Source organism: Virgibacillus oceani (assembly GCF_014638995.1).
Classification (GTDB): Bacteria; Bacillota; Bacilli; order Bacillales; family Amphibacillaceae; genus Virgibacillus_E; species Virgibacillus_E oceani.
This window is the reverse complement of the sequence record NZ_BMFR01000011.1, coordinates 57,672-115,342: the sequence shown is the minus strand read 5'-3', so window position 1 is coordinate 115,342 and position 57,671 is coordinate 57,672. Positions and strand designations below refer to the sequence as shown.

The window sequence follows — 57,671 nt, the reverse complement described above, 5'->3', positions numbered from 1 at the left end:
GCAACTTTGGATGAGCCTGAACATGGATTGACGGATGATGTGCTGGCTGAGACTGATGTATTGGTTTGGTGGGGGCATAAGGCGCATGAGGAAGTGAAGGATGATATTGCTGAAAAGGTGAAGCAGCGTGTTTTGGATGGAATGGGATTGGTTGTATTGCATTCCGCCCACTTTTCTAAGGTATTTAAAAAGCTGATGGGTACATCGTGTGATCTTAAATGGCGGGAAGCGGATGATCGGGAGCGGATCTGGGTGGTTGATCCGAGTCATCCGATAACTGAGGGGCTTGGTGAGTTTATAGAATTGGAAAAGGAAGAAATGTATGGGGAGCACTTTGATATACCTGCTCCTGATGAATTAATTTTTGTAAGCTGGTTTGAGGGTGGCGAGGTTTTTCGCAGCGGGGCTACTTTTAAGCGTGGGAAAGGGAAGATTTTTTATTTCCGTCCTGGTCATGAAACGTATCCCACGTATCATAACAAAGAAATCCAGCGTGTGATTACGAATGGCGTGAATTGGGCTGCGAATAGGAATACACCATCTCCAACGTATGGCAATCGCAAGCCATTAGAGAATATTTCCGACAAGTAGGAGGGGAAAAGCATGACGAAATTACGTGTTGCCGTTATTGGCTGCGGGAGTATTGCGAAAAATAGGCACTTAGTAGAATACAATAGCAATCCTCATGTTGAAATTGTTGCAGTGTGTGACATTGTTGAAACGAGGGTGCAGGATTTTGCCAATTTGTATCAGGCAAATGCCTATACTAGCTATGAGGAATTGCTTGAGGCGGAGAAGCCTGATGCGGTAAGTGTTTGTCTGCCGAATTATCTGCATGCAGCTGTTTCGATTGCTGCATTAAATCGGGGCTGTCATGTTTTGTGTGAAAAGCCAATGGCAACCTCCCGTGAAGAGGCAGAACAAATGATTGAAGCGGCACACAGAAACAATAAAAAACTCATGATTGGGCATAACCAGCGTTTTGTGGCATCCCATAAAAAGGCAAAGCAGTTAATCGAACAGGGTGATGCTGGTAAAATTTATAGCTTTCGGACGACTTTTGGGCATGGCGGTCCTGAGGGCTGGAGTGCTGATGGCAGGAATAGCTGGTTTTTCAAGAAGGATCAAGCCTTTATCGGTGCGATGGGAGACCTTGGTGTACATAAGGCCGACCTGCTTCGTTATCTATTAAATGAGGAATTCACTGATGTGGCTGGCTTTGTGGAAACGAATGCGAAGGAAGGCACAGATATTGACGATAATGCTGTCTGTATTTTAAAAACAGAAAGCGGTGTGATTGGAACACTGGCGGCAAGCTGGGCATACACAGGCAAGGAGGATAACTCTACTATTATATATGGTGAGAATGCGACACTGCGTTTGGAGGATCACCCGGATTTTTCGTTAATTGTTACTTATAAAAATGGGGAAGTTGTGAACTATGAATTAGGCGCCATTCAATCCAATGATGAAGGCGGTCAGACAACGTCACATGTGATTGATCATTTTGTTGATTGTATTTTACATGACACAGAACCGTTGATAAATGGGGAAGAAGGAAAGAAATCGCTGGAGGTTATTCTGGCAGTATTAGAATCCAGTAAGGCAGAGAAGGTAGGATAATGACGAAAATACGAATGGGATTAATTGGTGCAGGCGGAATTGCGCAGGACAGACATATTCCGGCATACCTGAATTTACCGGAAAAGTGTGAGTTAACAGCGGTGCATGATGTCAATGAAGCGCGTGCACGGGATGTAGCGGAGAAGTTCAATATTCAACATGTGTTTCAAAACTACCATGACATGTTTGAGGTAGTTGATGCGGTAACAATCTGCACTCCGAACAAGTTTCATGCGGAAATATCTGTTGCAGCACTGGAAGCAGGTGTTCATGTTTTGTGTGAAAAACCTATGGCCATTACAACTGCGGAATGCGAACGGATGATTGACGCATCCAATAAATCGAACAGGCTTTTGTCCATTGCCTACCATTACCGTTACACGGAAGCATCCCAGGTAGCTAAGCAGGCAGTTTTGAAAAATGAAATTGGCGAGCCATTGGTGACTAGGGTTCAGGCATTGCGCAGACGAAAGGTACCGGGCTGGGGAGTTTTTACGAATAAAGAACTGCAGGGCGGTGGAAGCTTAATCGATTACGGCTGTCACTTGCTTGATCAGGCACTCTGGTTATTGGGAAATCCAGTGCCTGTGGAAGTGATGGGAATGACTTATAACCGGCTAAGTAAAATTCCGAATCAAATCAATGATTGGGGAACCTTTGACCATGAAACGTTCGACGTTGATGATCATGTATCAGGATATATTACGTTTCAAAACGGAATGTCCCTGCTGCTCGAATGTTCATGGGCAGCGAATATAAAAGAAGACACAAAGCATGTAAGCATTTCCGGGGTGGACGGCGGTTTAAACGTTTATCCATTTGAGCTTTATCAGCCGAAACATGGCACGTTTATGGAAAGCTTTGCAAAGGCAGAACATGATGAACGAAAGGCAGGATTTGTCCAGGCGGAGAATTTTGTTGACAGCTGTTTGGGGAAAGCAGACCTAGTCGTAAAGCCGGAGCAGGCGCTTACCGTTTCAAAAATTATCGAGGCTATATATAAAAGCAGTGAAACGGGAACGAGCGTAAGAATTATGTGAAAGGAAAAAATTTAAGCGGGAGTGAGTGTAGATGAAACTAGGAGTATTTACTGTTTTGTTTTCGGAAAAATCATTGGATGACATGCTGGATTATGTGCAGGATGCAGGATTGCAGGCCGTTGAAATAGGCACTGGGGGAAATCCCGGGAACGCGCACTGTGACCTGGATGCATTATTGGAAAGTGAAGATAAGCGAAAAGAATATCTTGACAAAATTCATTCGCGCGGGCTGACAATCAGTGCGTTCAGCTGCCATGACAATCCGGTATCGCCAAACAAAGATGTAGCAAAAAACGCACACGAAACGTTTGTCAAAACCGTTAAATTGGCGGAATTGATGGATGTTCCTGTGGTCAATACATTTTCTGGAGTACCAGGTTCCAATGAGGAGTCACGGTATGCAAATTGGCCGGTCACACCTTGGCCAACGGAGTACTCGGATATTTTTAAATGGCAATGGGAAAACAAGCTCATCCCATACTGGAAAGAGCAAGGACAATTTGCCAAAGACCACGGTGTAAAAGTCGGTTTGGAGCTGCACGCAGGCTTTCTTGTCCATACACCATATACCATGCTTAAATTACGAGAAGCAACCAATGATGCAATCGGAGCCAATCTCGACCCAAGCCATCTATGGTGGCAAGGGATCGACCCAGTTGCAGCGATTAAAATTCTTGGCAAGGAAAATGCCATCCACCATTTCCATGCCAAGGATACGTACATCGACCAGGACAATGTCAACATGTATGGACTGACCGACATGCAGCCATATTCCAACGTGCAAACCCGCGCATGGACATTCCGCTCAGTAGGCTACGGTCACAGCAGCCAGGAATGGTCCAACATTGTCAGCGCACTCAGAACATATGGCTATGATTATGTGATCAGCATCGAGCATGAGGATCCGATCATGTCGATTGATGAAGGGTTTAAGGCAGCGGTTAGGAATTTGAAGGGAGTTAATATAGAAGAGTCTCCAGCGGATATGTGGTGGGCTTAAGGTGCTTTGTGTGCTTGGGGGCAGGTTGAAATGGCATTTAGGCGCGCGATTATGTGCAACGAACGCGCGAAAAACTTGGTGGTGCTTGGCGTTACTTGGATTAAACCTGATTAACCGAGATAAGCGCGCAATACCTGGGACTGATCGCACAATGACCCCTGATAAGTGCGCAATGCATTAAAGTGGCCGGTACGTGATAAGTAACATGGAATTTTATGAGGTTCGTATTTATTGGAAATCACGATGAGTTAGACTTAAACGATTAATTCAGTCAAAATTTAGCTAAATAAAAGGTTCTCTGCACTTGCAGAAAACCTTTTATTTTATCAATAACCAGTTCTAATTTAAATGCGCAGATTATGGATTCAATGGGAATTTTGTATTATAATTTTATTTATATAATGGATGTTCATTTTTTAACATCTTGGTTGTTGATAATTTTAAAAGGGGTGTATCGTATATTGGGAATTCGTTGGAGGCAAAGGTTTGATAACTTTGAACGTTCTTATAATCTGTTAAAAAAGTATTCGAGTCAACCTATTAATACAGAATTAGAAACGAGGAGCTTAGCATATTGACACAATTGGCAAGGGAATAGACTGTGAGGGTAATCCTTAATAAGTCTAATACAATTAATTAAAAGGAGCATGCAATGATTATCAAAAAACGTAATAAACCACTACCTCTTCAAAAGCTTGATGCAATTATTCCACGATTATCACCACAATTTAAAAAACTCTCTGACATGCAGCACGAAGCTGCCAATCGATATAAAGGATATATCGGAGAGCAAAAAGTTGATTATCATCTCGATCTGCTCCCCGGAAACCACACGATACTCCACGATGTTTGCTTAGCAGTTAACGGGAAGACCTTCCAATTAGATTCCGTGATCATTACACCCCATGCCATTTTTCCAATTGAAATTAAGAATTTTGATGGAACTATTACCTTTGATACAACCTTCAAACAATGTATCCGCAATAACGGCGATATTGATACAGGGTTCCGCTATCCCATCACACAAGCTGAAACCAGCAAGCTCAAACTCACCAACTGGCTGCATGAACACAATTATCATAACATTCCTGTACATTATTTAATTGCGATAAGTGAACCTTCCACCATTATTAAAGTCAATGGAGACAAGCAGGCTATTTCCGAGGTGGTGATGCATGGCGAATATATACCTATGAAGATAATAGAGATAGATGAAAAATATGCACATGGCGGTCATAAAAGGATGGAGAACCGGAGAATAGGGGAAATGATTCTACGTGCGTGTCGTGAATTTGATATTGATATATTACGGAAGTACGGTGTTTTGGAGAAGGATATAGTTACAGGGGTGCAATGTCCTGGATGTGGACGGTTAGGGATGAAGCGCATTTATAATAATTGGGAGTGCAGAACATGCGGTATCCGCTCGAAATATGCTCATAAGCGCGCGTTGAATGACTATTTATTGCTGATCAGACCATGGATAACTAATTCAGAGTGTATGCGGTTTTTACAATTATCCTCTAGAAATACTGCCACAAGGGTATTAAAAAGTTCAGATCTAAATTACGATAGCAGGAGTAAGAGGTGGTATAGGAATTAATTGATGAGTATATTGCAGCCTGCACCTCGTCTGAGCGAGATGCTGTTCACTCGAGCGAGGATGCACCGCACTCGAGCGAGAACGCGCTGAACTCGAGCGAGAACGCGCCGCACTCGAGCGAGAACGCGCCGCACTCGAGCGAGAACGCGCCGCACTCGAGCGAGAACGCGCTGCACTCGAGCGAGAACTTGCTGAACTCGAGCGAGAACGCGCTGAACTCGAGCGAGAACGTGCTGAACTCGAGCGAGAATGCCCCATACTCGAGCGAGGATGCACTGCACTCGAGCGAGAACGCCCCATACTCGAGCGAGGATGCACTGCACTCGAGCGAGAACGCGCCGTACTCGAGCGAGAACGCGCCGCACCCGAGCGAGAACGCCCCGCACCCGAGCGAGCCCGCGCCGAACTCGAGCGAGCCCGCGCCGCACTCGAGCGAGCCCCCGCTGAACTCGAGCGAGAACGCCCCACACTCGAGCGAGAACGCGCCGCACTCGAGCGAGAACGCCCCGCACTCGAGCGAGCCCGCGCTGAACTCGAGCGAGAACGCGCTGCACTCGAGCGAGCCCGCGCCGCACTCGAGCGAGCCCGCCCCGCACTCGAGCGAGCCCGCGCCGCACTCGAGCGATAACGCGCTGCACTCGAGCGAGAACGCGCCGCACTCGAGCGAGCCCGCGCCGCACTCGAGCGAGCCCGCCCCGCACTCGAGCGAGCCCCCGCTGTACTCGAGCGATAACGCGCCGCACTCGAGCGAGCCCGCGCCGCACTCGAGCGAGGATGCACTGCACTCGAGCGATAACGCGCCGCACTCGAGCGAGCCCGCCCGCACCCGAGCAAGCCATAACTCCACACGAGCCCCCCATCACCACCAACAAAAAAAGACTCCAGCCACATGCTGGAGTCCCTAACCGGCCCTTTATAAAATTTAACCAAAAGCCGGCTTTTCATAAACCTAATACATTTTAATAAAATCGCTTATACCCGTCAAAATGCTTGCTCCAATACGAGCTGCTCAGGCTGCTGATTTGCACGCCGCTTGATCCTGCATGAATAAATTGATTTCCGCCTAAATAGATTCCTAGATGGGAGATGCCGGATTTATACGTATTTTCAAAGAATACGAGATCGCCGGGTACTGGCTTGTTTACGTAGAATGAGCGGTTGTAGTATCCTCCGCTGGACAGGCGGCTAATGCTCATGCCGGCCTTTTTATACGTATAGTAAATAAATCCGCTGCAGTCGAATCCTGCTGGTGTGGAACCGCCCCATTGATAGTTTACGCCAGACATGCTTTTGGCAACGCTGATTAGCTTGTTAACATTGTAGTCAACATCGGCTGGTGCATCATTAGACCCGGCACTTGATCCTGAGTCTGCAGCAGCACCATCACTGCCGATATTTAATTTTTGGCCGATTAGGATTAAATCGGAGCTCAAGCCATTCCATTTCTTCAATTCAGACACTGTCACGCCATTTCGTGAAGCAATTCCTGATAGGGTGTCACCTGATTTGACAGTGTACACCTTTGCTGATCCTACCTGTTCCTTAGGTGGTTTGCTTGTATTTCCGCCATTATTCGAGCTTGAATCGGAACTGGAACCTGATCCTGCACTCACCTTAAATACGTTCCCTGGATAAATCAGTGTCGAGTCCAAGTTATTCCACTTCATCAAATCTGCTAATGAAATATTATGTTTAAATGCGATTCCGCTTAATGTATCGCCTGGTTTTACTGTATATGTAGTAGTTTTATTGTTAGTAGATGCATTATCAGCAGGTTTTGTTGACGATTGTTTTTTATCTGTTTCCAATACCTGATTCGGGAAAATAATGTCGTTTGATAGATTGTTAATGGACTTTAATGATGCAACACTCGTGTTATATTTCTGTGCGATGGACCATAATGAATCTCCACTTTTAACCTTATACGACGCTGCCTCTGCTTCATCAGCAGCTACAAATGCCGATGCAATTATTGCACTTGCGGTTACTGAAAAGAACAACTTTTTATTCGCCAATTTTCTTATTCCTCCCTCTATTCTATATAGTGAACTTCAGATTTCTACCATTATAGCACGAAATTGGAAAAAATTAATAGTTAAATAGAAAAATATATACAAATACATAAAAACTGTCGAAATCTGTATAAAATTGCCTCATTACTATTCAGATCGAGCTTGAATTTGCCGATAATGTAACTATCAAACTATGCATTAAACTGCAATGGGGGTTACGAAATGGATAAGGCGTCAATAATCGGAATTTTGCTTGGGATTATCGGAATTGGAGCAGGGATGATTTTAAAAGGAGTAAGTCCTGCTGCGATCATTAACCCGGCCGCATTATTGATTATTCTGCTTGGGACTGCGGCATCTGTGTGTATCGCATTTCCGATGAGTACGTTAAAAAATGTACCAACATTAATAAAAATTGTTTTTTCCAAGGAAAAGAATAGTAGTATGCGTGAAGTGATTGGTGTTTTCTCAAGGCTTGCCGAACGCAGCAGAAGAGAGGGAATTCTGTCACTTGAAAGTGAACTGGGAAAATTAAACGACAGTTTCCTTGCCTCGGGTTTGCAATTGGTCATCGATGGACAGACACCCGAATTTATTAAAGAAGTCATGCTGGAGAAAATTGATGCGATGGAGGAGCGCCATCAAAAAGGTGCATCCATTTTTTCGCAGGCGGGTACCTATGCACCGACATTAGGAGTGCTTGGTGCGGTAATTGGACTGATTGCAGCACTCAGCAATATGGATGATACCGAAGCCCTTGGTCATGCGATTTCCGCGGCGTTCATTGCGACAATGCTCGGGATTTTCACGGGATATGTGCTGTGGCATCCGTTTGCAAATAAGCTGAAGGAAAAATCGGAGAACGAGGTCCGCATTAAATTAGTGATGGTTGAAGGTGTATTGTCGATCACTAATGGCGAATCTCCGCAAATTGTTAAGGAAAAATTGAGCTCGTATTTGCCAGCAAGGGAATTGGAAAAAATGGCGATGGAGGGTCAAGATGAAGCGGAAAAAGAAGCGCAATAAAGTACATATAAATGAATCATGGCTGCTTCCATATTCAGACATGCTGACGCTTCTTGTCGCACTGTTCATCGTCCTGTTTGCAATGAGTGAGGTCGATGTGGAGCGGTATAAGGAGCTGTCGCAAGTGTTTAAAAATGAATTCTCTGGCGGCAATAACATTTTTGAGCATAGTGAAAGCAATGTTGAGATGCCAGCAAAAACACCAATTGACCTGGAGAAAGATGAGGAAGATAAGGAAAAAGATGAGGATAAGGGCAACCGTGAGCTTGAGGAATTAAAGGCGGTTCAGGAGCGGATTAATTCTTATATAAAAGAGAATGACCTGACACGTGAGCTTGGCACAAAATTGACCAATGAAGGCCTGATGATTACGATTTCCAATGATGTCTCGTTTGATTCTGCGAGTGCCGAGGTGAAGCCTAAGGGTGAGGAGATCGCCAAGGAAATCTCTAAATTTCTTTATTCCGATCCGCCACATCAAATCGTCATTAGCGGGCACACTGACGATAGACCGATTCATAACGAACAATTTGCCTCCAACTGGGAGCTGAGTGTTATCCGTGCGGTGAATTTCATGAAGCTCGTATTAAAAAATGATGATCTTGATCCAGAGAAATTCAGTGCAAAAGGCTATGGGGAGCATCAGCCGGCAGCGCCAAACAATAATGACGAAAACCGTCGGAAAAATCGCCGTGTTGAAGTGCTGATTTTGCCAAATCATAAAATAAATACGGATGAACTTTAGTAAAGGAAGGAGTGTGAACCCATGACAATTACAATGGATAAAAGGAATAAAATCGTTAAGGATTTATTAAATGGCACGTATGTATCACTGAAAACAGTCGTGCCGATCAAGCACGAAATATCAAAGCCCCAACTATTGGGAAAAGCACTGCATACAAATTTTGGCGTTCTAATTGGCATTACCGGAGATGTAAGAGGCAAATTGGTTTTGTCAGGCGATACGGCAGTGTTCGGATCTATTGGCGAGAAAATGTTTGGCATGCCGTTAGAAGGAGAAATGCTCGCGTCGTTTAGTGGGGAGCTGGGAAATATGCTTGCCGGCAGTCTTTCCACCAACATCGTAGAGGAGGGAATTAATACGGACATTACCTCACCAACGATCATTCAGGGCGACACGTCATTGTCAGGGTATAGGCAGGCGCTTCATGTGACGGTTGGATTTGATGCGGTGGGGGATATGGATATTTATTTGTTGTTGGATTGAGAATATTGCAAAATACTCTTTATTGTGAATGGAAATCTTACCTAAGTGGGTTAAAGTGAAAAATACAATACGGATTGTAAAATAGTTTAGCATCCACATTGTATTTTTTTATTCGTGAATTCCGCTAACAATTTAGCAATTTCCTGTTCTTCTCATTCAATTTCTTCAGCAGAGCTAATGGGCAGACCTTCTGCTTTGGTACTGTATTCGGTTTATGAAATACTAGAATTTAATAAAAAATAATTCCTAGATACTTGTAAAAGATAAGGTTTGGGTGCTGTCACCCAAACCTATAGGAAAACTCTATTCCCTCATACCATAAAAAATCAAATATGACCTAAAAAACAGGTTTCAAACTTTCATCAATATCCTTATCATCATAATTTTCTCCAAAAAGCTTTTTCATTCTTTCGTGTGCTTGTCCTTTTATATCATCATCTATATGAGAAATTACTTTATAAAGTGCGTAGACTATCACCGCAAGATCATCTCCAAATCCTACAACAGGAATAAAGTCTGGAATTGCATCAATAGGTAATATTAAATATCCAAGTGCACCAGCAATAGTTAACTTAGCCTTCTTTGGTGTCTTAGGACTTTTGAATGAATAGAACAATAGAAGACTGTAGTAGGTAATCTTCACACCCATTTTCTTGGAAAACTTCAATGTCTTTTTATAAAATTTCTCTTCAGAAAAATGCTCTTGATTCTTTTGTGTTTCTCCTTCAGGATTAACATTTTTTAGTTTGTTACTGTAATCATTTTGTTGTGAATTATGTTCGCCTTTTTCCTCAGTATCCTTTTTCGAATGAAACTTATTTAACATTTTATTGCTATCAATCTTTTCAGACAATATAGTCACTCCTAATATTTTTCTTAATACTAATTGTAATATAAAAAATAAAATAGTGCTAAGTTGGGCTATTAGATCATCCACCCGCGGAGGCATAAACCCGTTGCCCCCACTACTTTATAGGAACTACACTTAGATGATGCATTAGGGAGGAAGTAATCAGTAATCCCCTGTTCTACACAGCTTTAACCGAATTAAACTAATGCAGTAACGTATCAAGTAAAATCAGAACTGAATCGACCATCCTCACATTATCATCTCCAACTATGCCACAAAACAGCATGGCATAAAAAATCCTAACAATTAATACTATTAATTCTAAACAATGCTAAATAGGACAGTGCTACACACTTTCACATTTGCATTGAAATAAAGGAGAAGATGCCAGTGAAGCCTTTAATCATTCAATTGTTGGAATCTAAAGGAATGCTGATCCCAGAAAGTGATTATGATGAGCTTTCAGAATTGTATGAGTCAGCCAAGATACAGAAGCAAGCTCTTGATCGTTCATTATTGGAAGACAGTGATATAGCGTTTAAATCAGTCCCGGGTGGTGATCATGTTGGCTAATGAAGAACTTGCGACAAAATCAATTGAAGAGCTTTCTCCGTTAATTCGCGAGCGAAAAATATCCCCTGTTGAATTAACTGATTCTGTATTAAATCAGGTTGAAAAGTATAATAAATCTTTAAATGCCTACCTGAGTATTTACGATGGTGAGGCTAGGCAAGCAGCAAAAAAAGCGGAGGAGGAAATAATACGGGGGAACTATCGCGGGAGTCTTCACGGTATTCCGATGGGGATTAAAGACAATATTTATTTTAAAAATAAAATTACGACGATGGGTTCAAAGATTCATCAAAATTTCATGTCTACTTATGATGCAACTGTTATAAAGCGCCTGCGGGATGCAGGAGTTATTTTTACTGGCAAATTAAACATGCATGAATATGCCCTAGGTGTAACAACTGAAAATCCACATTATGGTCCAAGCAGGAATCCATGGAATCCTAATAAAATATCAGGTGGCTCGAGCGGTGGCCCAGGTGTTGCTATTGCAGCGAATATGTCGATTGCATCTTTAGGCACAGATACGTCTGGTTCTATAAATATACCATCTTCATTTTGTGGGATTGTGGGTTTGAAACCGACTTATGGCAAGGTTAGTAAATATGGATGTTTTCCCGAAGCATGGTCATTGGATCATGTTGGTCCGATGAGTAAGACAGTTGCCGATGCCGCAACCATACTCTCTGAAATTGAAGGATTTGATGAAAATGACCCATCTTCAATTAAAACGTCAGCCGTAAATTATCGAGATCATCTGACTACAGACATTGCTGGAATGGTAATAGGTATCAATGAGGATTACTTTTTTAAAGATGTTGATAATGATGTGGAACAGGCTGTCCGATCGGCGATTAAAGTACTTAAAAGCATGGGAGCTAGGATTGAAACGGTTGAAGTCCCAGTTTTGGAGTTCGCTGAATATGCCTTAATGGTTACCGATTTTTCAGAATTAGGAACGGTGCACCATTACAACATTAATTCGAGACCACTAGATTATGGTGACGATGTCAGACTATTAATTGAGTCGGGGCAAATGTTTTCAGCGGTTGATTATTTGCAGGCACAGCAAATTAGACGGAAATTAAAATCGGATTTTAAAAAGGCATTTGAAAAAGTAGATGTTTTATTAGCGCCTTCAACACCTGCACACACACCTGATATTGGGAATAAATTTGTTCAGATAAATGGAAATGACGTTCATTTACTTGATAACTTAACCCGCTTTACTGGGCCTGTAAATCTTGCAGGATTACCGTCATTAATACTTCCATGTGGTTTAATCGAGGGGATACCTGTGGGAATGCAGCTCATAGGACCAGCATTCAAGGAAGAAAAAATTCTAAAAGTCGGATATGCATTTGAGGCTAGTAATCCATTAAAAGGAAAAAAGCCAAATCTGGAAGTGTTGATATAATTGGCATATTGGTCCGCAGGTTTAGTTTTGGGGAGAAATCTTATATCCTACAGTAAATAAAACAATAAAGCAGCAAGCAAAGGCGGCTCGGTTGAAACCCTGAGCCGTTTTTTGTGGGAAAACAAGTCTCAACCAATTAAATTCCTCATACATAATATCTACAAAAACTATTGAAGCTAGATCCTTTTTTGTGTGCTTTTCACTACTAACTATAAACACCCACAACAAGCCACTTTCAACTTGACCTGAATTTCAAAACCTCTCATAAAGCCCATCCATATATATTAAGAATAACTTGGCTACCTAGGACATATAAATTACTATCACATAAAATCCAACTAAATAAACAACATCAAACAGCCTTTTTCGGTATTTTTCCTTTGGATTGTTGTGTGAAACTTACAAAGGATGATTAGGAGTTGTTTAATTATTATGTTTAATTCGGTTAAGGGGAATACGGTAGTTGTAACTGGAGGAAGTAAGGGGATTGGTAAGGGGATTGCACGTGTATTCGCTAATCATGGGGCAAATGTAGCGATTATTGCACGACATTTGGATGCTGCAGAATCATGTGCTGCTGAACTTAGCAATTCAGAGGGCCAGGTACGGGCTTTTAAGGGAGATGTAACAAATCGTGGGTCAATAGAGTCGGCAATTAAACAGGTAGTAAGTCACTTCGGTGGGATCGATGTGTTGTGTTCTAATGCGGGTATTTTCCCATCAGTAAAAATTGAAGAAATGACCAATGAGAATTGGGATCTTGTACTGAATACAAATGCTAAGGGGACATTTCATGCCGTTCAAGCTTGTATCCCTTATCTGAAAAAGGCAGAGTTTGGGCGCGTTGTGATCACATCATCCATTACTGGCCCAATAACTGGCTATTCAGGTTGGTCCCATTATGCAGCAAGTAAAGCTGCGCAACTTGGTTTTATGAAAACAGCTGCACTGGAATTAGCGGATGACGGTATTACCGTAAATGCTGTAATGCCGGGAAATGTTATGACAGAAGGCTTAGAAGGTATGGGAGAAAGTTATTTAAAAGAGATGGCAGCAGCAATTCCATTGAAAAAACTAGGGAAAGTAGAGGATATTGGAAATGCGGCCCTTTTTTTAGCTTCTAAAGAGGCTGGTTTTATTACTGGCCAGACAATTATCGTTGATGGGGGTCAAACACTGCCTGAAGAATAAAAAGTTCACAAAAAATAGTAGGTGGTCCTTGAATGTCATTGTCGTTTGAAGAGCGTAAAAAAATTATTATAGATTCACTAGAAAATGAAGAAAAAGTACAAGTACGTGCTTTGGCAGGGGCACTGGAGGTTTCCGATGAGACGATCAGACGTGATTTAGATCGGCTAGAAAAAGATGGGCTACTGCGGAAAGTGTACGGAGGAGCTGTAAAATCGCGGTTTAATGCTTGGGAATTACCTTTTGACCAAAAAACAGCCATTAATGAAAAAGAAAAAAAAGACATTTGTAAAGCGGCAGCATCATTCGTCAAAGATGATGACATTATCATTATTGGCAATGGGACAACACCATTGGAAATCGTTCGCTATATAAAAGATAAAAATAATATAACGATTATCACACCGTCACTGCCTGTTATGTTGCTGGCGATGGAGATATTCAATGGCCGGCTTATTTTTATAGGAGGGGAATTAGAAAAAAATCAAAAGTATACAAGCGGTCCCTTATCAGAAGGCATGCTTCAGTACTTGAAAGCAAACAAAGCATTTATTGCTGCAGGGGGGATATCAATCTCTAATGGGATTACGGATTACGATTTAAACGGGTCAAGTATTTCACGAAAAATGATGGAGCGTTCCGAGGATGTTTTTATTTTAGCGGATCACACCAAGTTTGGAAGAACAACATTTGCTTATATGTGCTCGATATCAGAGGCATCCATGGTGATTTCGGATAAGAACTGCTCTATTGAATGGAAAAATACTTTAGCCAAAAATAACGTTGAGCTATTTATTGCTGACGACAATAAATAGCCAGGTTACGTTAATTTGATAAAGAATGAAAGGATTCATACTAATGGTTCTCAAAGTGAGGGAAGACAATGTTTGAAATAAAAAGTAAAAAGGATGTCCTTGAACAATCGATAAATTGGTGGAATCCGGGAAAAACAAGGCAATGGCAAAAAGATGGTATTGATTTAGTGATGGAAAAACGAGAAGGTTATTATTTTTACGATATGAATGGAAAACGATTAATGGATGTTCATTTGAATGGGGGAACATTTAATCTTGGACATCGAAACCCGGAAATAATCGCTACATTGATTGAGGCGATGGATAAATTTGATATTGGAAACCATCACTTTCCATCGATAGCACGGGCACAGCTTTCAGAGGATCTTGCGAAGTCAACACCAAGCAGCTTGAAGTATTCGATTTTGGCAAGTGGTGGAGGGGAAGCGGTTGATGTTGCTGTCAAATGCTCTCGCTACGCAACCAAGCGGAAAAAAATTGTATCGATTGAATATGGTTATCATGGCCATACTGGTTTTGCAGTATCCCTAGGGAATGAACGATACTCAAGCCCTTTCTTGAGTGAAGGAGAACCTGGTGAGTTTATTCATGTGCCATTTAATAATTTAAATGAAATGGAAGCTGTACTTTCAAAAGGGGATGTTGCAGGTGTCGTTATCGAAACTATTCCAGCAACATATGGATTCCCATTGCCTAACGATGGTTACCTTGCAGCCGTGAAAAAAATGTGTGAGCGGTATGGAACGTTGTATGTTGCGGATGAAGTACAAACAGGATTAATGCGTACAGGTAAAATGTGGGGAATTGAGCAATATGGAATTGAACCAGACATTTTAGTCACATCCAAGGGATTAAGCGGCGGTATTTTCCCAATTGCTGCAACGGTTGTCAGTGAAAGGGTAGGCAATTGGATGAATGAGGATGGATCAGCACATATTTCGACCTTTGGCGGTTCTGAATTAGGCTGTATTGTTGCAATGAAAGTCTTGGAAATGTCACAGCGGGAGGAAGTTGTGCAAAATGTTCATTTTGTTGCTCGTTATTTACGCGCTGGTTTAGAGGAAATTAAACGTCAAAACGCACAATTCTTCAAAGGGATTCGGCAGAGCGGGGTTGTGATGGGATTGGAGTTCAACCATCCAGAAGGGGCGAAGCATGTGATGCGTTCTCTCTATCAGAATGGTGTCTGGGCGATTTATTCAATGCTTGATCCAAGAGTGCTTCAATTTAAACCGGGTTTACTTTGTGATAAAGAGTTTTGTGATGAACTACTGAATCGGTGCGAGTATAGCATTAAAGAAGTAGCTAGAATGGTAGATTCGTCCAACTATAGCCTTACTGTATAGAAAGGGGTAGAGATATGAGCAATTATGATCCATGGGAAGATCAATTAGAGAAATACCTTCAAATTGCAAAGATAGCAATCCAATCATATCCCGCGTTATCTCAATCGACGATTACATTGCTGAATTACTCAGAAAATGCTACGTATTTGGTAAAACATCCAACAACAGGAGCTAAGCAAATTTTGCGGGTGAGCCGTCCAGACTACCACACAAAAACGGAAATCGAAAGTGAACTTATTTGGCTAGAATCTATCAATAAACATGCTTCACTACATGTAGCATTACCTATAAGAGCTAAGAACGGCGAATATATTCAAGAAGTTACCTTAGATAAAAAGCGATATTATTGTACACTGTTTACCTTTTTAGAAGGGGATGCCCCAGATGAGGAAAAGGAAAGTGAACTTATCAGGCAATTTGAGATTCTAGGTGAAATTACCGCCCTCCTGCACGACCACAGTATTAATTACGGAACAAATTTGGATAATATCAAACGATTGTCATGGAACTATGAAACGATATTGGGTGATAAACCGAAATGGGGGAAATGGCAGGATGGTTTGGCCATTACACCTGAAAGGGCTGTATTATTTCAGAAGGTATCGGAGAAAATTCAAGCAAGGCTTGAGGCGTTTGGGAAAAAATCAACACGTTATGGCCTCATTCACTCTGATTTACGTCTAGCAAATTTACTCGTTGAGGGAGACCAGATTAAAGTAATTGATTTTGATGATTGCGGTTATGGCTGGTATCTCTATGATTTAGCTACATCGTTAAGTTTCATTGAACATAAATCCTATGTTCCTGGCTTAATAGAATCATGGATAAAAGGTTACCGGAAAGTAAGAAACCTTTCGCAAGAGGAAGTACAGGAAATCCCAACGTTTGTTATGATGCGGCGATTGCAGCTTGTTGCTTGGGTTGGTAGTCGAAACAATGAAACGACCGAAGAACTAGGGGATGGTTTTACCGTTGATACGGATCCTCTAGCAGAAAAGTATTTGGAAAGTATGAAGTGATACGGGTGGTGAGAAAGTGGATCCGAATTTAGTAGAGAAAATAACACGAATAGTCATTTCAAAAATAGAAGCGCATTCTACATCATTCGCCCATTCAGAGGCAGCTAAGACGTCGAATGTTTCTTATCAGCCACTGACGGAAGAGGAATTAGAGCGATGGGGCGATATATCGATAAAACTGAGCAAGACAAGGACTGAGACTCCGCCATCAAACGATTATGTACCGCTCACCAATGACGAGATTAGACAATGGAAGCAAATAAGTACCTTGCTTGGGAGTGGAAAACAATCTAATGATGATCAGTCGACAGAAATGGTGAAATTCTCTAGATTTTATTAGAAATCTTGCCTTATTCCATGAAGAAAGGAGTGTTTCCCAAAATGGATCGTGATTTAGAATCCGTCCAGCAAATGCGGGATATGGTTAGTAAGGCAAAACAGGCACAATCTATGTATATGGAGTATTCCCAAGAACAAGTGGATCAAATTGTTAAATATGTTGCCGAAAAAGCCCATCTTGCATCCGGTTCTTTAGCAAAATTGGCAGTGGAAGAGACCGGGATGGGTGTTGCTGAACATAAAAAGATGAAGAATGAATTAAGTTCTATGGGAGTCTATGAATCTATAAAAAGTGAGAAGACGGTCGGAATTATTCGCGAAGATCGGAACAAGAAAATAACAGAAATTGCCTATCCGTTTGGGGTGATTGCCTGTATTATACCGACCACGAATCCTACTGCTACGGCATTTTTTAAAACATTAATTTCATTGAAAACAAGGAATGCCATTGTGGTAAGTCCACACCCAACAGCCGTAAAGTGCACGATTGAGGCATTAAAGGTATGCAATCAGGCTGCTGTTGAAGCTGGCGCACCAGAAGGGTTAATTGGCTGGATTAGAAAACCAACCATGGCGGCGACATCTGAACTGATGAAACATAAAGATGTTGATTTAATTCTCGCAACAGGTGGAGGTGGATTAGTCAAGGCAGCATACAGCTCTGGTAAACCCGCCTATGGTGTCGGGCCAGGAAATGTTCCAGTATACATTGAAAAAACAGCTAATGTAAAAAATGCGATAAAAATGATTGTCGATAGTAAAACGTTTGACAATGGAACGATTTGTGCTACCGAGCAAGCGATTGTCGTTCATAAGAATATTAAAGAAATGGCAGTGCGTGAATTGAAAAATAATGGTTCCTATTTTTTGAATAAAGCTGAAAAGGTAAAAATGGAAGATGTTATTTCGCCAGCAAGAAACGGGCTAAATCCTAAAATTGTCGGACGTCCTGCGGAAAAAATAGCTGCAATGGCGGGATTGTGTGTTCCACCTGGGACTCGGTTACTTATCGCGGAAGAAGATCGAATTGGCAAGGATATTCCGTTTTCTATAGAAAAACTAGCCCCTATTTTTCCGTTGTATACGGCAAACGATGAAGTGGAAGCAAAAGAATTTTGTATCAATTTATTGAATATTGGCGGGAGAGGACACAGCCTATCGCTTCATACAACCGATGAGGAAGTCATTCGTACATACGGCCTGGAAATGCCAGTATCACGCATAATGATAAATACACTTGCCTCGATTGGAGCGGCAGGGGCAACAACGGGACTGATGCCTTCGATGACACTTGGATGTGGCAGTTATGGTGGAAACATTACATCGGACAATATTACTGCACATCATTTGATCAATATTAAACGAGTGGCACATGGAATCAAAGATGTTGTCGTTCCACAACCTTCCCGGCATGTTCAAAACGAATGGCACGATAATTCAAATGATAATCGTGTGGAAGAAATTGTGGATAAGGTATTGAAGGAAATAAACATTCAATCAAACACAATTAATTCAGAGACTGTTTCCGATATAGTCAATAGCGTAATAAAAAACTATCAATAATAGTAGGAGGAATTATAAATGGCTAATTTAAATGGTGCACTTGGAATGATCGAAACAAGAGGGTTAGTAGCTTCGCTGGAGGCAGCGGATGCAATGGTAAAGGCAGCAAACGTCAACTTGGCAGGAAAAGTTCATGTAGGGGGCGGAATTGTAACCGTACTTGTCATTGGTGATGTAGGTGCAGTAAAAGCCGCAACTGACGCAGGAAGTGCAGCAGCACAACGTGTCGGTGAACTTTTATCGGTACATGTCATTCCACGTCCGCATAATGAACTGGATGCGATATTACCGAAGCTTGAGATTCAGCAATAAAGAAAATGATCTCCTTGTTTTCTAGTTTTAAAAGGAGTGGGTGAGTTGCATGAATGAACAAAGCACACAAAAAATTGTTGCGGAAGTGATTAAACAATTACATTATAAGTCAAAACAAGAAGTACCTATTGGTGTATCAGCACGACATTGCCATCTAAGTAAACGGGATATAGAACGGCTTTTTGGCAAAGGATATCAACTGACGAAACGATCTAATTTATCACAGCCAGGTCAGTTTGCAGCTAATGAAACGATTACAATTGTTGGGCTAAAAGGAAGTATTGGAGGCGTTCGAATTCTGGGTCCAGAAAGAGGCGCAACACAAGTAGAAATTAGTCAAACAGATACTTTTAAACTTGGAGTGAAAGCACCAATTCGTCTTTCAGGAAATATCCAGGGTTCATCACCAATTACGATTGTAGGACCTAAAGGCAGTGTCTATTTAGATGAAGGTCTTATCATCGCCCAGGCTCACATTCATATGTCTGAAGATGATGCTTATCATTTGGGATTGCATAATGCAGAACATGTCAGTGTGGAAATAAAAAATGGCGTGCGTCCAATCTTGTTTGAAAAAGTTCGTATTCGAATCTCACCTAACTATAATTTGGAAATGCACATTGATACCGATGAAGCAAACGCGGGTGCAATACATTCTGGACAAAAAGGCAAAATCATTAAAGCGGGTAATGTGCAATGATAACAAAACAAGTTATCGAAGAAATTGTTAGTGAGGTAATAAAACGAATGGAACTGGCTGATTCGGAATCAAAACCAAGATTGCTTGTGGTTCATCATGCAAAAGAAAAAAATCAATCACAAATTAATGAACTTAAAGGACATTGGCATGTTGTGGAAATGAGTCAACCGGATCGCGACATTCCTACAGGTTTTCAGAATGCCGTCTTTTTAGAAGTAAATCAAGATCTATTTGTAAAGGGAGCATTGGGGATAACAGACACACATGAAAGTCTATTATTCTCTAAGCTGATTCTAAAAAATTGTCAGGTTAATTTTGTATTGGATCATTCATTATCAGAAATCATCTATCGTGATGGGGAAATAGCGGGCAATAAAAACTATGTGAACCAATTATTGTATTACAGGAAACAATTAGAAGAATATGGTGTATGTTTATCCCCTATTGACCAGGTACTTCCCAGAAAAGCTTTTGATTGGTCACAGGAAGAATTTATTGAAAAGGTTCTGACGAAAGATCATGTAGAAGCATGGGATGAGAAAACTATTACCATTCACCCAGGCACGTTAATTACTCCTTTAGCTCGTGACGTAGCTAGAGAAAAAGGTATAACGATACTTATGCATTAATTAAAAAGGGGATATGAAAAAATGCTGATTGGTACGGTTGTAGGGAATATCTGGGCGACGCGCAAGGAAGAAGGGTTAACAGGGCTGAAATTTTTAGTGGTCCAGCCAGATGATCTCAATGAATCAACCTTTATTGCAGTTGATCGTATCGGTGCAGGAATAGATGATCAGGTTATGGTTTCCAGGGGTGCCCCAGCTTCTTTAATTGAAGAGAGGAATTTACCCGTTGACGCACTGATCATCGGGATAGTCGATTCAATTGGAATTGGAAGAGGTGGCGAAAATGGTTAGAGCTTTGGGAATGGTTGAAACAAAAGGGCTTGCAACATCGATTGAAGTTGCCGATGCCATGTTGAAAAATTCACATGTCAGTCTAGTTAATCAGGCTAATGTGGGTGGATCTCTGGTTACTATTTTTATAGAAGGGAATGTAAGTGCTGTCCAAAATGCGGTGGAGACTGGAAAAGCAGTGGCACAACAAACTGGGGCACTGCTTGGCTGTGATGTCATTCCTCATCCAGACGCAAGTATTAAACGCTTATTCAGGTAGGAAAGGATGTGGAAAAGACGTGGCATTTAAACGAAACAAAATTGCTATTATTGGGGCTGGTTACACAGGCACAACGACCGCTCTAATGATTGCTCAAAAGGAACTTGGAGATGTGGTCCTTGTTGACATTCCTTTGATGCGGGATCCGACCAAAGGAAAAGCATTGGATCTTCTTGAAGCCAGTCCAGTCCAAGGATTTAACGCAACAATTATTGGAACAAGTGATTATAGCGAATTGCAAGACGCTGATATGGTCATCGTTACCGCAGGAATTGCACGAAAACCGGGAATGAGCCGTGATGAATTAGTACAAACGAATGCAAAAATTATGAAGAACGTCTCGGAAAAAATTGCCCTTTACGCTCCTGACAGCTATGTAATCGTCCTCAGCAATCCCGTTGATGCCATGACATATGTTTGTTTTAAAACAACAGGGTTTCCGAAAAATCGTGTAATCGGGCAATCAGGGGTGTTAGATACAGCTCGATTTACGACATTTGTAGCCCAGGAGTTAGACGTTTCGGTTGAGGATATTTCAGGTTTTGTATTAGGTGGACACGGGGATTCAATGGTCCCGTTGATCCGGTATTCGTATGCTGGCGGAATTCCGCTTGATCGATTGTTATCCAAGGAAAAAATTGCAGCCATTGTTGAGCGGACAAGAAAAGGCGGGGGAGAAATTGTTAACTTGCTTGGAAAAGGGAGTGCCTATTACGCTCCTGCTGCGTCAATTGTTAAAATGGTCGAAGCAATTGTGAAGGATAAGAAACGAATTATGCCATCGATTGCATATTTAGAAAATGAATATAACTATAATAATATTTTTCTTGGTGTTCCTACCGTTATTGGCGGAAATGGAATTGAGGGCGTCATCGAATTGCCCCTAAATGCGGAAGAAAAAGATGCATTAGATTTATCAGCACAATCGGTAGAAAATGTTTTACAAAAAGTAGGGCAATTTGTGTGAATAATTTATTGAATATTCCGAAATGGGGTGAAGTAGTAATGAAGTACCGATTATGTAGATAAATTTTAGTCTAAAACCGTCCCTTTTGTAATTGATTGGAAACTTTTATGCTTTAAGCGAGTTTAAAGAATTAAAGAATCAGAGAATGACTACATGAACACTAAGTTTCAATAAGGAAAGAAGGGATAAAATGGCAAAGACAGGTTTAGCGTTGTTTGAACAGACGTCAACAGGTGGGGTTGCAAGGCAAATTAGTCCAATCGATACCATGATATATTCTGCAGCAAATCCGGGGTTGATGTTTGCATTAGTTTACATTATGTGGGCACCATTTCTTTACCCTGGTGCACATATGGTATGGGCTATCTTAACCGTTTCGCAGATGTTTGTTATTGCAGGTTTATATTGGTTATTTTCTGTTTCGATGCCCAGATCAGGCGGTGAATACATCTATATTAGCCGGATACTGCATCCGTCGCTTGGTTTAATGGCTAGTTTCATGATTACCTTCACTTCGATATCTTGGACAGGAATTTTGCTACACTGGATCATCAAATGGTCGATTCAGGAATTCTTCTATACGATCGCATTAATAAATGGAAATGATCAATCATGGTTAAATATCGCTAACTTTTTTGATAGCACCCATATTCACGCAATCATCGGAACACTTTTATTGCTATTCATTTTGTTTATTTACTATAAGGGGACAAAATGGATGGTAAAGCTAGCTTACTTCACATTAGGTGCCACAATCCTGGGCGCTATCACCTTTATCGTTGCAAATTTGGTAGCAGGGCAAGAAATTTTCGCTACTAATTTCACAGAGCTTACCGGTCTAGCATATGAGGATGTCATTAGTCTTGCACAAGCTGATGGATATCCAACTAAATTCTTATTCGGTGCTACCGTCATGGCTGGATCGACATACATCATCCTGAATACATTAGGTTCAACATTTGGCGCCAATTTAGCTGGTGAAGTACGAAATGTTCAGAAGTCCCAATTGCTAGCATTGTTTGGTTCACTAGCTATTTTAATGGCAGTTTGGGCAATTTTTTATGGTATGTCTTATGTAAACTTTGGCGATATATGGTCAAACAGCCTGTATTACCTTTACAATGCCGGCCATGAGGCATATCCATTTGAAGGGTACGATCCATTTGTCACAATCATGATTGGGATTCTGACAAAAAGTCCAATTTTTGTCTTCTTAATTGCAGTCTGTTTTGCTGTAGCAACATTTGGTTCAGCAGCTGGTCTTGGATTTGGTCCGACACGAAATATTGTTGCATGGTCGTTTGACCGTCTAGTTCCTAAAAAATTCATGGAAGTCAATAAAAAGACGAACTCGCCGGTATATGCATTGTGGACGATCATCATTGGTGCTTGGGTTTTCTTAATGCTAGATATTTATTTACCTACATGGACAGCAAATATCGGCTTTACAATCTTCACGTGGTTCTTAGCATGGATCTTCTTAGGAATAGCCGGTATTACGTTTACAAAACGAAGAAAAATATTATTTAATTCCTCACCACCTGTCGTAAAGACAAAGATATTTGGAGTACATTTAATTACGATTTTGGGATGGTTAACATTCCTGATAAGTGTATCTATTTGTTACTACCTATTAATTCCATTCTTTAAAGGTGATTTACCATTTACAATGATTGTCGTTTCCTTGTTATTGATGGTAATCCCAATTACGATTTACTTTATTATGAAACGCCTACATGCGAAAAAAGGTGTCGATATTGATATTCAATTCCAGGAAATACCGTCTGATTAATAATTATTTTGTTAAGGGGTGAGGAATGTGAAGATATTTTATGCAGGGGATCTGCACGGTGCCGAGACAGCATTTCGGAAATTCACCAACGCTGGAAAATTTTATAATGCTGATTTAGTAATCTATGGCGGTGATTTTACCGGTAAAATGGTTGTCCCGATTGTCGAGAAATCTGGAGTATATACATGCAAATACTATGGTTCAAAGGTAAAAGTTAAAAAGAAAAAAGAACTGCCAGATTTAGAACGTAACTTAAGGGATGCCGGCTTTTATCCGTTAGTTATATCGGAAGCGGAGTTAAATATATTGAATGAAGATGATGCTGAACGCATTGTTAAAGAGAAACAAATCGAAGTGCTTGATCAATGGGTAAAGCTGATGGATGAACGATACAAAAAAGCTGGTATACCTTGTGTCGTCGTCCCTGGAAGTGTTGATGACTTTTATCTTGATGAAATACTTGGCTCTGGAGGCCATATGCAAAATGGGGATAATAGGATTATAGAGGTTAACGGTTTTGAAATACTATCAATTGGAGGCAGTATACCAAGCGCCTTCAAGTATCCTCGGGAATTTAGCGAGGAAGACTTGGCTAAAAAAATTGAAGTGCTGGCCAGCCAAGTCAAGGATATGAACAGATGTATATTTAACATTCACACACCGCCACATGATACAGATCTAGATTTAGGTACACTATATGATGAAAATTTAAAACCAGTGCTTGACGGTGATGCACTAGCAACCGCACCAGTTGGCAGTAAAGCCGTCCGAGAAGCAATTGAAACATACCAGCCATTACTTTCGTTACATGGATGTGTTCACGAAAGTCGCGGCGTCACCACTCTTGGCAAAACGGTTTGTATTAATGCTGGTACTGACTATGATCAGGGAATGTTGAGAGGTGCATTGGTTGATGTTGATCATAATGGGGGAGTTTCGTATACGTTGACGGCAGGTTAGGGTACGTATGGGGGATAGTTAACGGCTATCCTCTATATTCTACTTTTCTACCGTAGGATTCTAGCAGAACTTTAAGATAAAAATACAACCCCATTCCCCCTTAAATCTTTCATATTCAAATTACCCATTTTTCTTCCAAATAGTGAACTAAATCACAGTTAAGAAAGTGACTTTTTTATATAAACTAAATTGTAAACATTTGCGGTATAGTATTCTGTTGAATATATAGTTTATATTTTACTAATTAGCTGCAATCATTGGTATATCAAGTGAATAAAAGTTAATCCGGACAACTATTTCTTCTCATGCCATTTAAACGATAGCTGATACTATTTTAAAAATGAACCCACCTAAAAGGCTAATCCCTCTTAAGACAAGGAAAAAGATATGGAAAATCACAAATTAATATTTGAAGTAGTCCGTAATCAAAACAATTGCAGAGTTCATTATCACATTCATAAGTTAAATGTAAAAGATTTGGACCAGGAAATTTATCAAGAAGGATTAGTTGCTATGTGGAATTCGTATGAAAGGTGCCATCCAGATAATGGAATAATTGCAACATACTTCAATTATGTTGTCTGTAATCGCATAGTAGACTTAAAGCGAAAACTGAAAAGGACAAAAAAAGGTATTATAGTTTAATTCGAATTCTACTGTCTTTCTTATTTATTTTTTGATGAAATGTTGCTCCTTCATTTACTGATGCATGATTGAAAATTAAATTATTCCAGTATACCTTAAATGCCTGATCTATATCAACTACCTTGTTTAATTTGAATATTGCGTTTGGAGAATTAATATTTATTTTATAACCAGATTTAATGTATTTTTTGAAGTAGTTGAATTTGTCCAGTGTTAAGCGGTTCTCAGTTTTAAAAACTGCCTCATAAAGAAATAGTCGATAGTCCTTTACAATCGGATCGCGACATATTTTATTAATAAATAGTTGTCTTTGATGTTCAATTGCCAATTCCTTGTATTTATCGGGAACCCTTCTATCAATTATATATTTTGTTATTTCGTTTTCAGAACAACCGATTTCTTTACAAATTCTTTCAATATCATTATTTGTTTCTTCAAGTAATAGCATAATGTATTCATACTTCATTTTGTAGTAAACATTTTCGGTAAAACAGGACAAAAGTAATTTAAAAGTTGAATCAAGTTCATTTATTTCTTCATCTACAATTATAGTGGGAACTTTTTTATTAGAATCAATTACCATTAATGAATTGTATGCATCTATACCTCGGTTTAACAATAACTTCCCATGGTGATCTTGATATAGATGCATTATGGGTTTATTATTTTTTAATAACATTTTATAAATTTTTGTAGCTGTTTTTTCACTTGGAAGATATTTATGACGGACATTTATTTCTTTTGCTGATACCCATTTAATTCTAATCCTGCTCATTCCCTCAGTCCCCTTCATGTTGTTTGTATAAGATATGAGTTGTGAGGTCTGTCCTATGATGGTAAATGTGTTTTGTTATTGTGTTTTGAAGGGAAAAGGTTAGGGGTGTCGAATTTAGCTATAAAAATAGAATTATAGAAATTGATATTAAAATCACCTAGTAACCCTAGCGTCTTTAATAATGTGCTAATGGGGAAGCCCCCACTACTTTAAAAGATTAAAGAGCGTCGGTTATTTCTTTTAGTAGTGGCTAGTACAGTGTAGTTCACCTGTGACAAGTGTTGCCTTTAGTATTCTCCCATTTCCCTACAATAAAAAAGTTAAATTAAGCGTGCGCGCCTCTACCTACAGATTATCAGGGTTCTCCCGCCTCACGTCCAAATAACGCACACCAATCCCCACTACCAAACCAGGTGCATTACCTTTCAACTCAATTTTCATTATTGCCTACTTAAAACAAATAGAGTAGGAAGAACAGATTTAGGTACTGAAATTCGGACCGTTACAAGCTTATTTACAATTTGACTTATTTTTATATCACACACTGCACTCAGTACCCTATAGGCATCCTCAAACTGCAAGGTAAGTTCCCGCTGCAAATGATTAACTACTTTTTCTGCACATTTTTTAATAGCAAGGTTTAATGTTTCGGCTGAATAGATAAACAAAAAGGAATCACTGTTTTCCACAATAGGTGAATCAATTTTTCTGTTTTCCAATTTCGAAACAGTTAATGTAGTTTTTCCGCCAATTTCTACACCCGTTCCATTCATTTCTCCATCACCCATTGCAGCATGCATATCTCCGAGTGCAAACAATCCGCCATCCTGAAATACTGGTAAATATATTTTGTTTCCGATAGTAATGTCTTTTGTATCCAAGTTTCCACCATGGTTTCCGGGTATTGCACAATGGACTTCATCATTACTGGGAGCAACACCAATAACTCCAATCATTGGCTTTACAGGAATTATGAGATCTTTATTAAAGAATAGTTTATCATTTTTCACTTGAAACAATCTTGTAGTTGGTTTGGTGATTTTGTCCCCTAATAACCCTAGTCCTTTTGATGTGACCATAATTCCAGTTTCGTCTAATTCAATATTATTAATTTCAAGACACAGGGTATCGTTTTTTCGCAAATTATTTACGTATACTGGCCCTGTTGCTTGATTCATAGTATCTAAATTTATAGTTGGTCGTAAAACCTTTTCACTTGTTATTTGTCCCCCATAACAATCATGAGTTTCTATTAACACTTTCTCCCCCAGTTCAACATGATAATTTGGATTCATAGAAGATGAAAAATGTGTAATTGTTTTATTTTTTCCTATTAATTTCATAAATTGCTCACCAACCTTTAGGAAGAACATCGAATAAACCTAAAAATGTATAAATAGCCGCTCCTGTAAACAAAACAATAAGTAATGTTTGAATAGCGGGATGTGCTAATCTTCCGCAATTCCATTCTGGTTCCTTTTCGTTAACTTTCCTTGCCTTATTGATCATTAACACTGGCAACACTGCCATAATAACACCGGCAAATGCTCCTGCAATTGATAACGCATCAACAAAACCTACTAATCCACTATAAGCCAGAATAAAAGGTGGGATTGCCACAAATGCAAGTGAAATTAGCCTATATTTAATATTCCATTCTGACGGGAACTTAAACTTGTCTACTATATTAGTTAAATAACTTTGGCCAATTGCCCAGAAGGAAGTTAGCATAGCTAATAATGCAAATCCATTAGCTGTAAAGAAAGCCCAACTACCTAATGCATCTGCCCAAGCAATCGTAACAACTTCAGTAACATCCTCAGGGCCCGTCAAGCCTAATGCAGCCATTGGAACCAATATTAATAAGATAGCGGTAAAAAGCATTCCGATAATTATTGCCTTAGGAAGATTTCTAATTTTTTCTTTTGAATATCCACGTGCTAATTCTGGTACTGTGTACTGAGCTAAAAAAGCAAAAATGGTTAAGCTAAATACCGGAATAGCAAACTTAATGTCTGAATACAATAGGAATTCTTTTTCTAAGCCAGGTCCAATAATTGAGGCTATTATTAAAATAAGGACGAGAATTCCCATTCCGAACGTGATAATCTTTTCGGATACCCCGGTTGCTTTCAAACCAAACCAAATTACAACTACAGCGGGTATAAAGAACAGAATACTGCCAATACTTGGCGGAACTCCTAAAAATTCAGAAATTATTTTCCCGCTTCCTGAAGTATAAGCGATCAGGGCACCTAAAGAATTTACAACTACAGATAAAAACATTAACCAGGAACCTAATTTACCAACATATTTTTCAGCAAGCCCACTCAGTTGTAAGTTTTTCTTCGTTCTAAGGGTTGTTTCCGCTACATAAAGCATGGAAATTGTCGTTAGCACCCCAGCAACAATTACCCAAAATACGAGTACTGGCCAACCTGCATTTTTAGCACCAAATGCTAAACTTAATATCCCAGCTCCGATATTTGCCCCTACAATTAATGCAACACCTTCAAACAAACTAAGATTTGTTCGAGAAAGTGCAGAACCTTCACCCCTTGCTGCATTTCCAGACCCTTTAGCATTGAACATTGTAACATCTCCTTAAGTATGTAATATAAAAATTTAGAAGTATAGAATTAATAACCTTGCTGACCACCTTCGTATTCAATAATATTAGCTAATAAGTTGTTCGTAATAATTTGAAATTTTAGAGATTATTGTTTGGATAATTATTGCATAGGGGTAATGAATATGCAATGGGAAGTATGTGATTTTGAACCATAATAGGGGAATCTAAATTTAAAAAATGCATTATTTACCCAATATATTCCAAAACACCTACTTAATAGTGAACTAAATCACAGCCAAACGATTAATTTTTCTATATAATCTAACTTGTAAACGTTTGCGTTATAGTGTTTCGCTTTGAATAGTAGATTTTAGATTTAATTATGCAGCTGCGATCATTGGGATCATTGGCATTTCAAGTAATAAAACTAGTTAATCCGGACAACTATTTCTTATCATGCCATTTAAACAATAGCTGATATTATTTTAAAAATGAACCCACCTAAAAGGTTAATCCTTTAAGGTCAAGGAGAAAACACATGAAAAATCACAAAATAACTTTTGAAGAGATCCGTAATCAAAATAAACGCAGAGTTCAGTATCATAATTATAAATTAAACGTTAAAGATTCATACCAGGAACGTCATCAAGAGGGATTAGTTACTATGTGGAATGCATATGAGAGGTACCATCCAGATAATGGCCTGCTTGCGACATACTTCAATTATGTTATCCGTAAACGCATGTTTGACTTAACGCGACAGAAGAAGGAACAGGTATATGAGCAGCATAATGCCGAACATAAACTTGCAAACCATTATCACATTAAGACCATTAACGTTGCTGAGGATTCACAAGTCTATAATACATAGATTTGGGCGGGTGTGATGAGCAAAAGATTGAAGAATTAATGAAAGATATTAAAGTGCTTTATTATTTACGCTATGCCCGTGCAGCAAATTATGTTTGCAGAGGGTGTATCGGTTGAGGGAAAGATGTTAGTAGCGTTATGGAGATACATATTGAGAATTAGCATTATTGTTGTAGAAAAATAGGGAGAAGTTGTTGCTGCACTTCTCCCTATATTCTTTGCTGACCTAAGTTACTTTAATTGAACCCTACTATCTTTTTATGCTATTATTTAGATATAAAACATTTAGATGTCTAAATAATTGTATTAAGGATTCATTAGTACGTTTCCAATCTATAGGTAAAGGAATGATTCACATGAGATTACAAGGAAAAGTTGGAATTGTAACAGGAAGCGGTTCTGGTATTGGCCGTGGTATTGCCCTTGCAATGGCGAAAGAAGGTGCCCATATTGCAATAGTTGATATTAATGAAGAGAAATCAAACGAAACGTTAAAAGAAATTAACCAATATACAGAAGGCATGCTATTTATTAGAGATATATCGAAGCCGGAAAATATTGATGGAATTATCTCTGACGTGGTAGCCAAGTTCGGCAAGCTTGATATTCTTGTGAATAATGCGCATGCATCGAGACAAGCGCTATTTTCGGAAACAACGATGGAGCTATTTGATTTATCCTTCAATACTGGATTTTATCCAACGTTTAACTTTATGAAAGCTGCGTATCCGGAGCTTAAGAAGTCGAAAGGGAAGGTTATTAACTTTGCATCAGGCGCTGGTATTAAAGGTCAGCCTACACAGGCGTCATACGCTGCAGCGAAAGAAGCAATTCGCGGAATTTCCCGTGTAGCAGCTAACGAGTGGGGCCCAGAAGGTATAAATGTAAACATTATTGCTCCTATTGCACTTACAGAGGGTGTAAAACAATGGAGCCAAAGCGCACCAGAATTATACGAAGAAATGGTTAACAATATTCCATTAAGACGATTAGGAGATCCAGAACAAGATATTGGAAGAACTGCGGTATTTTTGGCAAGCGAAGATTCTGATTATATGACTGGACAAACAATCATGGTTGATGGCGGGTCAATCAAACTATATTAAGGAGGAAGCATGAAAATGGGAAGACTAGATAAAAAGATAGCAATTGTTACTGGTGGAGCATCTGGTATTGGAGAGAAAATGGTCGATCTTTTCAGTGCGGAAGGGGCAACTGTAATTGCCGCTGACATAAATGAAAAGGCACTGGAAGAAGCCAGCCGAAAAGAAAATGTAGTCGGGATGAAATTAAATGTCGCTTCTGAGGAAGATTGGGCTGGGTTAGCAAAAGAAGTTTACGAACGCTTTGGGAAAATTGATGTACTCGTGAATAATGCCGGGATTTCTTCTGAAAAGCCGTATACGGACATTGATCTTGACGATTGGCAAAAGATGCTATCCATTAATGGCTTCGGTCCGTTTGCGGGAATTAAGCATGTTGCTTCCTATATGGCTAAGGAGAAGAAAGGTTCCATCGTGAATATTTCTTCTTATACAGCGCAGATTGGACAAGGATTTAATCATTATTCCGCTTCTAAAGGTGCTGTTCGTGCACTGTCAAAAGCAGCTGCTACAACATTTGGCAAAAGCGGTGTACGTGTGAATGCTCTTTTCCCTGGAATTATTGAAACGCCAATGACGAAAGGGTTAAGTACATCAAGAGATTTACTTGGACAATTAATTCAGGCAACTCCATTGCAGCGTTTAGGACAGCCAGAGGATATTGCGAACGCAGCATTATTCTTGGCATCAGACGATTCTTCTTATATTACAGGTGCAGAATTAGTTATTGACGGAGGATTTTCTGCTCAATAATATGGTAGACTGAAAGAGCCTTTATTCAATAAGGGCTCTATTTTTCTTTTTTAGAAAGAAGGATTTCATGATGGAAGAACAAACAATCTTTGAAATTATACATTCAATGGATAAGGTGACAAATAAGTTAATTATCCAATGGAATAAACTATTTAAAGAAGATCTTGGTGTGTCGCATATCCTGATCCTCGGCCATTTGAAGGCAAACGGGAAGAGCCGCTCATCGGATATTGCAAAGGCGATCGGTTTGACGCCACCTTCTGTAACTCACTTATCTGAAAAACTGGTACATAAAGAATTAGTTACCCGAATTATTGGCAAATCGGACCGGCGCATTACCTACTTAGCCATTACGGATAAGGGGGATGAGGTACTTAAATGGGCCAATCAGGAAGGACAAATCCTGCGCAGAAATCTGTTTGAAAAATTAACAGAGGAAGATAGACTGAGGCTGCTGGAAATTTATAGGAAGTTGAGTGACTTTTGATGGTGAGGGGACGGTTCTCTTGCTTCTTTTTTGATGGGACAAGGGGTCAGGCGGGACAAGGGGTCTGTGAACTGTACCCTTTGTCAAGGACATTTTAATTAAGGGACACTATGCTGCACTTTGAAGATGACTTCTGAATTGAACAGGGGTCATCTTCTTTAAGTTCCATTGATATCTGGAATTGTTATAGTATCTTATATAGCTTTTAATTTCTCTTTTTAATTCACATAGATTTCCACATTGCTTAATATTAACCTCATCCTTTAAATGGCCAAAAAAAGATTCCTGTAGTGCATTATCCCAACAGTTTCCTCTCCTGGACATAGATTGGTTTAATCTAAGCTTTCTAACTTTATTTTGATACTTAGGACTCGTATAATGTACTCCTTGATCAGAGTGGATGAGTGCATTCTTATCTAATTTTACTTTTCTGTTCTTCTTTAACTTGTTTAACGTTTCGGTAGCTATTTCTAATTTAATGTTACTGGACAAATGATAAGCTAATACTTCATTTGTTGAGCCATCTATAATGGTAGATAGATAGGCTTTCTGACCCTTACCGTAATAAAGGTAAGTGATATCTGTAAGTAGTACTTTTCCTGGTGTATTTTGTTTAAATTCACGGTTTAATAAGTTTGGTAAGACAGCGTGTTCTTTTGTAGCTTTAGCAATTTTTTTATAGGGATTGGATCGTCTAATCTCACAGACAATATTGTACTTTTTCATAACCCTGCGAATTCGCTTTAAATTATAATTGATTTGATATTCACCAAATAGCGTCATTTTAATTTGTTTTGCGCCTTTATTTTTATTACGGCCATGGTTATTGGCTTTCAGAATATTTTCTTTAAGTATTAAATCATCTTTTTCTCTTTGTTCTCTTCTTTGTTGAGACTTCAGAGAAAAATAATTATAGTAACCAGAAGTGGAAACACCCGCAACTGTACATAGGTATTTCACTATTCTTTTAAGACCGAACTTCTCAATCACTGAACGAATTAAAAGGAACTTCTGTTCAGCAGATATCTTTACTTTTCCCCTGCCCCCTTTCCATCATTTTCAACTTTTTTAGTAGCTCATTTTCTGCTTTCAGCAATTGAATTTGAGCCTCTAAACGTGCATTTTTTTCCTCAAGAGACATATTTTCTTTGTTTGGTCTACCAGAAAAATCCTTACGTGAATCTGTCAATCCATCTAAACCAGATTCTTTATAAGCCTTCCTCCATCTGTAAGCTGCTTTTCTAATTCTAGAACCACCTATTAAATCAACGTCAAAACCACAATCTTCAAAGATTTCCTTTGGTAACTTTCCAATCTCACTCTCGGCTATAAAGATCCTTTTAAACTCATCAGTATAGGTTATAAGTGTTTCACCCACTGACTTAACATAAGGATTTTTATTTAATATATTCTTCTCTTTTTGTGTAAAATACTTTCTATTCATTCGTAATTCCCCGCTCCCATTTTCTATCTACCCATTATACAATAAAAGAACCCTATAGAGTGTCCCGCTTTTTTTGTGTCCACTCTATAGGGTATAGTTTACTGACCCCTTGTCCCGCCTGACCACTTGTCCCACTGTCACTCCTCGCCGACATCCTGCAGAAATTGTTTAGTTCGCTCTTCCTTAGGATTATTAAATATCTCTTGTGAGCTTCCTTCTTCTACAATTACACCGTCATCCATAAAAATAACCCGATCGGCAACATCTTTTGCGAATCCCATTTCATGTGTTACGACAACCATTGTCATGCCTTCTTTTGCCAAGTCCTTCATTACCAAAAGAACTTCACGAACAAGCTCTGGATCTAATGCGGAGGTTGGTTCATCGTAAAGCATTACCATCGGTTCCATGGAAAGGGCTCTTGCTATTGCAACCCTTTGCTGCTGCCCTCCTGAAAGTTGTGCGGGGTAGTGATCCATTCTGTCTGCTAGTCCGACTTTTGTCAGTAATGCGATAGCTTTCTTTTTAGCTTGATCGCGATCCATTTTTTTAATTACAATTGGACCTTCCATGACGTTTTCAAGGGCTGTTCGATGCGGAAATAAATTAAACTGCTGAAAAACAAAGCCGGTATTTTGACGGAGCTCCCTAATTGTTGCTTTTCTCTGTTTATTTGGTTGATTTCCAGCTGTGACTTCATTTTCACCTAGTCTAATAACACCTTTATCAGGTTCCTCTAAAAATGTTATGCACCGTAGTAAGGTTGATTTACCAGAACCACTTGGCCCCATAATGACGACTACTTCGCTTTTTCCAACAGATAGATTAATATCTTTAAGGACAACATTTTCATCAAAGCTCTTTTTAATGTTTTGCAGCTGTATTATACCCATATTTATACCTCCCCTAAATTGGTTATCATTTTTTCCGTAGATTGGATTTGGTCAAAATCGCCTACACAACATGCCTTGACGTTCTTTTTTCCAAACGATCCAGAACTACAGTGAAAAAAGTAATAACAACCCAGTAGAGTGCGGCCGCTACTAAATAAATGGTTAAAGGCTCGAATGTTTTGGCGATGATTAATGTAGACATTTGCAATAATTCCGTTACAGTAATAACCGAAACCAATGAAGTATCCTTTATTAAAATGATGTAGGTATTAGACAAAGTTGGAATTGCTATACGAATGCTTTGTGGTAAAATAACGCGTCTCATTGCCTGTCCATATGTCATCCCCATTGAAACTGCTGCTTCCATTTGACCTTTATCAACTGCTAAAATAGCTGCCCGGAAAGATTCGGATAAATACGCACCTGCATTTAAGCTTAATGCCAGAACACCTGATGGTATTGGATTTAATTCAATATCTATTTGCGGCAAACCATAATAGATTACAAAGATTTGTACTAAAAGAGGGGTACCACGGAAAATAGATATATAGACAGATGATACTGCTTTTAATAGTTTAATTTTTGAGATTCTAGCCAATGCTGTAAAGAACCCCAGTATTAATGCGAACACTACGGAGACAACTGCCAGCAAAACGGTTATCACTGTAGCTTTTAGTAAAGGCGGCAATGATTCGATAATTATTGAAAAGTCCATGTGTATCCCCTCCAGTTAATTTTCTATTGAATAGCAGATTCCTCGGTGTATTTAATCGTAATGCCTTGTGAATTTAATTCGCTGATAAATGGGCTGAACCTATCGCTAACAATAATATTCTCAACCGGAACGACACCAGTCTCTGTAACCTTTTTATTCAAAATCCAATTGGCCATTAACATTGCAGGGATTGCCGTTGTTTTGGCCATGGAGGTGATATTGCGTTCATGGTCATAAAGATCCACCATTTCCCAGGTATACGTTGTATTCTTGCCATTCTTTTTGCCTTTTGTGACAACCCGGACAACTGTAATATCCTCATTTGATTTGCCGCGCAGTTTAGGCTCTAATAATTTTTCGGTTAATTTTCTGGGACTTATCTGATTCCCATCTATTTCAATTGGTTCTTCCGCTAAAAAGCCGAGCTCAGCTAATACTGCCATTTTGCTCCAATGCCCAGAATAGCGGACTGTTTTTTCATATAGCTTTCTCGCTTTATCTTTAAGGGTGTATGCAGTGCTGTGTGCATCGGTGATCACTGCCTCACACTCTCCCACGGGTTCTGGAAAATTCATCAATTCCAGCCCAGATAATGGTGGCAATTTTACAAGCTCACCATTTTCAGCTGCCAGAGCCGGTCTTGTATAAAGTCCCATCACACTCTCAAGCCGAAATACAACTTGATACCATAACGGGGGTAACGGATGTCTTGGGATTCCTCCACATATCATTACCGCTTCATCTGTTTCATCTAACAATTCAATGCCCTGTGCTGCTAAAAAGTTCGTTATTCCTGGTGCTACTCCGCATCCGGGTACTATGATTATTCCAGCATTTTTCGCTTGTTGATCCAGCTTCACTTTTTCTTCATATTTAGAGCCAACCAAATCAACCAAATGACATTTCGCCGCTATTGCCGCATGTATCGCGGTTAAACTTAATGAATGGGGCAAACATGCAATAGCTACATCCGCATCTTTTATTACCTCAAAAATATCTTTTTCCGTTTGTAAAGTTGTTAATTTACCTGTTGCTTTCGGATTATCTGCAATCGCTAAACATGTATCAATATTTTTACCAAAACCATCAACTGCGGTTACCTTTTCTATATGTGGGTATTTTACAAGTTCCCTGACTACCGTTGTACCTATCATTCCAGTACCTAATACAACTGCATGCATAATAAAAATCTATCCCCTTTCTAAGTTGATCATTCAAGTCCGTTACTTAACTAATGGCTCAGAATCAAACCATTTTTTGTAGATTTCATTGTATGTTCCATCTTCAATCATTCCAGCCAGCTCTTTATTAATCTTCTCTACAAATTCATCACTGCCATTTTTTACAGCCATGCCAATCTCATCTTTATTAACAACGTCGCTTACTATTTTTATGGGAAGCCCTTCTTCTTTAATGTTGTAGCTCATAAGCAATTGGTCATTAATGATTACATCCAGTCTTCCATTAATTAAATCCTGGATATAATCGGTGACGGATTTATATAGGGTAACGTCAGCACCATCAACACTTCTCGCTACCTCTTCAAAAGTTGTGCCGCCACCTACTCCAACCTTTTTCCCTTTGATATCTTCTAATTTAGATATGTCAGCCGAATCATCTTCTCTTGTAATTAGGACAGAACCAGTTACAACATATGGATCTGTAAAGTCAACACTTTTCTTTCGTTCTTCTGTAACGGTCATTTGGGCAATGATAATGTCGAACTTATCTGCTTTCAGCCCGCCAATAAGACTGTCCCATTTGGTAGCGATAAACTCAGTCTCAACACCTAATCTGTCAGCTAACTCATTGGCTATATCCACATCAAATCCTGCATATTCATTGTTATCATCTAAATAGTTAAAAGGCTGATAGGTTCCTTCAAACCCGACACGCAATACACCTGAATCTTCAACTCTTTCAAGTACATTTTGATCTTCATTTCCACTAGCTTTCTCATTACTGCTGCACGCCGCAGCTACTATCAATAGAAGTAAAAACACTGTTACTTTAGCAAACCCTTTCATTTTTCCCCCTCCTTGGATTTCGTGTTTTACCCTTTTCAATATCCTCCCTTTGTAGAGATATCTATGTTGTCGTTCAAAAATGTAGTACAAAATAATCTTTTTTTGGGTCAAAAATAATTCTTATCAATATATCCCTGAAATTGGAATATAAATATTTCTAGAATCGCTGTTGAACCAAAGGAGGTAATTAAAATAAAAAAGAAACAATCCATCAAGCAATATATTTACCATAGTTTGCGAGAAGCAATTTTAACTAGACAGCTACCGCCTGGGAAACAATTAGTCGAAAATACTATTTCAGAAAATTTAAAGGTAAGCCGCACGCCAATAAGAAGTGCAATGGATTTGTTAGCTGATGAAGGATTAGTGGATATTGTTCCGAATAAGGGAGCATTTGTGGTAAATCCAACAGAAGATGAGGTATTGCAAGCCTATGTTTTGCGTAAAGATTTGGAAATTATGGCAGCGGGGCTTGCGATGGAACGCTTAACTGAGGCTGATTTTCTGGAAATGTCGAATAGTGTAGCAGAAGAAAGAGAGGCTTTATTTAATAAAGATTTATCGACCTACTTAAAAGCAAATCAATCTTTCCATATGATTTTTGTTAGAAAATGCGGTAATAAATTTTTGATAGAGTTTATTGAAAAACTGATTAACCAGACGTCCATTTATTTAATGCTGTTTGATATATTTTTTGAAGATTCGTCTCCAAAGCCATATGGATATAAAGAGCATTTGGAGATTATTGCGTTATTTAAGCAGCAGAATTTAAATGAATTAGAAATGTGCCTGACGAAACACTTTGATCATGCTGTTGGCAGTTTGGATGTTAGGAATGAGTATAAGGAACTTGGGAGTATTTTTGGTGGGTGACTAAGGCGGGGGGGTGATGAGGGTGAGGCGAGGGGACGGTTCTCGTGCTTCCTTCCAGTGCTGAGGCGAGGGGCTGAGGCGAGGGGACGGTTCTTTTGCTTCCTTCCAGTTCTTTGGTTAATATCATATGAAGATAATAGGGATATTTAATTTTTGCTGAAATCTTTTATGTCAAATGCACAGTTTCTCAAAAGGAGACGAAGTTAAATTGGCTTTTCTCAGATTCAGTATTAATTAAAATTAACTTTTGGCTTTGGATTGGCTAATAAATGTACTTGACTTTTGTGATTAAAATGACCTATCTTAGTGGAAGTAAGGGGACGATTTTCTTGCTTCCTTTAAGCTCCTTCATATACATCAGATGTGTTTAACTGAAAACATCAGCCCCGGGTCTACCACTATCTAAAACTGCGCTTGACCACTTATGTACACTCAGTGATGCTTTTCCATAGTAAAATTATTAACGTGAATAAAAAAATAAATCTGAATTGTGGTGATTGAATGCCCCGTAAAGCAAGGGTAAGAGGTAAAAGCGGTATATATCACATAATGCTTAGAGGTGCAAATAGGCAGGAAATATTTCACGATGATGAAGACTCCAGGAAGTTTCTTGAAATAATAGAAAAGTATAAAAACAAATCTGAAATGAGAGTTTACGCATGGTGTTTAATGAATAATCATGTTCATTTACTTTTGCAGGAGGGCAATGAAGATATTTCTGTTACAATGAAACGAATAGGTGTGAGCTTTGTCGTATATTATAACTGGAAGTATAGAACAACAGGTCATCTTTTTCAGGATAGGTTCAAAAGTGAGAATGTAGAAACAAATAAATATTTATTAACAGTTATAAGGTATATTCATCAGAATCCAGTAAAAGCTGGAATAGTCAATAGGGTTGATGAATGGAAGTGGAGCAGCTGTCTAGAATACTATGATAAAAATCCTCACTCAATAAATCTATTGGATAAAAGCTTTATTCTGCAAATTATTTCCCCAGACATAGCGATTGCCAATGCTATTTTTAAAGAATTTAACGAAAGCCCACAAAATGATAAATGTTTAGATGATAAAATAAAAAGAAGATTAACGGATGAAGAGGCAAGGCTGAAAATTAAGAAATTACTTGGTGAGATTGAGATTGCCCAGGTAAAGAGCCTCCCTAAGTTAAACAGGAATGAAATTTTAAGACAAGTTAAAGGTATTGATGGACTGCCACAGCGCCAAGCTGCAAGAATTCTAGGTGTATCCGCGAATCTTATTTTTAGGGCATGACGGGAAAAGTGTAGGTGAAGCAAGAGAACCGTCCCCTTGCCCCACCAAGAGAACCGTCCCCTTGTCCCACTCAACTAAACATATTAATCGAGGTAATAATAATCGGCATGGCAAAGACATCTATTAGAAACGCTCCGACAATTGGTACGATTAAAAATGCCTTTTGTGATGGACCGTATTTACTAACAACCGCGTCCATGTTTGCAATGGCATTCGGTGTAGCGCCTAGACCATGTCCTGCAAATCCGCCGACCATTACAGCTGCATCATAGTTTTTGCCAAGTGCTTTAAATAGTACAAATGTGCCAAACAGTGCTATAAATACAACTTGAACCAATACAATTATTAGAAGTGGGAGAGCTAGATTTACGACTTCCCATAATTGAATACTCATCAGTGCCATGGATAAGAAAATCCCCAGTGTTATATCACCGATAATTCCAATGCTTTTCATATCTATAATTTTATTATCATATCTATCGATCAAATTCCGAACAATTACAGCAACAAACATTGCACTCACATAGCCCGGTAAAGCAAATCCTGTTACATTTGTAAACAATTCACCTAAATAGGATCCTATTGCCATACATAATGTAATAATAAATACCTGCTTCATAAATGTTTTGGAGTTAATGGCTGCATTATTTCCTTGAACATCTTCTACAGTTGCAGCGCCTTCCATGTCACCAGCTTCATTGGGTTCTAGTTTATATTTGTTGATTAAATATTTTACAATCGGGCCACCAATTAAACCGCCGGCAACAAGACCTACTGTTGCTGCAGCTAAACCAACGGAGAGGGCAGAATCTATACCCATTTCTTCAATAGTTGTACCGAAAGCGGTGGCTGCACCATGCCCGCCTTCCATGGAAACTGCTCCTACCATGATTCCTAATAATGGTTCCATGTTTAATAGCTTAGCAAAGGAGATCCCTATAATACTTTGTACCAATGCGAGCAGGCCACAGGCAAACCAATAAATCACAAGGAGTTTCCCGCCGAGCTTTATTAAACGGAAACTTGCACCTAATCCAATGGTAGTGAAGAAGGTTAACATGAATAGCCCTTGTAGGGATGTATCCAATTTTACATCTAGAATATTAAACCCTTTTAGCATGGTTGCTATTAAGGCAAATAAAAGTCCTCCTACTACTGGAGCGGGTATACAGAATCGATCCAGTATGCTTAATTTTTTATTTAAATAGGTTCCAACCATAAATACAGCAACTGCTATAAAAATGGTAGTTATTTGATTAATTTCCAGACTCATATAAGAACTGCCCCCTTTCAACATAGGAGGAAGCAAGAGAACCGTCCCCTTGCCTCACTCCTTTACTTTTCTTGGTTAAGGATTTCATAACTTCTGCTACTAGATTTGCTGCTAGTCTGACGGTTTTTCCATTTTCATCTACCACTGGGTTAACCTCTGAAATGTCAAAGCTGGTTATGTTTTCTTTTGCGCCAATATAGCGAAGAAGCTTCCTTACTACTTTCGCTTCCAGCCCGAATGGTGATGGAGCACTGACACCAGGTGCTTCTGAGGAAATGATGGAATCTGTACAAAGCGTCAGCATGATATAATCATATTGACGGGCAAATCTGTCGATGGTTTCGAATGTATTTGTATAATTATTAGTGGCTATATTTTCTTCATAAATATATTTACAGCCATAGCTATCGGCAGTTTCAAATAAGGACTTTGTGTTACCAAATTCCTGAATTCCCAAGCAAAGGTATCCAGCGTTTTTATCCTGATCAAGTATTTGCTTAAACATGGTTCCTGATGATGGCACAACTTCATCCCTCATATCAAAATGTGCATCAATGTTTACAATACCTAACGAATGTTTTTCCCCTATAAAGTCTCTTACTCCAAGGTAATGTCCGTACAGGGTTTCATGGCCGCCGCCTAAAATAATTGGTGTATTAGATTGATGAAGCAGTTTATAAATATGATTGCCGAGCTCCCTTTGGGCATTCTCCAGCTGGCCATTTTCACATACAACGTTTCCGACATCATTTGTTTCGGTTGCTTCTATGTTATAAGGTAATTTCGAAATCATTTTCCTTATTTCGTTTGGTGCAGCTGCAGCGCCGATTCTTCCTTTATTTCTTCTAACACCCTCATCACATTCGAATCCGATAATACTAAAAGCGTTTTCATTTTTATCTATATCATTTATATCTTTTAATTGTACAATTTGATGAAAACGGAATTGCTTTTTATCAGTTTCACTGTCTATTCTTCCTTGCCACAAGTGTGTTTCTGGTAATGTATAAATAGAAATCATCCCCAACTTCTTAAAATTTATAAATTCTGAAAATAGCTTTTATATGTATTATTATAAGTGGATTGATATATAATTTCTAATACATATTTATTATATTTTTATAGATTTTAACTATAAATGGAGAGATACGCTGATGGAATTAAATCAATTACTTTATTTTGTAACTTTAGTCGAACAGTCTACATATACAAATGCTGCATCCGTTTTGCATATATCCCAGCCTTCTTTAAGTGCGGCGATTAAGAAGCTTGAAAATGAAATTGGTTTGACTTTAATAGATAGAAGTACAAGAAAATCAAACTTAACAAAAGAAGGAAGTATCCTTTATCACGAGGCGAAAAAGTTAATTAACCACTTTAATCATGTAAAAGGTGAAATGAATAGATTAAAGGAACACGGGCCGCTGGAGCTGTCGATAGGGTTAATAGAGTCGTCTAAATACTGGGCGCCAAAGGTATTTAAACGGTTTAAAGAAGATTATAAGGATGTTCGCATTAAAATATTGGATATCTTAAGTTTAGAAGAGGTTGTAAGTGCCTTAAGCAATTTTGATATACATCTGGCTATAACAAATCAGTATATTAATAATGAGGAAATAGAAGTGATTCCGTTATATGAGGAAAGGCTTGTTGCACTTCTTCCACCTCAGCATCCGCTAATTCAGAAAAACAACATAACAATTAATGAGCTTGAACACGAAGACTTTATCGTTTGTAAGGAAGGTTACCAGACCCGATCGGATATTCTGAATGCTTTTCGGAAATCGGGTATCAAACCGAATATACAGATCGAAATAGAACGGTTTGAAACTGCCTGCAGAATGGTGGAAGAGGGATTGGGGATCACAGTTGTTCCTGAAAATTATGTTCGGCATTCGAAAGATACCAATTACTATATTAGAGATATTAAGAATTCGAATATCTCGAGGACTGTGTATTTGGCATTTGTTAAGAATCGGTATTATCCTCCATTGGTCGATAGGTTTATCGTGTTGATACAGGAGTTTTTTGGGGAGGGTTGAGGTAGCAGGTTTTTATCCTAAATGATTGTAGGGAATGGATATGGCGGTCACGATGATTATGTGGATGGCAAGGTTATTGAGGACCCGGGCAGGGTAAGATATTTAAACCAGCACCTGTTAAATCTTGAGGAAGCTATTAAAGATGGGTGTGAAATATTAGGCTACACCTGGTGGGGACCAATCGATATTGTTTCTGCCGGTACAGGTGAAATGAGAAAACGCTATGGCTTCATTTATGGAGACAAAGACAATAAAGGAAACGGTATCCTTGATAGAGTGAAAAAACCTAGCTTTGACTGGTATCAAAAAATTATTGAAACAAATGATGCTGTTTTGCATGATGAGGAAGCTTTAGAAGATGTTAGGGAAAAGTATGAAGAACAGTAAATCGAATGGTTTTTGATACCATTTTTTAACTTACGTGTCAAAACTCCACTTTAAATGAGTATTGTAGGATGAAAGTATTGACGAATCTTCCTTAGCTACAATAATCGTCGGGATTTTGTAGAAACTCTTCATGAAGTGAGAATCATTATTAAGGAAATGGCCTTTTGGCAAGTACTCCCTTTTTATTTTTTCAAATCCTTGATATTAAAGATTGAAAATTAATAAGACATCCTATGCTACTTGGGATGTCTCATTTTTTAGAAGTAGGGAATCAGATTACTACTATAAACCTATTCAATTCCATCAATCGATTTCTTCAACCGTTCCAATCCATCAATCAATTTTTCCCGTGGACAGCCTACGTTCATACGCAGAAAATTCCCATCATTTACCCGATAAACACTACCTGACATAATCCCCACTTTGCCTATATTTACTAAAGCATTCTGTATTTCCTGATCCGATGAAAGCAGTTTAGAACAATCAATCCATGCAAGATAAGTAGACTCTGGTATATTAAATGTTATAGTTGGAATCTCATCTTGCAGGAAGGAAGAGACAATCTTCATATTGTTATATAGGTAATTTGTTAATTCATCTACCCAATAAGCAGAATGATTGTACCCTTCGATAATAGAAAGTACACCAAATATCATTGCACTTGATAAGCCATCACGCTGTTTCATGATTGCCAAAAATTGTTCTCTTACCTTTTCATCGGGTAAAAAAGCGTAGGAACCGCCTAAACTCGGTGTATTAAATGTTTTACTTGCAGATGTGCAAATAAAAACATTATCCGTATTGTCTGTCATGCTCGTTATGGGCGTATAATGATGATATTGATAAACAATGTCCATATGAATATCATCGGAAATAATTTTTACATGATACCTCTCACATAGATCCACGATAGTTTCTAATTCGTGCCGATTCCAGACCCTCCCAGTAGGATTATGCGGGTTGCAGAAAAGCAATATTTTTGCATTTGGGTTGGATAATTGCTTTTCCAATAAATCAAAATCCATTGAGTAAGAACCATCTTCATAGATTAGCGGGTTCTTGACCATTTCTCTGTCCGATGCAGCTATCTGTTTGAAAAAGGCGTCGTAACCAGGTGTTTGTACAATAACTTGGTCGTTTTTGTTAGTTAAGATATCGATTAATGCAGAAATGGAATAAATAACGCTTGGACTGTAAACAATCCACTCATTAAGCATATCCGTTGAAAAGCGTGATTGGTACCAATGTGTAATAGCCGACTTATATGCATCATGATTCCATCTCGTATAGCCGAATATACCATGTTTCGCATGTTCATCAATTGCTTGTAAAATTTCGGGCGGGCTTTGGAAATCCATGTCCGATATGGAAAATGGGAGTACGTCACTTTTGCCAAAGCGGTCTTTGGCAAAATCCCACTGTGTGCAATATGTTCCTTTTCTATTAATCATTTTGTCAAAATTAATACGCAAGGAAACACCTCCCATAATTTTTAAAACGATAATTCTGCATCTTCTGAGTCATCTACATCACTCTCTTTACGCAGGAACCCGACTGTTATTGCAATAATGGCTACAGCAACAAGAAGACCAATTAATAGCATGAATGGACCATTTACAAATGGCAGACCCCAGATACCGATTGCCGCAGGGATTGGAGATTCTGCACCAAGCATTAATGCAAGGCCTCCGCCAATGCCAGAACCGATTGTGATTACTGGAATAACTTTTAATGGTGTAGCGACAGCGTAGGGAATAGCCCCTTCTGTAATTCCGAGTGATCCCATTAAGGCTGCAGGAATTGCATTACCTTTCTCTGATTTCGAGAATTTTTTCGGGAATAATAGTGTTGCTAAAGATAATCCCAACGGAGCGGCCATAATACCTATCCAGCATGCCGCCATCGGAGCGTAAATTCCTTCAGCGAGTGTAGCATAACAGAATGCTAAAGCAATTTTATTTACTGGACCGCCCATATCGAATGCCATCATCGCGCCAATAATAAATCCTAAGATTAATAGATTATTGCCATCCAAAGAATTCAACCAATTTTCCAGACCTGTCATAGCTGGAGCTAATGGTATTGATATCAGCCACATGAAAATGGCGGATGCTCCGATACCGAGGACAGGAATGACCATGATTGGCTTAATAACTGCAATATTTGGATGCATTGGTATTTTCTTTAATTGGTTCGTAATCCAACCTGCGAAAAAACCGACTAAAATACCGCCAATATAACCAGTTCCAAGTTCAGCCGCAAACACACCACTTGCTAAACCAACAGCGATACCTGGCCTGTCAGCGATGGAATAGGAAATATAACCAGCGATTACTGGTACCATTAAACCTAACGTCCATACCCCATAGTTAACTAATTGTTCACCCATCGATGTATCATCGCCAATAATTACTCCTAGTGAAAGTAAAATACCGCCGGCAACAACGATAGGAATCATATAAGAAACACCGGTCATCAGATGTTTTTTAGCTTCTTTCCACATAATTTTCACTCCAATTTCTTATAGTTTTGCAGTTGCGTCTTCAATTACTTTCGTTGCATTTTTAACCGCTGCTGCAACAGGAACCTCGTGAATCGTTTTATCATCAAATCTGTTTGCTTTTTCAACTTTCGTATCGACTGCAAATATGACCAAATCAGCTTTTTCTAAATCCTTAACTTTGATTTCATTTTCAATACCCATTGATCCTTGCGTTTCTACTTTGATTTTGTGTCCTAGTTTCTTAGCCGCCTTTTCTAATCCTTTTTTAGCCATGTACGTATGAGCTACCCCAGCTGGGCAAGCAGTTACTGCTACTATATTCATGATTACATCTCTCCTTTGTTATTCAAAAATACTCGTAATTGTTTGATATATTTCATTTTCTGTATTAGCTGACAGCAATGAATCTGTGAATTCTTCTTCCATCAGGTTTTCTGATAGTTTTGCTAATAACTTTAAATGAAGTGTTCCTTCTTGTTTCGTTGGGATGGCTAATGCAATTAATAACTGTACAGGTTTGTCATCCATTGCTTTCCATTCCACAGCTTCCTTCAGCTTTATTACAGTAATGGTAGGTTTCAGAACCTCATCAATTTTGGCATGAGGAATGGCAATCCCCCCGCCAAATCCAGTTGTTGATGTGTTTTCTCTTTCCATCAACCCATCTAAATAATTTTTAGCACTTTTAACACGTCCGGCATTAAACGCGATATTGGCAACTTTTTTTAATGCTTCATCCTTGGTTTTTGCACGAACATTTAGTGCAATTAGGCTTTCGTTTATTAATTCTGAATTATTCATAGATGATTCTCCTTACTAGATTGAGTCAATGAATTCCAGAAATTCATTGAAGGTTCTTTTTTTGCACATGCTTTCAACATTTTTGGATGTTTGGATAATCTCATACAATGATTCGAATATTTCCTGGAATTTTTCTTGCCATCTATTTTCTAATACAATGATCATAACTAATTTAACTTCTTCGCTGGAGGACCATTTTAATGGTTTGTCCAGTAATGCTGTGCATATAAAAGATTGATTAGAGACCATATTCAATGGATGTGGTATGGCTACCATATCTCCAATAGAAGTTGGAGATATTCGTTCACGCTCCATAATGGAATTTTGGATTTCAGAATCTATACACCCCTGTTGAATCATTGTTCTCGTCAGAAAAGCCAGTGTTTCCTCCTTTGTTTCTGTCTTTAAATCTGGGAAAAACAATTCTCTGCTGAAAAACTGACTGATGATTTTTTGCTTACTTTGAGTTTTTTCCAATGAATGCTGGATTCGTGATACATCTTTGTCATCTAAAATCGACGGCACATGAACAACAGGTATATCGAGTTCACCATCAATTGGAACGGTTGTCAGAACAAGATCGGGGTTTTGCTTTAAAAGCTCATCCAGCTGATGCAAAGCATATGCACCGATAAGGTTATAGGTATTATCCAGAACATGGGAAAGCTTAGTTAACAGCAGTTCCGATGTTGCCATTCCTGAAGCACATACCAATGCGACTTTTTTCTTGGAGATGGTTTTTATTCGTTGTCGTTCTATCGCTGCTCCAAAATGTAAAGCCAAAAAACCGATTTCATTCTCATTCACTTTAAAGCCTGTTACTTTTTCTACACAGTGAGCTGCAATAACTCCCGTTTCGAAGGCAAGAGGATACTTGATTTTTATTTCGTCAACCATAGGATTCCTGATATTCATATTAAAGGTGAGTCTCGTTACTAATTGCTTCAGATGTAAACCAAGACTGTAAATCAGTTCCTCATCCTCATCGATATTCAATCCCTTTATGCCAATTCTTGTTTGTTCAACGATATCCATCGATAATTTGAAGATATCTTCACCTAAAAATAGCTTTAAATCAGGCAGCGCGATTTTTCCCTTTTGTCCAAGTCTATTTCCAACTAAATGCAGGGTTGTATATGCTATCTCTTGCTCTGGGACCTTAATGTTGTACAGTGATTCAATCGCTTTGTTAATATTTTCTGCTATAGTGTATTCGCTTTCATGTTTGAGGTAGTCCATGTTACTGATTGAACTAATGGGTAGTCCACTTTTAATTCTCCCAATGGCAATAATCATATGAATTGCGATTTTATTTAGTGTATCATCCGTGACCTCGATATCATTTTCGTTTAATTCATGAAGGATGATTTCTTTTATTTTATTGATATCATCGTCGTAGAAGTGATAGCCAAAACTATTAACCAGTTTAATGATAATGCTATTTTCGATTTCCTCACTATTGATAAAGTAATCTGAAATGCAAAAACGCTTGTTTATTTCATTTCCTTTAGCTCGTATTCCTTTGTTATCTTTAACAACTTTGATGTTGTACGAATTTAAAACTTCTTTTACTTTTTTCAGATCGTTTTTAATCGTTGAATCGCTTACATATAATTCATCACTTAATGATTCAAGCGTTATACTTTCATTGGCATACAGCAGTCTTTTAATAATAAAACGTACCCTGTCGTCAGGGGTAACGGATTTGGTGTCAAACAAAAAGTTCTCCGTCTCAACCGCATTTTGTAATTCTTTGAGTTGTTGCTTTGACATAGATGAAATTTTATAACCTTTGCCTCTTTGGGAAATGATTTCTGTTTTAAAATTAGTTATTTTCCCATTTATAATCTTTATATCGTCTCGTATTGTTCTGGATGTCACCCCCAGTTTTGTAGCGAGCTCATTGCTTGTAACAAATTCATCAGTTGAAGAGAGTATTTTAATAATTTCTGCCATTCTGTCGGTTAAATATAAGGACAATTTAGTACCCCCTTACGTTTATTTTAATTAATGGGTCGAAAGTTTCACAGGTAGAGTTTTTCCTTTGGGTAGGGGAAATGGGTTGTTTGGATGGGGAATTGTGATGACTTGGATAAATGGGAAGGAGGAGTGTGGATTGTAGTTGTGATATTTAAATATAAAATCATATTATGAGGTGGAAGTCAATGGATTGTATCACGTAGCCGTTTATCTATAATTATGGTACTTGTATTTGACGTACCGGATCAAACTGGGGCTTTAATGTATTATTAAAATTAAATTACGTTAGGTGGACATGCCTTTCAGGAAGAAATTATAAAGAGCAAAGGAAGATACTCTACTTGAAGTTTCGTATTCTTATAAAAAGGATTATGACGAATCATGTAGAATATAATTATATAAAGTAAAAAATTGAGGTGATAGAAATGGCAGTTAAACATTTACCTTCTGGAATTGTACATAATGGAACGAAGGGTGGAACAACTGGTTGCGGAACTAATACTAATGAAAAGTCCAGTCATTGGGAAAACACTAGTTCTAAAATATCCTGTGATAAAAACGGTTGTAAAAATTAATTATCACAAAATTAGGTAAGCTTACTAATGGTGATGAAATTTTAGTTTTTGGTGCTTACCACCTTTAACAAAAAAATCAATAGGACAAAAACGATATGATAAAATAGCTTTTTGCTATCTTACCAGTAATATTGGCAGTTTACTTCAACACCACGTGTGTACTGAAGTTAACGGCCTTTTTTATAGTAACATATAGTATGTCTACTTCAAGATACTTCAAATTTGTAACATCTTTAACAACTTCAATTAAGATTCGGGCTACATTCTATTTCTTTCCCAAAAAGAATTTAGCACATATTTAAAATAAATGTTTTGAAATGGAGATATTTGTTATTTTAGTTATAAAGACCTATTCAATGTTTTGTTTATACATAACTGAAACTTTTTGATTCTTAAGGCAAGTATTTAAAGAACTTAGAGGAGGATAATTAATGGCAAGATATATGTACGAAATTGAAATTAAACATGATGGTTTAAATAAGTATAGAGTTATTAAAGGTTCTGACCGCCATGTAGTTAGGCAAAAAGCTATATATCAAGAACAACAGTGGAATGAAATGTGGGAAAAAAAACAGGAGGCTGAAAGAAAGAAGTCCATTCGTGAAGCTGCGGCAAAGGAAAAGGAAGAAAAAAAAGCGTTAGCACTACAATTAACAGAAGATGCTAATGAAGAATTAGAAGAATTGGATAAAATCTTAAATTTTACTTTAGGAGTAAATGACGCTATAGATTGGGAAAAATTAAAGGATAATAAAGAATATAGTGAACCGAAACCAATACAAAAAGAAAAGATAATAATACCTCAAAAACCTAACGAAGAAGATGAAAAGTATCAGCCTAAACTAGGTATTTTTGACTCCTTATTTAAATCAAAGAAAGAAAAAAAGATATTAGACCTAAAAGATGTATACAAAACTGATATAGAAAATTGGGAGAAGGAAGTTGCAGAAATAAATAATGAAAATGAAAAAAGTAATACCGAGTACGAAGAGAGTCTTAATAAATGGTTGGACAAAGAAAGAGAATATAAAAAAGAACAAGAAGAGAAGAATATCGCTATAGATAATCAAAAGCACAATTATGAAAAGGGAATGCCAACCGCTTTAGTTGACTATTGTGATATGGTATTATCCAATTCGGTTTACCCTGATTATTTTCCTCAGGAATTTGATATTGATTATAATCCAAATACAAAGTTATTAATAGTTGATTATTCCCTTCCGTCACCTGAGGATTTACCAAGTATAAAAGAGGTAAAATATATTCAGTCAAGAGATGAATTGAAAGAATCATACTTATCACAATCAGCTTTTAATAAAATGTACGATAACCTACTTTATCAAATTACTTTGCGCTCATTGCATGAACTATTTGAGGCAGATGTATTTAATCATATAGAATCTATCGTATTTAATGGCTGGGTTGAATCTATTGATAAGGCCTCGGGTAAAGAAGTTAATTCATGTATATTATCAATACAAGTATCAAAAGAGGAATTTTTAGAAATTAATCTTCTTCAAGTCGATCCAAAACTTTGCTTTAAAAATTTAAAAGGTGTTGGAAGTAGTAGATTAAACAGTTTAACTCCAATTGCTCCAATAATAAAAATTGATCGTGATGATCCACGGTTTGTATCTTCATATGATGTATCGGGTTCGTTAGATGAATCTGAGAATTTGGCTGCAATGGATTGGCAGGACTTTGAACATTTAATAAGGGAATTATTTGAAAAAGAATTTAACCAATCAGGTGGAGAGGTTAAAATTACAAGAGCAAGTAGGGATGGAGGAGTTGACGCAATAGCATTTGATCCCGACCCTATTCGTGGTGGTAAGATTGTTATCCAGGCAAAAAGATATACAAATGTGGTCGGGGTTTCAGCTGTAAGAGATTTATATGGTACTGTAATGAATGAAGGCGCAACAAAAGGAATTTTAGTATCAACTGCCGACTATGGACCTGATGCGTATAACTTTGCAAAAGATAAACCAATAACTTTATTAAATGGTAATAATCTTTTACACCTATTGCAAAACCATGGTCATAAGGCGAGAATAGATATAAAAGAAGCAAGAGGAATTATTAAGGATCGAGAAAAACAGGGTTAAAAAAGAATTATTTTTGAGAATTTAAAAAACCCTATTCATACCGCACAGGATTTTATCATGGTTAAAGTAGAGTAGATTCAGGTAATCTACTCTACTTTACCATATTTATTATACATATGTAGTTAATATCATTATATAAAACGGTCGGAAGGTTCATGGCTTCTAATGATTCTTTTTCTGAAGTAGCTTTTAGGGATAAATCTTGTAAGGCTTATAGTGTAAATCGCTTCAATCCAGCAGATGATGACTAAGACATAAAAGAGAGAATTCAAACTTGAAAACGGTCATAGTTCCAAATCATGTAACTAAAGAACTTCTATTCGAAAACTATCAACTAAGACTGTAATTCGATATCTATCAAATTTAAACTTTTGCTCCCGAAGAAGAAATTAAATTTAAGGAAAATGGTTTATTTATTTGGCGGGCAATTTTTAAGACCGAAGACAAGGAAGGTTTCCCGTTAGATAAAGTAGGATCGGTAAGGAAGGTTAATGTCAAACCATTTTATATAGATCGTACTGCTGTAAGTAACAGGGCATTTTTCCAATTTTTGTAAAGGTATCAGTTGGCAAATGCCCGTCAACTGCAAGGGACACCCTGGTAGTTTGCTGTGGAGAAATCATGCTGGTATCAGCCAGAAGGTAAGGTAATCAGCATTAGGGATCTGTCATTCACGTATCATGGGAGAAGTTCCAATATGATGGATAGTTCAACAGGTAATTTGGGTTTTCCGTGTGTACGTGATACGTAAAAAATGTGACGAAATGACGAAACATTACTGGAAGGTTGATCAGCCTTCCAGTTTTTTGTTCCTAGCTGTCGGAAATTTGGAAAGAAGTTAGCTTATTATAACAGAAAACCAGAAGGTATTTATACAATATAATTAAAAAAGATGGATATTTACCATTTTTTTGTTTATATTAGATTCATGAGTAAAAAGAAGGATGTAGGGAGGAATGAATAACTATGCTGGAGTTATCAATAAATAAAATAAATGATTTGCAGAAGGTTGCCCATGCATTGTCATCCGATGTACGGCTGAATATTATTAATCTCTTAAATAAAGAAAACATGAACATTCACCAATTAGCCACTACGTTGGAGATTCCTATTTCAACTGCTGCATCCCATGTGAAAGTTTTGGAGGAGTCGGGTCTTATTCTAACGGAACTAAGGCCAGCAAGCAGAGGTGCAATGAAGGTTTGCACGCGGAACTTCGATGATATTCACATACAGTTAAAAGGAGATCAAGGTCATACAAGTGATCATAAAGTCTTTCATTTGGAGATGCCGATTGGCCAATATGTTGACTTTGATGTTGCTCCAACCTGTGGAATGGCAGATGAGAATGACCATCTGATTCCAGAGGATGAACCGGTGCACTTTTTTAATCCAGTGCGTTCCAGTGCCCAGATTATCTGGACGAGAAAAGGGTATTTTGAATATAAATTTCCGCTTGTTATACCGCCATCAACAAATATAAACAAGGTGGAGTTTTCGGCAGAGATCTGTTCGGAAGCGCCGAATCATGATCCAAATTGGCCGTCTGATATTACCGTTTGGGTTAATGAAGTTGATATAGGCACATGGACGAGCCCGGGTGATTTTGGAGATCGCCCCGGAAAGTTAAACCCGCCATATTGGGCAGATCAGACCAGTACACAATACGGGAAATTGAAAACGTGGAAAGTAACAAACAAAGAGGCAACTATCGATGATGTCCATTTATCTGAAGTCACTGTAAATGACTTAAATATTTTAGATAGAAATTACTTATCATTAAGGATTGGAATTAAGGAAGATGCTATTCATAAAGGCGGAATTAATCTGTTTGGTAAAAAGTTTGGTGATTACGAACAGGATATTAAACTTACAGTAGAGTTTTCCGAAAAGAACATTACAGTATAACAAAGCTATCCAGATGGATAGCTTTTTTTATTGCTTGATTAAAATTTAATTCCAGGTTGATAAACATAATGACCGTATCAGCCATGTCCAGAAATCCAGGAACTACAAACATTGCATACCTTCATACCTTCATAACTACAAAAAAATTAAAACAAATCATAATTTTTAAAAATAATATTGACATTTTAAAAATGTAAGCGTATTCTTTAGTGAAAGGAACAAAAAAACAAGTTTAATACAGTAATTATGTATTAATTAAAAGGAGGAATCAATCGTGAAGAAGTGGGTAAGTGTATTGTTTGGACTAGTTTTAGCTTCATTTGTCCTTGCCGCATGCTCAGATGACAAAGCGGGAGGAGAAGGCAGTGATGTTGAAATACCAGAAGGAGCTACAGAGGTTGTCATGTGGAACCTTTTTGGTGGCGGTGACGCAGAGTATATGCAGGAAATAGTGGATAAATTCAACGAAAGCCAATCGGATATTTTTATTAATAATATCCAGCAGGAATACGATGAGTATTACACAAAATTGCTTACCAGCATCGCATCAGGCAAAGGCCCCGATTTAGCAATTTCTCATATACATGTATTGCCTGAGCTTGTCAATCAAGGTCTATTGCAGGACCTCGATTCTGTAGATGTAGATGTAAGCTGGGATGAATTTACGCCAAATATTTTGGATGCAACGGTTTATGACGATAAACATTACGCTGTTCCAATCGACACACACGCACAAATTTTTTATTACAATAATAAGCTTGTCAAGGATGCTGGGCTAATGAATGATGATGGCACGCTGAAAATGGAGGAAACACCTGAGGGATTCCGAAACTTCCTGACAACCCTGAAGGATAAATTGCCAGGTGATAAATATCCTATGGCGTTCTCTACTGCCGGTTTAGATAGCTATCGTTTATGGTGGACCTTCTATACGCAATTAGGCGGGGAACATATCCTTACCGATGATTTGGAGAATCCGGAATATGCACTTGATTTGGACAAGGCGATTAAGGCAGCAGAATATCTAAAAAGTTTCTATTACGAGGATGAAGTGATTCCATTGAATTTACAAGATTTCTATTCTGAATTCCAGTCTAAAAATGCTGCTACCATTTCAACTGGTGTTTGGGCAACTGGTATTTGGGAAACAACCGAGGATTTGGAATTTACGGCGATGCCGGTTCCAAATGTTTTCGATCAAAAAGGTGCATGGGGTAATTCGCATACATTTGTCATCCCTTTCTATAATGATGCCGATCCGGAAATACAGCAGGCTGCACTTGAATTTATGGAATTTGCTACAGATGAAGGGGCGATTTGGGCCGAGGCTGGGCATGTTCCTGCTAAAGAAACAGTTGTTAACTCTGAGGAATTCAAAGCGCTGCCATATCGAAGTGATTATGCACAGGTTGCGGAATATGTGAATTTTGAAGATCGAAACATCTATTCCAGAGGCTTGCGGGATATCGTGATGCGTAATCTTGACATGATTTGGACAGATGAGGTTTCACCGGAGGAAGCTTTTAAGGCAATTGAAAAAGAAGTGAAGGATCTTATAGGAGGATAATAGTATAAACGAAAAAGGTGCTGGGATATACAGAATCTTCTAGTAATAAAAAGATGCTGTTTTAACGGATGAAATATATGTGGACTTTCGCGGGATGGAAAGGCACAGGTGAGACTATGAAGTGCGCTGGCACAAAGGGACTCAACAGCCACTGAAGTGTATTTCCGGAGTGAATTATAGCGCTAACCGTTCCGTCATTCGGATTTTACTTTGATTAAAATTTTTGTCCCAGTCCCTTTTCGTTTTACTTAGAGAAAGGGGCTTATGTATGAACAAAAAGTCATGGATAAGAGATATGAAGGCAATTCCGTTTCTGCTGCCCTTTTTTATCGCATACTTAATCTTTACCATTTTTCCCATATTCAAAGGGTTAGAGATGAGTTTGTACGATTGGTCACTGGTTCGTAAACTGGACTTCGTTGGTTTGGAAAACTATAAAGAAATGTTTACCGATCCACACTTTTGGCGCACATTATGGAATACAACATTATTTGTTATTTTGACGACACCAACCATGGTAATTCTTGCATTGGGTCTTGCCTTATTTGCAAATATGCGGACAAGATTGCAAACATTCCTGAGAAGTGCCTATTTCCTGCCGAGTATTCTGTCCGTTGCGGTTATATCTTTTATCATTATCTTTATGCTTCAGCCATACAGCGGATTTGTTAATACGATCCTCCATACAATTGGGATTGAAACGGAACTGTTTTGGCTGACAGATAAAGTATTGGCATGGATAACCATTGTCGTTGTTACGTTATGGTGGACAGTTGGCTTTAATATGGTACTATTCCTGGCCGGGCTGCAGGATATACCAGAATCATTATATGAAGCTAGTGAAATCGATGGTGCTTCTCGCTGGGAGCAGTTTCGCCATATTACATTGCCGCAGCTTATGCCGATCGGAAGGGTAATTTTGCTATTGCAAATTCTAGCATCCTACAAAGTATTTGCCCAAATTCTTCTCATAACTGGCGGTGGACCTGGGGGAGCAACAAGACCATTGATTCAGTACATTTATGAGGTCGGATTTAGACAAAATAACTTGGGTTATGCTGCAACCATGTCTTACGCGTTATTCTTTATTCTATTAATACTCTCTATCATTCAATTAAAAGCACAGAGAACGGAGGAGAGCTAGATGGGGAAAGCTAAATCAAGCAGCAGAAAATCAGCTTTATTGCAGCGGAATCGTGATCCGCAGCATGGCTTAAAAGTGACTGTTGGAATCATTATCGCCTTATTATTTTTGATTCCGATTATTTGGATGCTATTTGTCTCGTTAAAACCGGATGGATATTCTACAACCAACCCATTGGACTGGTTCATGCCACCGTATACGTTTGAAAATTATACGAACATCATTGAGGACACGCTGATTCTCAGGTGGGTATGGAACAGTCTGATTGTTGGGGTAATTACAACCATATTAACGTTAATCATAACGGCATTGGCAGCGTTTGCCATCTCACAGATGAAATTCCGCTTTAAAAAGATAATCTTTGTTTTTTTCTTATTAGGCTTAATGATACCTGGAGAAGCAACGATTATTCCATTATACGAAATAGTAAAGAACTTAGGGTTAATTGATAGCTATGCAGGTCTAATCCTGCCGATGATTGCTTCACCATTAGGCGTGATTATTTTGAAAAGTTTTTTTGACGGGGTGCCAAAAGAGATTATTGAAAGTGCAGTAATGGATGGCTGCTCCCATTTTAAATTGTTTTACAAAATTGTTTTGCCACTTGCGAAGCCCGCTTTGGCAGCAATCGCCATCTTTACATTTATCGGATCCTGGAATAATTTCCTATGGCCGTATTTATCTATTTTATCAGAAACCCTGTATACATTGCCGGTAGGACTTCCGGTATTTAATTCAGCTTATTCGCAAGCCTATGTATTGCCGATGACAGCCAATGCGGTTGCGTCTATACCTGTCATTATTGTCTTTTTGATTTTTGAAAAACAGATCGTTAAAGGAATTAGTTTTACTGGAATTAAAGGATAACAAAAGGAGAGAGAACATGGAGATGAAAACAACTGAGAAAGCTTACACATTGCATCAGCGTACAGAATACCCCCGCCCGCAATATCGGCGGGATTCGTGGGTGAATTTAAATGGTAAATGGAAATTTGCTTTTGATGATCAAAACACAGGGGAGAAAAATCAATGGTTCACTAACCCACGTTTTTCTGACAATATACAAGTACCGTTTACCTATGAATCGAAAGCCAGTGGAATTGGGGAAGAAAAGTTCCACCCATACGTCTGGTATCACCGTTCGTTTGAAATCCCCGAACACGAGATTGGGAAAAAGGTTATGCTTCGGTTTCAGGCATCTGACTATCAAACAAAGGTATGGGTTAATGGAACGTTTATAGGAGAGCACACAGGAGGGAATGCAGCCTTCTCCTTTGATATTACAGACGTAGTGGAATCGAAAATAGAAAACAAACTTGTTGTAAAGGTTGAGGACAGCCAAAGCTGTTATCAGCCGCGCGGAAAACAGCGTTGGCGGGATAACAATTTTGAATGCTGGTATGTGCAAAGCACCGGAATCTGGCAAACTGTTTGGCTTGAATTTCTCAATGAAACAAACATCGACCGGGTCAAAATCACCCCGAACATTGATACACATTCGGTTGTCTTTGATTATCGGCTATCCGGATCTAATTACGATGACTATAAACTGGAGACAGTTATTAGCTTTAATGGGGAAATGGTGAGGGAGTTTACGTTTCGGCCTGAACGATCTACCATGCGTTTTGAGATTGATCTTTTCTCCGATATACATCGCTGGAGGGTAATGCATTGGACTCCGGAAAATCCGAATTTATACGATGTAGCATTTCGCTTAATAAAAAATGGAGAAGCAGTTGATGAAGTAGAGTCATACTTCGGGATGCGCAAGATTTCGATTAAGGATGGGCAAGTACTGTTAAACAATCGCCCACTTTACCAGAAGCTGCTGCTGGATCAGGGATACTGGCCGGATACGCTGCTGACGCCACCATCTGATGCGGCGATCATAGAGGATATTGAGAAAGTATTTGCAATGGGCTTTAATGGCGTACGCAAACATCAAAAGATTGAGGATGAGCGTTTTCTCTATTGGGCTGACAAAAAAGGCTTGCTTGTCTGGTCGGAAATGGCGGCGACGTACGAATTCTCCGATGAAGCGGTGGACAATTTTACGAAAGAGTGGCTGGATATCGTTCAGCAGCATTATAATCATCCGTCGATAATTACGTGGGTGCCGTTTAACGAGTCGTGGGGAATTCCGAATATCGCCAAGGACCGGAAACAGCAAACGTTCACAGAATCGATTTATTATCTGACTAAATCGATTGATCCGGATCGGCCGGTTATCGTTAACGATGGCTGGGAGCACACGATCTCGGACATTATAGCGCTTCACGATTACGAGGAGTTTGGTGAGCTGTTTTACGAACGTTATAAGGAGAAGGATCTGATCGTTAATAATGAAATTCCGCATAATAAACATAAGTATGCTTTTGCTGATGGCTATTCGTATAAGGGCC

At 38.6% G+C, this 57,671-nt stretch carries 59 protein-coding genes (2 of these 59 cut by a window edge); 40 read left to right on the top strand and 19 right to left on the bottom strand.

Annotated features, from left to right (window positions below):
- The 5 genes from IEV74_RS13465 to IEV74_RS13445 all read left to right on the top strand — a co-directional run.
- Positions 1–591: the 3' portion of a ThuA domain-containing protein gene (locus IEV74_RS13465; RefSeq protein ID WP_188455890.1), read on the top strand. The gene continues 129 nt to the left of window position 1, outside the view; the window shows 591 of its 720 coding nt (coding positions 130–720); the start codon falls outside the window, past its left edge; the stop codon is at positions 589–591.
- Positions 592–603: 12 nt separating this feature from the next.
- Positions 604–1,623 carry a Gfo/Idh/MocA family protein gene (locus IEV74_RS13460; RefSeq protein ID WP_188455889.1) on the top strand — a complete coding sequence of 340 codons (1,020 nt, stop codon included), beginning with the start codon at positions 604–606 and terminating at the stop codon, positions 1,621–1,623.
- On the top strand, positions 1,623–2,663 hold the full coding sequence (locus tag IEV74_RS13455; RefSeq protein WP_188455888.1) for a Gfo/Idh/MocA family protein: 1,041 nt from the start codon (positions 1,623–1,625) through the stop codon (positions 2,661–2,663). The genes IEV74_RS13460 and IEV74_RS13455 overlap by 1 nt, the downstream gene beginning before the upstream one ends.
- A 31-nt stretch (positions 2,664–2,694) precedes the next feature.
- Entirely contained in the window at positions 2,695–3,663 is a 969-nt protein-coding gene (locus IEV74_RS13450) for a sugar phosphate isomerase/epimerase family protein (RefSeq protein WP_188455887.1), read from the top strand.
- Between the two features lie 652 nt (positions 3,664–4,315).
- Positions 4,316–5,266, top strand: coding sequence for a nuclease-related domain-containing protein (locus IEV74_RS13445; protein WP_188455886.1), 951 nt, complete (start codon positions 4,316–4,318; stop codon positions 5,264–5,266).
- A gap of 46 nt (positions 5,267–5,312) precedes the next feature.
- Here IEV74_RS13445 and IEV74_RS13440 read toward each other — a convergent pair whose 3' ends face one another.
- Together IEV74_RS13440 and IEV74_RS13435 are read right to left on the bottom strand one after the other, a co-directional pair.
- Positions 5,313–6,113, bottom strand: a complete 801-nt coding sequence (locus tag IEV74_RS13440) for a hypothetical protein (RefSeq protein WP_188455885.1) — start codon at positions 6,111–6,113, stop codon at positions 5,313–5,315.
- A gap of 112 nt (positions 6,114–6,225) precedes the next feature.
- Complete coding sequence (locus tag IEV74_RS13435; RefSeq protein ID WP_188455884.1) at positions 6,226–7,281, bottom strand: C40 family peptidase; 1,056 nt, start codon at positions 7,279–7,281, stop codon at positions 6,226–6,228.
- Between the two features lie 219 nt (positions 7,282–7,500).
- Here IEV74_RS13435 and motA point away from each other — a divergent pair, with 219 nt between their 5' ends.
- From motA to IEV74_RS13420, 3 genes are read left to right on the top strand one after another with little or no spacing between them, the layout of a single operon-like run.
- Complete coding sequence (motA, locus tag IEV74_RS13430; RefSeq protein ID WP_188455883.1) at positions 7,501–8,304, top strand: flagellar motor stator protein MotA; 804 nt, start codon at positions 7,501–7,503, stop codon at positions 8,302–8,304.
- Complete coding sequence (gene motB, locus IEV74_RS13425; protein WP_188455882.1) at positions 8,279–9,049, top strand: flagellar motor protein MotB; 771 nt, start codon at positions 8,279–8,281, stop codon at positions 9,047–9,049. The genes motA and motB overlap by 26 nt, the downstream gene beginning before the upstream one ends.
- A 21-nt stretch (positions 9,050–9,070) precedes the next feature.
- Positions 9,071–9,532 (top strand): chemotaxis protein CheX, encoded by a 462-nt coding sequence (locus IEV74_RS13420; RefSeq protein ID WP_188455881.1) that lies wholly within the window; start codon positions 9,071–9,073, stop codon positions 9,530–9,532.
- 337 nt (positions 9,533–9,869) lie between these two features.
- On the opposite strand, the gene IEV74_RS13415 is transcribed toward IEV74_RS13420, so the two are convergent.
- Positions 9,870–10,385, bottom strand: a complete 516-nt coding sequence (locus IEV74_RS13415) for a YkvA family protein (RefSeq protein ID WP_229683191.1) — start codon at positions 10,383–10,385, stop codon at positions 9,870–9,872.
- A 387-nt stretch (positions 10,386–10,772) separates the two neighbouring features.
- Between IEV74_RS13415 and IEV74_RS13410 the strand changes: the two genes are divergently transcribed.
- From IEV74_RS13410 to IEV74_RS13330, 17 genes are all read left to right on the top strand, one after another.
- Entirely contained in the window at positions 10,773–10,955 is a 183-nt protein-coding gene (locus tag IEV74_RS13410) for a hypothetical protein (protein WP_188455880.1), read from the top strand.
- Complete coding sequence (locus IEV74_RS13405; RefSeq protein ID WP_188455879.1) at positions 10,945–12,369, top strand: amidase; 1,425 nt, start codon at positions 10,945–10,947, stop codon at positions 12,367–12,369. Before IEV74_RS13410 ends, IEV74_RS13405 begins: the two co-directional genes overlap by 11 nt.
- A gap of 432 nt (positions 12,370–12,801) precedes the next feature.
- Positions 12,802–13,560, top strand: a complete 759-nt coding sequence (gene fabG / locus IEV74_RS13400; RefSeq protein ID WP_188455878.1) for a 3-oxoacyl-ACP reductase FabG — start codon at positions 12,802–12,804, stop codon at positions 13,558–13,560.
- A 32-nt stretch (positions 13,561–13,592) separates the two neighbouring features.
- Positions 13,593–14,372: a DeoR/GlpR family DNA-binding transcription regulator gene (locus IEV74_RS13395; protein WP_188455877.1), complete on the top strand. Its 780-nt coding sequence runs from the start codon at positions 13,593–13,595 to the stop codon at positions 14,370–14,372.
- A gap of 68 nt (positions 14,373–14,440) precedes the next feature.
- Positions 14,441–15,718, top strand: a complete 1,278-nt coding sequence (locus IEV74_RS13390) for a class-III pyridoxal-phosphate-dependent aminotransferase (RefSeq protein WP_188455876.1) — start codon at positions 14,441–14,443, stop codon at positions 15,716–15,718.
- 14 nt (positions 15,719–15,732) lie between these two features.
- Positions 15,733–16,737: a phosphotransferase enzyme family protein gene (locus IEV74_RS13385; RefSeq protein WP_188455875.1), complete on the top strand. Its 1,005-nt coding sequence runs from the start codon at positions 15,733–15,735 to the stop codon at positions 16,735–16,737.
- A 16-nt stretch (positions 16,738–16,753) separates the two neighbouring features.
- On the top strand, positions 16,754–17,077 hold the full coding sequence (locus tag IEV74_RS13380; RefSeq protein ID WP_188455874.1) for a hypothetical protein: 324 nt from the start codon (positions 16,754–16,756) through the stop codon (positions 17,075–17,077).
- A 41-nt stretch (positions 17,078–17,118) separates the two neighbouring features.
- Positions 17,119–18,639 carry an aldehyde dehydrogenase family protein gene (locus tag IEV74_RS13375; protein ID WP_229683190.1) on the top strand — a complete coding sequence of 507 codons (1,521 nt, stop codon included), beginning with the start codon at positions 17,119–17,121 and terminating at the stop codon, positions 18,637–18,639.
- 18 nt (positions 18,640–18,657) lie between these two features.
- The gene (locus IEV74_RS13370; RefSeq protein ID WP_188455872.1) at positions 18,658–18,951 is read left to right on the top strand and encodes a BMC domain-containing protein; all 294 of its coding nucleotides are present in this window, start codon (positions 18,658–18,660) and stop codon (positions 18,949–18,951) included.
- 49 nt (positions 18,952–19,000) lie between these two features.
- Entirely contained in the window at positions 19,001–19,651 is a 651-nt protein-coding gene (locus IEV74_RS13365) for a phosphate propanoyltransferase (RefSeq protein WP_188455871.1), read from the top strand.
- Complete coding sequence (locus IEV74_RS13360; RefSeq protein ID WP_188455870.1) at positions 19,648–20,280, top strand: hypothetical protein; 633 nt, start codon at positions 19,648–19,650, stop codon at positions 20,278–20,280. The genes IEV74_RS13365 and IEV74_RS13360 overlap by 4 nt, the downstream gene beginning before the upstream one ends.
- A gap of 21 nt (positions 20,281–20,301) precedes the next feature.
- Positions 20,302–20,571, top strand: coding sequence for a EutN/CcmL family microcompartment protein (locus IEV74_RS13355; RefSeq protein ID WP_188455869.1), 270 nt, complete (start codon positions 20,302–20,304; stop codon positions 20,569–20,571).
- Positions 20,564–20,830, top strand: a complete 267-nt coding sequence (locus IEV74_RS13350) for a BMC domain-containing protein (protein WP_188455868.1) — start codon at positions 20,564–20,566, stop codon at positions 20,828–20,830. Before IEV74_RS13355 ends, IEV74_RS13350 begins: the two co-directional genes overlap by 8 nt.
- Positions 20,831–20,849: 19 nt before the next feature.
- Positions 20,850–21,797: a malate dehydrogenase gene (mdh, locus tag IEV74_RS13345; protein ID WP_188455867.1), complete on the top strand. Its 948-nt coding sequence runs from the start codon at positions 20,850–20,852 to the stop codon at positions 21,795–21,797.
- A 190-nt stretch (positions 21,798–21,987) separates the two neighbouring features.
- Positions 21,988–23,589: an APC family permease gene (locus IEV74_RS13340; protein WP_188455866.1), complete on the top strand. Its 1,602-nt coding sequence runs from the start codon at positions 21,988–21,990 to the stop codon at positions 23,587–23,589.
- 27 nt (positions 23,590–23,616) lie between these two features.
- Entirely contained in the window at positions 23,617–24,549 is a 933-nt protein-coding gene (locus IEV74_RS13335) for a metallophosphoesterase family protein (RefSeq protein ID WP_188455865.1), read from the top strand.
- A 387-nt stretch (positions 24,550–24,936) separates the two neighbouring features.
- Positions 24,937–25,194, top strand: coding sequence for a sigma factor (locus tag IEV74_RS13330; protein ID WP_188455864.1), 258 nt, complete (start codon positions 24,937–24,939; stop codon positions 25,192–25,194).
- Here IEV74_RS13330 and IEV74_RS13325 read toward each other — a convergent pair.
- The 3 genes from IEV74_RS13325 to IEV74_RS13315 all read right to left on the bottom strand — a co-directional run bounded on the left by IEV74_RS13325 (position 25,184) and on the right by IEV74_RS13315 (position 28,561).
- Entirely contained in the window at positions 25,184–25,969 is a 786-nt protein-coding gene (locus tag IEV74_RS13325; RefSeq protein WP_188455863.1) for a hypothetical protein, read from the bottom strand. The two genes, IEV74_RS13330 and IEV74_RS13325, sit on opposite strands and share 11 nt — an antisense overlap.
- A gap of 440 nt (positions 25,970–26,409) precedes the next feature.
- Positions 26,410–27,312 carry an acetamidase/formamidase family protein gene (locus IEV74_RS13320; RefSeq protein ID WP_188455862.1) on the bottom strand — a complete coding sequence of 301 codons (903 nt, stop codon included), beginning with the start codon at positions 27,310–27,312 and terminating at the stop codon, positions 26,410–26,412.
- Between the two features lie 7 nt (positions 27,313–27,319).
- Positions 27,320–28,561 (bottom strand): aromatic amino acid transport family protein, encoded by a 1,242-nt coding sequence (locus tag IEV74_RS13315; RefSeq protein WP_188455861.1) that lies wholly within the window; start codon positions 28,559–28,561, stop codon positions 27,320–27,322.
- Between the two features lie 518 nt (positions 28,562–29,079).
- On the opposite strand from IEV74_RS13315, the gene IEV74_RS13310 reads away from it, so the two are divergent.
- The 4 genes from IEV74_RS13310 (at position 29,080) to IEV74_RS13295 (ending at position 31,754) form a co-directional block, all read left to right on the top strand.
- Entirely contained in the window at positions 29,080–29,412 is a 333-nt protein-coding gene (locus tag IEV74_RS13310) for a hypothetical protein (RefSeq protein WP_188455860.1), read from the top strand.
- 355 nt (positions 29,413–29,767) lie between these two features.
- Complete coding sequence (locus tag IEV74_RS13305; RefSeq protein WP_188455859.1) at positions 29,768–30,517, top strand: SDR family NAD(P)-dependent oxidoreductase; 750 nt, start codon at positions 29,768–29,770, stop codon at positions 30,515–30,517.
- A 15-nt stretch (positions 30,518–30,532) separates the two neighbouring features.
- Positions 30,533–31,267 carry an SDR family NAD(P)-dependent oxidoreductase gene (locus IEV74_RS13300; RefSeq protein WP_188455858.1) on the top strand — a complete coding sequence of 245 codons (735 nt, stop codon included), beginning with the start codon at positions 30,533–30,535 and terminating at the stop codon, positions 31,265–31,267.
- Positions 31,268–31,337: 70 nt separating this feature from the next.
- The gene (locus IEV74_RS13295) at positions 31,338–31,754 is read left to right on the top strand and encodes a MarR family winged helix-turn-helix transcriptional regulator (RefSeq protein ID WP_188455857.1); all 417 of its coding nucleotides are present in this window, start codon (positions 31,338–31,340) and stop codon (positions 31,752–31,754) included.
- 108 nt (positions 31,755–31,862) lie between these two features.
- Here IEV74_RS13295 and IEV74_RS13290 read toward each other — a convergent pair.
- The 5 genes from IEV74_RS13290 to IEV74_RS13270 all read right to left on the bottom strand — a co-directional run bounded on the left by IEV74_RS13290 (position 31,863) and on the right by IEV74_RS13270 (position 36,833).
- A protein-coding gene (locus IEV74_RS13290; protein ID WP_373284348.1) for an IS3 family transposase occupies positions 31,863–33,198 on the bottom strand; the annotation gives its coding sequence in 2 pieces (ribosomal slippage) (positions 31,863–32,798 and positions 32,800–33,198; 1,335 coding nt in all).
- Positions 33,199–33,335: 137 nt separating this feature from the next.
- Complete coding sequence (locus IEV74_RS13285; RefSeq protein ID WP_188455908.1) at positions 33,336–34,085, bottom strand: amino acid ABC transporter ATP-binding protein; 750 nt, start codon at positions 34,083–34,085, stop codon at positions 33,336–33,338.
- A gap of 67 nt (positions 34,086–34,152) precedes the next feature.
- Positions 34,153–34,806 carry an amino acid ABC transporter permease gene (locus IEV74_RS13280; protein WP_188455856.1) on the bottom strand — a complete coding sequence of 218 codons (654 nt, stop codon included), beginning with the start codon at positions 34,804–34,806 and terminating at the stop codon, positions 34,153–34,155.
- Between the two features lie 23 nt (positions 34,807–34,829).
- Entirely contained in the window at positions 34,830–35,987 is a 1,158-nt protein-coding gene (locus IEV74_RS13275) for a saccharopine dehydrogenase family protein (RefSeq protein WP_188455855.1), read from the bottom strand.
- 42 nt (positions 35,988–36,029) lie between these two features.
- Positions 36,030–36,833 carry a transporter substrate-binding domain-containing protein gene (locus tag IEV74_RS13270; protein WP_188455854.1) on the bottom strand — a complete coding sequence of 268 codons (804 nt, stop codon included), beginning with the start codon at positions 36,831–36,833 and terminating at the stop codon, positions 36,030–36,032.
- 147 nt (positions 36,834–36,980) lie between these two features.
- Between IEV74_RS13270 and IEV74_RS13265 the strand changes: the two genes are divergently transcribed.
- Both IEV74_RS13265 and IEV74_RS13260 read left to right on the top strand, forming a co-directional pair.
- Positions 36,981–37,706 (top strand): GntR family transcriptional regulator, encoded by a 726-nt coding sequence (locus tag IEV74_RS13265; RefSeq protein WP_308418998.1) that lies wholly within the window; start codon positions 36,981–36,983, stop codon positions 37,704–37,706.
- Between the two features lie 501 nt (positions 37,707–38,207).
- Positions 38,208–38,981: an REP-associated tyrosine transposase gene (locus tag IEV74_RS13260; protein WP_188455853.1), complete on the top strand. Its 774-nt coding sequence runs from the start codon at positions 38,208–38,210 to the stop codon at positions 38,979–38,981.
- Positions 38,982–39,051: 70 nt separating this feature from the next.
- Here the strand turns inward: IEV74_RS13260 and gltS are convergent, their stop codons facing one another.
- Together gltS and hutG are read right to left on the bottom strand one after the other, a co-directional pair.
- Positions 39,052–40,254, bottom strand: coding sequence for a sodium/glutamate symporter (gltS, locus tag IEV74_RS13255; RefSeq protein ID WP_188455852.1), 1,203 nt, complete (start codon positions 40,252–40,254; stop codon positions 39,052–39,054).
- Positions 40,238–41,242: a formimidoylglutamase gene (hutG, locus tag IEV74_RS13250; RefSeq protein ID WP_229683186.1), complete on the bottom strand. Its 1,005-nt coding sequence runs from the start codon at positions 41,240–41,242 to the stop codon at positions 40,238–40,240. The genes gltS and hutG overlap by 17 nt, the downstream gene beginning before the upstream one ends.
- Before the next feature lie 166 nt (positions 41,243–41,408).
- On the opposite strand from hutG, the gene IEV74_RS13245 reads away from it, so the two are divergent.
- Positions 41,409–42,296, top strand: coding sequence for a LysR family transcriptional regulator (locus IEV74_RS13245; protein WP_188455850.1), 888 nt, complete (start codon positions 41,409–41,411; stop codon positions 42,294–42,296).
- A 21-nt stretch (positions 42,297–42,317) separates the two neighbouring features.
- On the top strand, positions 42,318–42,683 hold the full coding sequence (locus IEV74_RS13240) for a family 1 glycosylhydrolase (RefSeq protein WP_188455849.1): 366 nt from the start codon (positions 42,318–42,320) through the stop codon (positions 42,681–42,683).
- A gap of 290 nt (positions 42,684–42,973) precedes the next feature.
- Here the strand turns inward: IEV74_RS13240 and IEV74_RS13235 are convergent, their stop codons facing one another.
- From IEV74_RS13235 to IEV74_RS13215, 5 genes are read right to left on the bottom strand one after another with little or no spacing between them, the layout of a single operon-like run.
- Entirely contained in the window at positions 42,974–44,155 is a 1,182-nt protein-coding gene (locus IEV74_RS13235) for a MalY/PatB family protein (protein WP_229683185.1), read from the bottom strand.
- 20 nt (positions 44,156–44,175) lie between these two features.
- The gene (locus IEV74_RS13230) at positions 44,176–45,186 is read right to left on the bottom strand and encodes a PTS fructose transporter subunit IIC (RefSeq protein WP_229683184.1); all 1,011 of its coding nucleotides are present in this window, start codon (positions 45,184–45,186) and stop codon (positions 44,176–44,178) included.
- 18 nt (positions 45,187–45,204) lie between these two features.
- Positions 45,205–45,510: a PTS fructose transporter subunit IIB gene (locus IEV74_RS13225; RefSeq protein WP_188455846.1), complete on the bottom strand. Its 306-nt coding sequence runs from the start codon at positions 45,508–45,510 to the stop codon at positions 45,205–45,207.
- A gap of 18 nt (positions 45,511–45,528) precedes the next feature.
- On the bottom strand, positions 45,529–45,987 hold the full coding sequence (locus tag IEV74_RS13220) for a PTS sugar transporter subunit IIA (RefSeq protein WP_188455845.1): 459 nt from the start codon (positions 45,985–45,987) through the stop codon (positions 45,529–45,531).
- 15 nt (positions 45,988–46,002) lie between these two features.
- Positions 46,003–47,967 carry a BglG family transcription antiterminator gene (locus IEV74_RS13215; RefSeq protein ID WP_188455844.1) on the bottom strand — a complete coding sequence of 655 codons (1,965 nt, stop codon included), beginning with the start codon at positions 47,965–47,967 and terminating at the stop codon, positions 46,003–46,005.
- A gap of 425 nt (positions 47,968–48,392) precedes the next feature.
- On the opposite strand from IEV74_RS13215, the gene IEV74_RS13210 reads away from it, so the two are divergent.
- The 3 genes from IEV74_RS13210 (at position 48,393) to IEV74_RS13200 (ending at position 52,558) form a co-directional block, all read left to right on the top strand.
- Complete coding sequence (locus tag IEV74_RS13210) at positions 48,393–48,542, top strand: hypothetical protein (RefSeq protein WP_188455843.1); 150 nt, start codon at positions 48,393–48,395, stop codon at positions 48,540–48,542.
- Positions 48,543–48,973: 431 nt separating this feature from the next.
- Positions 48,974–50,650, top strand: coding sequence for a restriction endonuclease (locus IEV74_RS13205; protein ID WP_188455842.1), 1,677 nt, complete (start codon positions 48,974–48,976; stop codon positions 50,648–50,650).
- A 966-nt stretch (positions 50,651–51,616) separates the two neighbouring features.
- Complete coding sequence (locus tag IEV74_RS13200; protein ID WP_188455841.1) at positions 51,617–52,558, top strand: ArsR/SmtB family transcription factor; 942 nt, start codon at positions 51,617–51,619, stop codon at positions 52,556–52,558.
- On the opposite strand, the gene IEV74_RS19875 is transcribed toward IEV74_RS13200, so the two are convergent.
- Positions 52,548–52,670 (bottom strand): hypothetical protein, encoded by a 123-nt coding sequence (locus IEV74_RS19875; RefSeq protein ID WP_268233839.1) that lies wholly within the window; start codon positions 52,668–52,670, stop codon positions 52,548–52,550. The genes IEV74_RS13200 and IEV74_RS19875 overlap by 11 nt on opposite strands.
- Before the next feature lie 162 nt (positions 52,671–52,832).
- On the opposite strand from IEV74_RS19875, the gene IEV74_RS13195 reads away from it, so the two are divergent.
- From IEV74_RS13195 to IEV74_RS13180, 4 genes are all read left to right on the top strand, one after another.
- A complete protein-coding gene (locus IEV74_RS13195) occupies positions 52,833–54,125 on the top strand; it encodes an extracellular solute-binding protein (protein ID WP_188455840.1) in 1,293 nt (430 codons plus the stop codon).
- Between the two features lie 268 nt (positions 54,126–54,393).
- Positions 54,394–55,269 carry a carbohydrate ABC transporter permease gene (locus IEV74_RS13190; RefSeq protein ID WP_188455839.1) on the top strand — a complete coding sequence of 292 codons (876 nt, stop codon included), beginning with the start codon at positions 54,394–54,396 and terminating at the stop codon, positions 55,267–55,269.
- On the top strand, positions 55,270–56,136 hold the full coding sequence (locus IEV74_RS13185) for a carbohydrate ABC transporter permease (protein ID WP_188455838.1): 867 nt from the start codon (positions 55,270–55,272) through the stop codon (positions 56,134–56,136).
- A gap of 16 nt (positions 56,137–56,152) precedes the next feature.
- A protein-coding gene (locus IEV74_RS13180) for a glycoside hydrolase family 2 protein (RefSeq protein ID WP_229683183.1) crosses the window boundary here: on the top strand, positions 56,153–57,671 show its 5' portion. It continues 257 nt past the right edge of the window; the window shows 1,519 of its 1,776 coding nt (coding positions 1–1,519); its start codon is at positions 56,153–56,155; the stop codon falls past the right edge of the window.

Bases quoted from the DNA above. Each gene is read 5' to 3' on its own strand.
- IEV74_RS13185 (WP_188455838.1), top strand. From the start codon at position 55,270: ATGGGGAAAGCTAAATCAAGCAGCAGAAAATCAGCTTTATTGCAGCGG.
- IEV74_RS13375 (WP_229683190.1), top strand. From the start codon at position 17,119: ATGGATCGTGATTTAGAATCCGTCCAGCAAATGCGGGATATGGTTAGT.
- IEV74_RS19875 (WP_268233839.1), bottom strand. From the start codon at position 52,670: ATGTTTGTAGTTCCTGGATTTCTGGACATGGCTGATACGGTCATTATG.
- IEV74_RS13225 (WP_188455846.1), bottom strand. From the start codon at position 45,510: ATGAATATAGTAGCAGTAACTGCTTGCCCAGCTGGGGTAGCTCATACG.
- fabG (WP_188455878.1), top strand. From the start codon at position 12,802: ATGTTTAATTCGGTTAAGGGGAATACGGTAGTTGTAACTGGAGGAAGT.
- IEV74_RS13360 (WP_188455870.1), top strand. From the start codon at position 19,648: ATGATAACAAAACAAGTTATCGAAGAAATTGTTAGTGAGGTAATAAAA.
- IEV74_RS13230 (WP_229683184.1), bottom strand. From the start codon at position 45,186: ATGTGGAAAGAAGCTAAAAAACATCTGATGACCGGTGTTTCTTATATG.
- IEV74_RS13315 (WP_188455861.1), bottom strand. From the start codon at position 28,561: ATGTTCAATGCTAAAGGGTCTGGAAATGCAGCAAGGGGTGAAGGTTCT.
- IEV74_RS13395 (WP_188455877.1), top strand. From the start codon at position 13,593: ATGTCATTGTCGTTTGAAGAGCGTAAAAAAATTATTATAGATTCACTA.
- IEV74_RS13320 (WP_188455862.1), bottom strand. From the start codon at position 27,312: ATGAAATTAATAGGAAAAAATAAAACAATTACACATTTTTCATCTTCT.
- IEV74_RS13455 (WP_188455888.1), top strand. From the start codon at position 1,623: ATGACGAAAATACGAATGGGATTAATTGGTGCAGGCGGAATTGCGCAG.
- IEV74_RS13300 (WP_188455858.1), top strand. From the start codon at position 30,533: ATGGGAAGACTAGATAAAAAGATAGCAATTGTTACTGGTGGAGCATCT.
- IEV74_RS13330 (WP_188455864.1), top strand. From the start codon at position 24,937: ATGGAAAATCACAAATTAATATTTGAAGTAGTCCGTAATCAAAACAAT.
- IEV74_RS13385 (WP_188455875.1), top strand. From the start codon at position 15,733: ATGAGCAATTATGATCCATGGGAAGATCAATTAGAGAAATACCTTCAA.
- IEV74_RS13200 (WP_188455841.1), top strand. From the start codon at position 51,617: ATGCTGGAGTTATCAATAAATAAAATAAATGATTTGCAGAAGGTTGCC.
- motB (WP_188455882.1), top strand. From the start codon at position 8,279: ATGAAGCGGAAAAAGAAGCGCAATAAAGTACATATAAATGAATCATGG.
- IEV74_RS13305 (WP_188455859.1), top strand. From the start codon at position 29,768: ATGAGATTACAAGGAAAAGTTGGAATTGTAACAGGAAGCGGTTCTGGT.
- motA (WP_188455883.1), top strand. From the start codon at position 7,501: ATGGATAAGGCGTCAATAATCGGAATTTTGCTTGGGATTATCGGAATT.
- IEV74_RS13405 (WP_188455879.1), top strand. From the start codon at position 10,945: ATGTTGGCTAATGAAGAACTTGCGACAAAATCAATTGAAGAGCTTTCT.
- IEV74_RS13310 (WP_188455860.1), top strand. From the start codon at position 29,080: ATGAAAAATCACAAAATAACTTTTGAAGAGATCCGTAATCAAAATAAA.
- gltS (WP_188455852.1), bottom strand. From the start codon at position 40,254: ATGAGTCTGGAAATTAATCAAATAACTACCATTTTTATAGCAGTTGCT.
- IEV74_RS13445 (WP_188455886.1), top strand. From the start codon at position 4,316: ATGATTATCAAAAAACGTAATAAACCACTACCTCTTCAAAAGCTTGAT.
- IEV74_RS13460 (WP_188455889.1), top strand. From the start codon at position 604: ATGACGAAATTACGTGTTGCCGTTATTGGCTGCGGGAGTATTGCGAAA.
- IEV74_RS13390 (WP_188455876.1), top strand. From the start codon at position 14,441: ATGTTTGAAATAAAAAGTAAAAAGGATGTCCTTGAACAATCGATAAAT.
- IEV74_RS13220 (WP_188455845.1), bottom strand. From the start codon at position 45,987: ATGAATAATTCAGAATTAATAAACGAAAGCCTAATTGCACTAAATGTT.
- IEV74_RS13275 (WP_188455855.1), bottom strand. From the start codon at position 35,987: ATGCATGCAGTTGTATTAGGTACTGGAATGATAGGTACAACGGTAGTC.
- IEV74_RS13450 (WP_188455887.1), top strand. From the start codon at position 2,695: ATGAAACTAGGAGTATTTACTGTTTTGTTTTCGGAAAAATCATTGGAT.
- IEV74_RS13350 (WP_188455868.1), top strand. From the start codon at position 20,564: ATGGTTAGAGCTTTGGGAATGGTTGAAACAAAAGGGCTTGCAACATCG.
- IEV74_RS13280 (WP_188455856.1), bottom strand. From the start codon at position 34,806: ATGGACTTTTCAATAATTATCGAATCATTGCCGCCTTTACTAAAAGCT.
- IEV74_RS13205 (WP_188455842.1), top strand. From the start codon at position 48,974: ATGGCAAGATATATGTACGAAATTGAAATTAAACATGATGGTTTAAAT.
- IEV74_RS13190 (WP_188455839.1), top strand. From the start codon at position 54,394: ATGAACAAAAAGTCATGGATAAGAGATATGAAGGCAATTCCGTTTCTG.
- IEV74_RS13370 (WP_188455872.1), top strand. From the start codon at position 18,658: ATGGCTAATTTAAATGGTGCACTTGGAATGATCGAAACAAGAGGGTTA.
- IEV74_RS13340 (WP_188455866.1), top strand. From the start codon at position 21,988: ATGGCAAAGACAGGTTTAGCGTTGTTTGAACAGACGTCAACAGGTGGG.
- IEV74_RS13260 (WP_188455853.1), top strand. From the start codon at position 38,208: ATGCCCCGTAAAGCAAGGGTAAGAGGTAAAAGCGGTATATATCACATA.
- IEV74_RS13245 (WP_188455850.1), top strand. From the start codon at position 41,409: ATGGAATTAAATCAATTACTTTATTTTGTAACTTTAGTCGAACAGTCT.
- IEV74_RS13365 (WP_188455871.1), top strand. From the start codon at position 19,001: ATGAATGAACAAAGCACACAAAAAATTGTTGCGGAAGTGATTAAACAA.
- IEV74_RS13325 (WP_188455863.1), bottom strand. From the start codon at position 25,969: ATGAGCAGGATTAGAATTAAATGGGTATCAGCAAAAGAAATAAATGTC.
- IEV74_RS13420 (WP_188455881.1), top strand. From the start codon at position 9,071: ATGACAATTACAATGGATAAAAGGAATAAAATCGTTAAGGATTTATTA.
- IEV74_RS13270 (WP_188455854.1), bottom strand. From the start codon at position 36,833: ATGAAAGGGTTTGCTAAAGTAACAGTGTTTTTACTTCTATTGATAGTA.
- IEV74_RS13210 (WP_188455843.1), top strand. From the start codon at position 48,393: ATGGCAGTTAAACATTTACCTTCTGGAATTGTACATAATGGAACGAAG.
- IEV74_RS13355 (WP_188455869.1), top strand. From the start codon at position 20,302: ATGCTGATTGGTACGGTTGTAGGGAATATCTGGGCGACGCGCAAGGAA.
- IEV74_RS13240 (WP_188455849.1), top strand. From the start codon at position 42,318: ATGATTGTAGGGAATGGATATGGCGGTCACGATGATTATGTGGATGGC.
- IEV74_RS13295 (WP_188455857.1), top strand. From the start codon at position 31,338: ATGGAAGAACAAACAATCTTTGAAATTATACATTCAATGGATAAGGTG.